We start from the raw sequence: 57,671 nt of genomic DNA on the forward strand, positions 1-57,671 counted from the left end.
TTGAGAAATACTTCTGGAGTACAATCCCCTCAAAAATTGATTATCAGCTGCCCAGGTAGAGTTAACCAGTTCCGGAATTCCGGTATCGCCCCAGTTACAAACGGCTTCATCGGTCGTTAATTCCTGACTGGTCCAGAATAACCTTAAGAAATCTGAGAAACCAGGATTTAAACCACCTACATCACTTGAAGTAGCGTCTCCACCTCCTGGACTCGTTAATGCATAGTTTGCATACAACCTTACCAAACCTTGTTTATAACCTTCAGGCGTAGCGTAGACCAAACCTTCAGTTTGATCGTTGGTTGGAAGTAAATTTAATGCTTCTTTTTTACAAGAATTTAACGACAGCACTAAGGCTGCCGAGGTTAATATTATTTTAAATGAATTTTTCATTTCTATGTCTTAATTAAAAACCAACGTTTAAGCCTAAGGTGTATGTTCTTGGTCTGGGATAAAGGTTAAAATCAATCCCTGAAGTTAATTCAGGATCTAAACCTTTATAATTCGATACCACAAAAACATTCTGGCAATTTGCTGAGATACGCATGGTTGTATTTCCATTTTTAGATAACTTACCGATGTTATAAGCTAAACCTAAATTGTCCATCTTCAGGAATGATGCATTCCGGATATAGTAATCGCTTAAATATTGAGTTTGATTAAAACCGGTAGTTAATAAATCGGTACTGGCATTGTTTAAAATTCCAACTGTACTTAAAATATTCGATTTAATCCCAAAGTTAGAGGCTACGTTATCATACACATAGTTGCCTATGTTAGCCCTTAAAACGGTATTGAATGTCCATTTTTTGTAGGAGAATGATGTGTTGAATCCAAATGTAAAGTTAGGATCCGGAGACTTATAGAAATATTGATCACTTGTATTGATTACACCATCGCCATTCAGATCTTCGTAAACACCTTCTAAAGGCAATCCGGCAGCATTATAAACTTGTTTATAAACCAGGAACGAGCTCGGAATTTGATTTACGGCATTCCATTTTAAGGTAACACCTGTTCCTCCAGTGATATCACCCGCACTTACTTTCGATCCTGGATCTGGATTTAAGGTTAAATTGGTAATTTTTCTTTTGTTATACGCCGCGTTGATTCCAAAATCCCAGGTAATATTATCTGTTTTTATGGCTACGAAGTTTAAACTCGCCTCAGCACCTTTAACTTCCATATTACCCACATTGGTGGTTAACAGGTTGGTAAAGTTTGTACCTACCGGAATATTAATTGTACTTAATAAATCTTTAGTTTTTTTATAATAAACATCAAGGCTACCATACAATCTTCCCTGCATAAAACCATAATCCAAACCAGCATTATAAGTGGTAGTGGTTTCCCATTTCAAATCAGGATCATAGCCTGCTGGTGCATAATAGTTATAAAAAGTGTTGCCGACTTGATACTGCCCCGTGTTGGTATTGGCATAATATTTAGATAAGTAATCATAGTTGGCAATACCATCTTTATTACCTGTTTCCCCATAACTTAATCTTAATTTCAGGTCAGATACTACTTTACTATCCTTCAGGAAATTTTCGCCGATAACTCTCCAGGTGAAGCCAACTGAAGGAAAATAACCCCAGCGATTTTTTTCAGAGAATCTTGAAGAAGCATCAGCACGCATGGTACCAGATAAAATATATTTATCAGCCAAGGTATAAACGAACCTTCCGTAGTAGGAAAGTAATTTGTTGCGTTCTACAGCAAAAGGGAAAACCGGAGTTACAAGCGCAACGCCTGTACCCGTGTAATTGGTGAAGTTATAACCTGTTGTGGAGTTATCGTAATAACCGTAACCAGCAGTAGCATCGAATCTACTTTTGATACTTTCTACAGTGTGCGCATAATTCAAATAAAATTCAGAAAATTTATCATTTCCGGTTCTGAGCGCCCGTGAAAAAGATCCATTTGTAGCAGCACTCTGTGCAGCAAAAATGGGAACGCGGATGGAGCCATAACCTTTAGAAACATCATAACCCAAATTTAAGTTGGCATGTAACTCAGGTAAGAAATGAAAAGAGTAATCAAATTTAGCGTTACCAACACTTCTCGCCGCATTACCGTTGTTATCATTCAGTTCGATTAAAGAAACCGGGTTACGTGGTGCATTCGGGTTAGGAACCATTTCGGCGCCAGCTCCCTGTGTCCACTCAAAATAGTTACCGTATTGGTTTTGCGTATAAATTGGCTGAGTCGGATCGAACTGAATCGCCGCTCCGATTGCGCCAGAATTGGCAAAGTGAGAATTTGTGATCGAGCCTTTTAAATTCAGATCAATTTTCAAATGATCTTTAAATAATCTCGGCGATAAGGTAATTGATCCTGTTCCGCGTTTTAACTTATCTGTAATTAACAAACCATCCTGATCTAAATAACCAGCAGAAACGCGGTAAGGAACACCCTTAAATGAACCCGCAATACTTAAATTATTATCGGAAATAAAGGCATTCTGATAAATGGCATCCTGCCAATCGGTATTGGCTGTTCCCAATAATGCCTTCTGAGTAGCATTACCATTAGCATTAACATAGGCACGGACCTGATCTGCTGAAAGCACATCAACCTTTTTAATTACTGTTGAAATAGAATTATTAGTGCTAAAATTAATGATTGGTGCACCGGAGCCACCTTTTTTAGTCGTAATCAAAATAACCCCGTTTGATGCTCTCGAACCGTAAATGGCCGTTGCATTCGCATCTTTCAATACGGTAAATGTTTCAATGTCATTCGGGTTGATTAATGATAACGGACTTGGTGCATTATCAATGGTATTCCCACTGAAAGGAATTCCATCAATAACCACTAACGGATCATTACTGGCGTTAAGCGAGGCTCCACCACGAATGCGAATAGTACTTCCAACACCTGGCTGACCGCTGTTGGAGATTACATTTACTCCTGCAACCTTACCTTGAATTAACTGTTCTGGTGTGGTAATGGCACCTTTTTGAAAATCTTTGGCACTCACCGTGGTGATTGATCCCGTAAGGTTTTTCTTTTCGGCAGTACCGTAACCAATTACAACTACTTCATTTAATTTTTGTGCATCTGGCACCAGTTGAAAGTTCAGCGTAGTGTTTCCAGTAATGCTTATGGCTTTATCAAGGGTTTGATAGCCAATAAAACTGGCAGATAAGGTTACCGAACCATTCGATAAACCTGCCAGTTTGAAATTTCCTTCCCCATCTGTTGATGTACTTCTGCTTGTTCCTTTTACAACTACAGAAGCACCGGGTAATGGCAGGCCGGTTTCATCAAGCACTCTTCCAGAAATTGATCCGGATTGTGCTTTTACAATTAATGCTGAAAAAACTAACAGCAACAAAAGCCCCTGTTTTAACAGGTAAAATAATCTCATATTCGAAGCTCGTTTAAGTATAAAAATTTGGTTAAATATTATAGTGAATTACACACATGGCTAATTTACAGCACATAATGGCATTTCAAAATTTATTTAAAAAATATATTCCAGGCGAAAAAAAAGCTCACAAAAATTCAATAAAAACTCAACTTTAATTTAAAATCGAAAAATAAAAACAGTAGAATATTAAAAATAATATATTGATAATCAGTATATTATAAATATAAAAATCGAATTTGAAGTGTATTTTTTACACTAAGCTATTTTTAATCACTTTTTCGGGAACGTTCCCGAAAAATTTCAATAACAAATTGGTTGAATTTCGGGAACGTTCCCGAAATTCAACCAACATTCTGCGTATTTTACACTAAGTGAAGATATTTTTTGAGATTTTCAGCCTAAAAAAAGCAGGCTATTTTTTGCCCTTTTCGGGCTGGTTTGAGGTAGAATTTCTGATGATCATTTTCGAGTCTAAAACCACTTCGCTAAAGCAATTTTTATCCTGATGATGATCCAGAATTTTGAATAATAATTTTGCTGCCTCTTCTCCAATTTCTACCGCTGGCTGCGTAATGGTTGTTAAGGATGGATTGAGCAGTGGGGCAATTTCCAGACTCGAAAAACTGATAATTTTCAAATCATCAGGAATGGCGATTTCCAGATCATAACAGGCATAGTAAGTAGCGAAAGCCAAACGCTCCACAGAGGTAAATACGCCATCTGGTTTTAAATCAACCAATGCGTTTTTAATGATGATGCTATTTTCTTCATAACTGTTGCTGCAATCTACAATCAACTGTTCATCAAAATCTATATCATATTTTGAAAGCGCATCCAAATACCCTTTCATACGGGTTTTACCAATAGACAAACTTTTGTTTACCACTAAATAAGCAATGCGTTTGCAGCCCTGCTCTATTAAATGTTCAGTGGCCTGAAAGCTGCTTTTATAATCATTTGTAATCACCCTCGGCGTTTCTATATCTTCATAAATCCTATCAAAAAAAACCAAAGGCAAACGTTTTGCATCAAATTGATTCAGGTAATTATGATCGTTCGCCTCACCAGATACCGACATGATAATGCCATCTGCTCTGCCGTTATGCAGGTGACTGATGAAAGTGACTTCCTTATTGTAATCATCATCCGTTACATAGATTAAGATGTGATAGCCGTTTTCTCTGGCCACACGCTCTATACCGTGAATGGCCTGTGAGAAATAATTATTGGCCAATTCTGGCACAATCACCGCAATTGTTTTGCTTTTTTGCTCCCTTAAATTACTGGCGTAGTGGTTGGGTTGATAATTTAATTCCTTTGCTTTGGTCAGAATGCGTTCTTTCGTAGCACCATTAATATCGCTGTTATCTCTAAAAGCACGCGAAATTGTAGAAGTTGATAGATTTAAAGCTTCTGCTAATTTCTTAATATTAATACTGTCCATTTGGTTAAACGTTAGATTGTTTAATTTCGTTGTAAATATAGATTATAAAATTACTTTTTAATGGTCTTAATGGTATTGCCAGAGAAAAGTATCGTATTTAACAGCTATTTGTATATCTGCCTAAACTACATGATTCATTTATCAAATGATAAGCTTATTTTTGGATGACAAAGGTATACCGAGCGCATTGTAAGTAACTCAATAAATTAATTTTTATTTTTAAAACAAAAAATAGTCTTTAAGTATTTATACTTGAACGGACTACAAAATCCGCTCTTCATCGAAAACCAATTATATTGATAAAAAATTTACTTTAATGGGAACTAAGAAAATACTCATCGCCGATGATGATGAAGGAATTGTGGACGCGGTAACGATGATATTGGAAGTGATGGGTTATGATGTCGAATTTACTTACGATGGTGGTGCAGTAATTGATGCGGTAAAAAGTAAACCAGACTTAATTATGCTCGATATTTGGATGAGCGGACACGATGGCCGCGATATCTGTAAATTATTAAAAAGTGACCCTGAATACAAGGAAATTCCCATTCTAATGATTTCCGCTAGCCGTGATATCAGGCAATCTGCCATGGATGCAGGCGCTAATGATTTTATGGAGAAGCCTTTCGAAATGGATTCTCTTTTAAACAAGGTTGATCTTCTCTTAAATTAATTTAGGTAATTAAACTCACTTGGGAAAAGATTTTCCTCACTTATATCCCCCAATACTCTTTAAGGTTTTTCTTTGTTTATAAACTTTCAAACAACTGATCTTTTTAGAGGATAGTGGTTAATATTGTTGAATAACCCACGTTAAAATTACTTATTTAAATTTCATATTATTGCAAAATGAATTATGATAAGTATGAGAATATCTATACTTCTACAGACCGCCATGAGTTTAAATTTGTTAGCACAGGTACAAAAGGTAATTTAGAGAAGCTAGTTCAATATACCCCATTTGATGATGATAAAAACATCTATAATCTTGCATTAGGGACAATTCTTGCAGATGGCAGTATTGATTACAAAACCTTATCAAAAAACGGAGATAGAAATAAAATACTAGCGACTATTGCATCTACCGCATATATTTTCAGTGAATCTTTTCCTGATAAAAAAATATTTCTTAGTGGGGATATCCCTGCAAAAACCAGATTATACCAAATGGCCATTAATGATTCTTATCATGAATTATGTGAGAATTTCAAGATACAAGCATACAAGCCTATAAAAGAAAATGGAATAGTAGTAGAATATGAATTGGAAGAACTGAAAAAAGGAACAAATTATGATGCCTTCTTATTCACCAAAAATAATAAAGAGTGATTTAATAGCTTAACTTGGTATTAGCTAAAATTTTCGCATTTTCCTTCATCTTATCAGGCACTACACTAGAAAATTTATCAAGAGATTTATCTACTTTAATAGTTACTCCTAATGTTTTTCCTATTGCTTTTATTTTACTTGCTGCGATTTTCATATTAAAAGTTTCCTTTCTAATGTTATTACAAATATAAGTATTATATATTATAATACGATTATTGTTATTATTATCATTATTACCTTTAATAGGTATAACATCATCACCATTAGAATGTTTAATATTATAATCATATATCAGTTAAACATATAGAATTATATCAACGTTTATATTATCCTATTAATCTCGATCCTTTCTGATTAAAAGCTAAATTTGATTTTCCATCTTTTGTAAAGAAAGAGAATTACCTCTTCCATATCATTATAAATTCCCGAAATTTAACATCTTACCATCGGAAGAATTTTAAGTTCTGATAAACCGAAGTTACTGCGCTTTAATAACCATGTCTGATCAGCCCGAAAACACCATAAGAAAGATCATCCATATTGATATGGATGCTTTCTACGCGTCTGTAGAGCAACGTGATTTTCCAGAATACAGAGGAAAACCGCTTGTGGTTGGTGGCAAGCCAGATAGTCGCGGGGTGGTGGCAACCGCAAGTTACGAGGCGAGGCAATATGGCATTCGTTCGGCCATGTCTTGCAGTAAGGCTTACCAGCTTTGCCCTACTGCCATATTTGTTTACCCCAGGTTTGATGCTTATTCTGCGGTATCAAAAGCGATCAGGGAAATATTTAGTCGCTATACAGATTTAATTGAACCACTTTCTCTTGATGAGGCTTATCTCGATGTTACAGAGGATAAGTTGGGCATAGGTTCTGCCATTGATATCGCAAAATCAATTAAAGATGCGATTAAAAATGAATTAAACCTCACTGCATCTGCCGGGGTTTCGATCAATAAATTTGTCGCCAAAGTTGCATCAGATATGAACAAACCTGATGGCTTAACTTTTATCGGCCCTTCTAAAATAAAGGCCTTTATGGAAAAGCTGCCGGTAGAGAAATTTTTTGGGGTGGGTAAAGTTACGGCGGCAAAAATGAAAGCCATGCAAATTAACACTGGTGCCGATTTGAAGAATCTGAGCGAATCGCAGCTAATGGCGCAGTTCGGAAAATCGGGAAAATTCTATTTCAAAATTGTACGCGGCATAGACAACAGGTCGGTGCAATCTCATCGCGAAACCAAATCGGTTGGTGCCGAAGATACTTTATCAGAAGATACAAACGACCTCTCTACCATGCACGATTTATTGAAACAAATTAGCGAAACGGTTGCCCGGAGATTGGAGAAACACCAGTTGAAAGGAAAAACAGTTACCCTTAAAATAAAATTTGAAGATTTTAAACTCATTACCAGAAGCCGATCGTTCGCGGCTCCGATAAACCAGGCAGAGAACATGTTTCTGGAAGCTACAAAATTGCTCGAAGAAGCCAATTTGGGCACCGCGAAAGTTCGTTTGCTCGGCATCACCCTATCTCGTTTTTATGATGATGTTCCAATCGAAAATCTCAGTAGCAACCAACTGGAATTTAATTTTTAATTACTTTTCTACAGCAACGCGATAATCAGGATCTTCCATCACATTCACTTCTATAATACCATCTGCATTTTGCAATAATCGCTTGCAATCATTACTTAAATGTTTTAAATGAAGCCTTTTATTTGCCAGCTTATAGCGTTCGGTAAGTTTATTTAAGGCATCAATTCCAGACATGTCATAAATGCGGCTATCTTTAAAGTCGATAATTACATTTTCAGGATCACCGGATACATCAAATTTATCGTTAAAGTTAGCTACTGATGCGAAGAATAATGGCCCATAAATTTCATAATATTTCGCCCCGTCTTCTCCTACGTATTTGTTAGCCCTGATTCGTTTTGCACTTTCCCAGGCAAATACCAATGCAGAAATAATTACACCAATCAGCACTGCCAGCGCAAGGTTATGCAGCCAGACTGTAATTACAGCTACTAAAATGCCAATAAAAATATCTTGCTTAGGCATTTTATTGATCACTTTAAAACTCATCCACTCGAATGTGCCAATGGCAACCATCATCATTACGCCAACCAGAGCGGCCATGGGCACCCTTTCAATAATAGGTGCACCAATCAGGATAATCAACAAAATAGTCAATGCCGCAATGATTCCAGAGAGCCTCGCTCTTGCTCCTGCAGATAGATTCACCAATGTTTGTGCAATCATCGGGCAACCGCCCATACCTGTAAAAAAGCCGTTAAGCATATTTGCAATTCCTTGTGCAATGCTTTCACGGTTTCCGTTTCCTTTAGAATCTGTAATTTCATCTACCAGGTTTAAGGTAAGCAATCCCTCTGTTAAACCTACACCAGCCATAATTAATCCATAAGGAAAAATAATTTTAAGGGTTTCCAGATTGAATGGAATTCGGGGAATGTGAAATGGCGGAAAACCACCACTTACAGATGCAATGTTTTTAACCAGTTTGGTGTCGATGCCAAAAAAGAAAACCACCAGAAACACCACAATAATGGCCACTAAAGAAGCTGGAATGGCTTTGGTAAATTTAGGCAGTAAAATAACTATTGCAATGGTTAAGGCCACCAAGGCCAGCATTACATAAAGTGCTGTGCCACTTAACCAGGTTACCTCACCGTTAACAAGAGTTTTAAACTGTTCTAACTGCGACATAAAAATAATTACAGCAAGCCCGTTTACAAATCCAAACATAACGGGTTGCGGCACCAGGCGAACGAATTTGCCCAGTTTAAAAAGCCCGACTATAATTTGAATAATGCCAGCCAATGCTACCGCAGCAAATACATATTCGATGCCGTTGCTTTTCATTAAAGCAATAAGCACAATTACCGTTGCCCCTGCCCCACCAGATACAAGCCCTGGTCTGCCACCCAGAATAGCAGTAACCAAACCCATTATAAAAGCGGCATATAAACCTGTTAATGGAGGAAAACCGGCAAGAATTGCAAATGATAGCGACTCGGGAATCATGGTCATGGCTACCGTTAGGCCTGCTAAAATTTCTGTTTTATAGTCGATTCTTTTCGAAAAATCAAAAAGCTGTAGGGTAGATTTCATTATTCGCAATTAAGGCAGCAAATATCAGCTTTTTTCTATTGCTTATCTCTAATGAACTTCTTAAATCTGCTATTAAATAAGAGATTTGACGTGTACTGCGCTGCCTGTTATTCAGTAGCGCAGTTTTTCTTATTCCACTTAACTTAAATGGGAATATAGATCAGCCTATTGATGTGTTTTCAACCATTCCAAGCGCCGTTGATCTGGCAAGTGATTTACTTTAAAATGCTCAAACTTCGCTTCAAAACCTTTACCATCCGGACTAGCGGCCATTAAGCCAACCATCACAGGAGTATTATCCTGTAAGGGAGCATTTCGGGTCATGATGTAATTTTTATCATTTAAAGAATAAAAGATTTCTACCGCATCGAGCCTGCGCACCACTTTAATCCAGATAAAAGGTGGCACTTCAGTTAACGGCAACACACTCCAGTCGCTTTTATCATGCGTAACAACCGTACTCACGTTAAATTTTCCATCTACAAATTCGACCCCTGTTTTAATGTAGTTTTTATGATCAATGCGAAGCATTAATCCCATCTGATCGAAACGGGCTTTATAGGCACCCGTAAGCTTGACTTTGGCTTCGAACTCGCCGCCGTAGGTAGTATAATAAAATGGCGCATCATCCACCGTGAAATCATAGTGAGAAATTCTCCAATAATCACTTGCCGGCGTTACCTGCATCGTTAAGCTGTTGTTCTTAATGTTCCATTTCTCAGGCTCATTAAACCACTGCATTTTATCCAGGCTTTGCGCCTTTAATTCATTTATACTACATATTAGACTTAATGCTAAAAATATTTTTTTCATTTTACTCATGATTAAAAGTTTATTGGACGGAGATTAAACATTATACTGATTGCAAACTTTCTTTTCTAAAATAACCACTCGAATTTGTAAGTTCGCAAAGTTATTTAAGCTTCCAACCAGATTCAATGGTAATAAATAACCATCAAAATTTGAACCCATGCGAGACCTGCTTGATATTAAACTCTTCTCTCAATCTTTTGAAACTATTTTAGATGCCGACCAACAATTGCTTCAGGCCAGGCTTATTGCCGAAATGTATAGCAAAATTGAAAACGGTATCAGTGTATTGAGTGATTTAAAAGCCAGGAAAAGCTATCTTTATTATGGTACCATTGCCGAAAATTTAGGTCTTTTAGCGCAAGAGCAGGAAATAAATTCCATTTGGGAAGATCAGCTATTACAGAAGATCCACACAGAAGATCTGCAGAAAAAGTATCGGCTGGAATTTCAGTTCTTTCAGCTGTTAAATACGCTTGCCGCCGAAGAAAGAATGGATTTTGAAATGATTACTAAACTCAGGATGAAAAGTAAGGAAGGAAAATATGTTTTAGTGAAACACCGCTTACTATATATTGCCAGCTCGGATGATGGCGCTATCTGGTTGGCGCTTTGCCTGTATAACCTGATTTATGATCATCCTGAATTCGCGATTCCGCAGGGAGCGATCATGAATAAGCAGACCGGAAAAATTATCGAACACGATGAAGAAAGGTTTAATGGTTTTCTGTCTGTCAGAGAGAAAGAAATTCTGCAACTAATCAAACACGGAAAAAGAAGCAAAGAAATTGCAGATCGACTGGCATTAAGCATCAATACCATTAACCGACACCGGCAAAATATATTTCAAAAACTGAATGTAAGCAATGCGCTGGAGGCTTGTAAAATTGCCGAAACAATGGGCTTGTTAGTATTAACAGCTAAATAGCTATTCTAATTTAGAAGCTATTTAAAAAATATAATTTATCAACTTGCGAAAAATCAAAAGCCTGTGCGCTGAAGAATTTCACAAGTTTTGCTGACAATAAATAGAACTTTCGAAGTATTTATCAAAACAAAGGTCAACAAACCACCCCACCCTTTGGGCACCTCGCTGGTGAGGGGAATGGCGTTCATAATTCCCTTCTTTCAGAGTGGTTGTCGCAGACAGGGGCTGCGAAAGCACTAAATAACAATCGAACTCTCAGATTCATAACCTGATCCTATAAATAATTACACCAGTTTAGCAAGCGAGGTTTTGACAATATCCTTCAATACATCCAGATCCACATCTACCAGCTTATTAATATACAAGCAACCTACACCAGTTTTGTGTTTACCCAACTTTTGCAATGCCTCAGCATGATCTTTAACATTCACAGTTAAATACAGTGAGAAATTTGCTTTCCGGGGTGCAAAACCAATCAGCAGCCAATCTACTTCCCTATCTGTTGCCGCACTTTTGAATCTTTTATTTCCAAAACCAATAATGGCGTTGCTCCAAAGTACGGGCTGTTCACCAGAAATCTTGCTCATCAAATCCAATAGCACAAAACTGTCATTTCGTTTTTGTTCATCAGCAATTTTATTAATGAATTCATCTACACTTAATGCTGTTGGTTTCGTTTTAATTTCCGCGAGCTTCGATTTTTTTTCAGCCATACTCTTAAATTATTAATAGCAATATAGCCTTTTCAACTCATCCCAAATATTATATTTAGAATGAACTAAGATGCGCAAAATCAATTTATGGTCTAAAGCTCCGCAAATCTGATTTGTCTTTCAAAAATGTTATTGATTACCATGCTCGCAATACCTAAAATACAGGAATCCTGACCAAATTCAGAGGTTACAATCTGCGTGTTCTCCCTAATTTCTGTCATGCTGTAAGTATTGATCGCCTGGATAATAGGAATGGTAATATATTGCTTCGCTTCTGCCATTTTACCCCCCAGAATAATAACCTCAGGGTTAAACAGCTGCACGAGGGTTGCAATTCCTTTACCTAAGTTACTGCCTACAACGGATAGGATGCTAATCGCATATTGATCGCCCCTGTTGGCTGCATCAATTACGAGATGCGGTTCTATTTTATCGATTTCATGATCCGATAATTCATTGAGAAGGGAATGCTGACCAGATTTTATACCTTCTTTGGCCATTCTTGCAAGTGCAATACCGGAAGCAACTGTTTCCAGGCATCCTTTTTTACCGCAATAACACAATGCGCCTTCGTCGATTAGCGGAATATGCCCGATTTCTCCGGAAAAGCCCCTGCTGCCTTTACGCATTTTGCCATCCATGATGATTCCTAATCCAACGCCCCAATCCATTAACACAACCAATGCATCGCTAACCCCTTTTGCTAATCCATGTTTGCTTTCTGCAATGGCGGCACATTTTACATCGTTTTGCAGGAACACCGGATAGCCGAACTTAGCTTCCAGTACCTCTTGTAATGTTTTTTCTTTATCGTCTGATCGAAGATAGGTATAATTTGTGCCCGCTTCCGCGTCTACTAACCCAGGCATAGATATCCCTATACCCACCAGTTTAGTTTTATCGATTTTAGCAGAGGCGACCAATGTCTCGATGAAAGTCTGCAAATCTGGTACAGCCGACTGATCTTTGCTGATTCCTTTGGGTAAAGTATGTATTGTGGTGATGTAATTATTGTTATTGTCGAGGATTGCTGCCCGCGTCCTGAATTTTTCCATCTCTATGCTCACCATGTAAAAAGTGGCATCTTTCAGTACATAAAAATCTGGTTTTCTACCGCCCATAGATTCACCTTTGCCTTTTTTCTCTAAAATATCATCTGCAATCAATTCGTTGAGTAGTATCAGGCAAGTTGGAGAGCTAATTCCTACTGCTGTGAAAATTTCACTAACCGTAGTGGCCTCATTCTCGTATATATATTTAAGGATCTTTATTTTCTGCAGGTATTTTTTTCTCTCCATATTACTTAGCTCATGGAGTTTTTTCTCATCCACAGAAAAGTAATCAGGCCGAAGTGTTATTTTCATATTGATCGCGTATTTAAATAAGCTATAAAGGTAAAACTACTAAACTTATATAAAAATTTTAAATAAGTTACATGGTTTTTATAAAAATACTATTAATTATAATGTGTTTTATAAAATAAATCACAAATAACTTGATTAAATGTAACTTTTTTACATAACTTTAAAGTAACAACTATTTAATTATACAGAACCACATGAGTATTTGAATTAAAAGCAGTGCTCACGACTAATGAACCACTAGTCATTTAACTATAAAATACACAACCAACAATAACAAAACTTAAAACCAGACCATGAAGAAAACTTACACCTCAGATTCCTAACCGCTTCCAGGAACGGTAGAAAGACATTATACTTTCTAAGAACTAAAACAAACATATTTTCATTTGTGCTGACTGTGCTATGCCTGGACCATTTTGAGAGGTCCTGTAATGTTATGCAGCATTAAAACCAAATTATTTTGATGAAAAATTTACAAACGATTTTCGCATTTCTAAATGCCCGCCGCTCGTTTAGATTAAATACGCCATTTAAGGTAGCTATTATACTCCTCATTTTGCTCTCTTCACAACTGCAAACCGCCTTCGCACAGTCGGTTGTTAAAGGAAAAGTTACAGATGCAAAAGGTGGTGTACTCCCTGGAGTTAGCGTTAAGCTACAGGGTTCTACAACCGGAACCACCACCAACAATGACGGGGAATTTTCACTTAATGCGCCATTAGATGGCATCCTCGAATTTACTTATATTGGCTACGTAAAAGCTACATTACCTATAGGTGGTAAATCTGTAGTTACCGCAATCCTCTCAGAAAATAATCAAAACCTGAATGAGGTAGTGGTGGTTGGTTATGGTACCACTAAAAAAGTGGATGTAACCGGGTCTATTTCCAGTATAAAAGGCTCAGATCTACAAAACTTGCCGGTAGCTTCAGTTACTCAGGCTTTAGATGGCCGTGCTGCTGGCGTTAACATTGTACGTAATGATGGTTCGCCAGGTGCTGCACCGAGTATCAGAATCCGCGGTACGGGAACCATTAACGATGCCAATCCTTTGGTGGTTATCGATGGGGTTCCTTCCAGCAATCCTGATGCGTTAAGTGATGTAAATCCTAACGATATAGCCTCGGTAGAGATTTTAAAAGACGCTTCTTCGAGTGCAATTTACGGTACACGTGCTGCAAATGGCGTGGTCTTGGTAACCACCAAAAAAGGGAATTTCAGTCAGAAATTATCCACCTCAGTAAATGCTTACACAGGTTTTTCTAACACCACGCGTTACCTGGACCTGTTAACGGCTCCAAATTTATACACGCTTAAAAGAGAGCGTTATACAAATGATGGCGCTACAATAGAGGCACCATGGGATGATCCATATTATGCTACACAACGCACAGACTGGCAAAAGGCAATTCTGGGGACAGGTAAAGTAACCAGTGGTGATGTAAATATCCAGGGTGGTAATGAAACTTCTACCTTTTATTTCGCTACTTCCATGTACGATGAAAAAGGAATTATAGATAAAGCAAGATTTAAACGTTTCGGTTCACGTATAAATAGTGAGCATAAAATTAAACCTTGGCTCAAAGTCGGAGAAAACGTACAGGGAACTTACACAGAAAGCAATTCTTTCAATAATAATGATTCACAAACCGGCCTGCTGTTCTCTGCTTTACGCTTTAACCCTGCAATTCCTATGGTAAACGATGATGGCTCTTTTGGTACATCCAAAGCGTTCGCCAACCAGTTGGGCGATATTAATAACCCTTACTCAACCATCCAGCAGACCGATGCTTACACCAAAAAATACAGGGTAATTGCCAATGTATTTGCAGAAGTAAACTTGATGAAAGACCTGAAATTCCGTGCGAATTATGGTTTTGATGGTACCATTACCAGGGGTTACAATTTCAGTGTACTGGATGTAAACCAGGCAAGGCAAACAACCAATTCGAGCCTTACCCAATCAGAGCTGGAATCGCATTCCAATCTATTGGATTTATTTCTTACCTATGATAAAACGATTAACAAAAGCCACATTACGTTTACTGCCGGTTATTCTAAACAAGATTTTCAAGGTAGCAATTTCAGTGCAGCAAGAATTGGCTATGACAATACTGCCTTTGATCAACGCGTGCTAAGTCAGGGTAATACCTTACTCACAGCTGCTGGCACTAACGATGACCCTACCGCTTTAGAGTCTGTTTTTGCAAGGGGGTTTTATGATTATGATGGCAGATTCCTGGCTACTGTAACCTTCAGGGCAGATGGTTCTTCCAGATTTGCTCCGGGTAAACAATGGGGATATTTCCCAGCATTTTCCGTAGGATGGAGAATCTCTAATGAAAGTTTTATGAAGGATGTGAACTGGATCAGCAACTTGAAAATAACCGGTGGATGGGGCGAACTGGGCAACCAAAACATCCCGCCTTTTCAGTATGTAAGTTCGATCCTGGTTGGAAATACATATGGAGCAAATGGTTATACTTTCGGCGGAGCAGGATATAATGGCGCAGCAATCACTAGAATAGCCAATTCTAATATCACCTGGGAACGCTCGGCAATGACTAATATTAGTGTAGAAGCTGGGTTTCTGAAAAACAAGTTGAACACTACGGTAACTTATTTCGATAAGAATACGAAAGATATGCTCATCCCTGCCGTGCAGGTAGGAACTGCAGGTACAACCATTGCATCAGACGTAAATGCGGGAGAGATGAACAACCGGGGTGTTGAGGCAGAAATCAATTACAATGCAGGCAGCGAGGTGAAATATTCTGTTGGGATAAATGGTTCCTTTATCAAAAACAAAATCACTAAGCTCTATGGAGAAAGCGCTTATATTTCTTCAAAAGTTTATGGCCGTTCCAGTCAGGAAATCTCCAGAACATATGAAGGACAGTCTATTTCTTCTTTCTATGGCTGGAAAACAAATGGGTTATATCAAACGCAGGCAGAAATTAATAATGATGCTGCACTGGCAAATGATTCCCGTAAGGGTTCTATTAAACCAGGCGATGTGCGTTTCCTGGATATCAATGGCGATGGCTTAATTGATGGAAAAGACCGTACCTATATTGGTAATCCGAATCCTGGCGCAACTTTGGGCCTGCAAGGAAGTGTTTCTTATAAAAATTTCGACCTGTCGGCTAATTTCACTGGCGTATTTGGTATTGATTTGTACAACGCAGACAGGATGCAGGGGATCGATCCAACCTATTCTTTTAATTTGTATGGAGAAACAATTGGCAGGTGGACTGGCCCGGGAACGAGCAATACGATCCCAAGAATGTCGCTCGACCGCTCTAACGATAACTACAGAACATCAGATCTGTTTATTGAAAATGGCAGTTATTTTAGTCTAAAAAATATCACACTGGGCTATACCTTCCCATCAGCACTGGTTAAAAAAGCAACATTTAGCAGCCTTAGATTATACGTAACCGGGCAGAATGTATTTATGCTTACCAAATACAATGGTTATACGCCAGAATTGGGTTATACAGATGGTAACAGGCAAAGAGGTGTTGATGTAGCACAGTATCCTTCTGTACGTTCATTTACTTTTGGTTTAACCCTTAAATTATAATCCTATGAAAACGAAAATAAATATTCTTGTACTAACAGCGATTGTACTTTTAAGTGCGTCCTGTAAAAAGAATCTGGATCTTGACCAGAAAGGTGTTTATAATACAGACAACTATTTTAGAAATGAAACAGATGGGGTAAATGCAGTTACCGGAATCTATAACCTGCTCGAGCAGGAAGATTATATCAGCCATGCAGAAACTACTTTTGATGTCGCATCGGATGATTACTGGCGTTCGGGAGATCATTCTGAAGATGAAGCGATAGAAAACCTGACCTACGATGCCTCTAATGCACAAGTAAGGTATAGCTGGACGTATAAATATGAAACGGTTAACCGTTCTACAAATGCAATTATCAATATCCCTAAAATACCGGTAATGAATGAAGCCGTGCGAAACAGAAGCATGGGCGAAGCGTACTTTATGCGAGCTTTTGGTTACTGGCGACTAATGTTGATATATGGCGATGTACCCATTATTTCAGAATCAGATTTCACGAATAAAACCTTTAACAAACCGAAATCGAGCATTGAAGAAGTGAGGAAACAAATTGAAGCCGATTTATTAAAGGCTGTTGATTTACTTCCAGAATCTTATGGTGCTACAGATAGGGGTCGCGTAAGCAAAGGAACAGCTTTAGGATTGCTTACAAAACTATATATGTATTGGGAGAAATTACCGCAAGCCATTACTACCGGCCAGCGTTTAATTAATAATCCGAATTACAATCTTGCAGCCACTTTCCAGGAGAACTTTACACGCCAAAATGTAAGCAGTACTGAAATTCTCTTCTCTGTGCAAGGTTTACAAAACATTGTACAAAACGATTATACCATTTATTACATCCCTAGAGCTTGGGGAGGATATGGATTTAGTCAGCCTTTACAAGGTTTAGCCGACGAATTTGAAGCAAACGATTCCCGTAAAGCAGCCACGCTTTTGAGTGTTGGTGACAAAATCAATATTGGCGACGGCGTAGATGATCAAACCTTTACCAGCAGCCTGTCATCTACAGGTTTTGCTTTCCGTAAATATGCAGTTTTCTACCCTTTTGGGTCGGCAGAAGGAAACGGTGTTGACCATAATTATGCAGTTCCATTAATGCGTTCTGCAGACATCTACCTGTTAGTAGCCGAAGCCAGAATCCGTACACAAGGTGCAGGCGCTGGCGATGCACTCATTAACCAGGTTCGCCGCAGAGCTTCTGCATTATTACCTCCGGTATCGGGCGCAGGCATGACCCAACTAATCCACGAGCGACGCGTAGAACTGGCTGGCGAGGGAGAAAGACACCAGGATTTAATGCGCTGGGATAAAACCGGAATCGTTAATATTGCCACGATCTATAACCGTGCAGTATCAAAGGCGCCGGTAGATCAGGGAAAAACGGTTACTTTTATTCGTCCTAAACACTATTATTACCCCATCCCACAAGTAGAGATTGACAAAGCTGGTGGTGTATTGGTTCAAAACCCTAATTTCTAAAAAAGACTATGCATAAGTACATTATTTTATTGTTTCTGGCAGCCATAACCGCAAGCTTAACCACGCAGGCGCAAGTAGACCAGCAAAACACCGCTGCCTTTTTAAAACGTATCGTAACTAACCGGGCGGGAGAATTCATTGTAGAAGAAATCCCCAGGGAAAATGAAAAAGATGTGTTTGAAGTGGAATCCAGAAACAATAAAATTGTACTGCGTGGCAACAATGGCTTATCAGTAGCTTCGGCTTTAAATTATTACTTAAAAAACTATTGCCAGAGCGATATTGGCTGGAATGGCACCAACCTGAACATCCCTGCTGTTTTACCAGTAGTATCAGCAAAAATCCATAAAAACACCCCTTACAATTACCGTTACTATTTAAACTATTGCACTTTTAACTACACCATGGCCTGGTGGGATTGGGAACGCTGGCAGAAAGAAATCGACTGGATGGCTTTAAATGGAATCAACATGCCATTAGCCATTACCGGCGAAGAAGCCATCTGGAGAGATGTATACCGCTCGATGGGTTTTACCGATAAAGAACTCGAAGGTTTTTTTAGCGGTCCGGCTTACTTTTCCTGGTTATGGATGGGCAACATCGATGCATGGGGCGGTCCGCTGCCACAGCACTGGATGGATTCCCATAAAGAACTGCAGAAAAAGATCCTCGAAAGAGAAAGATCATTTGGGATGAAACCTGTTTTATCTGCTTTTACTGGTCACGTGCCACCTACCTTCAAAGATAAGTTCCCATCGGCCAAAGTAAAAAGAACCAACTGGGATGCTGGTTTTCCTGATGTATTTATCCTCGATCCTGAAGATACCTTATTCGAAAAAATCGGGAAACAGTACATTGAAACCCAGACTAAAGAATTTGGAACAGATCACCTGTATTCCTCTGATACATTTAACGAAAACATCCCGCCGACTAACGACTCGACTTATTTAAGCGACATGAGTAAAAAGGTGTTCCATTCCATGACAGCCGCTGATCCTAAAGCAATTTGGGTGATGCAAGGATGGATGTTCCACTACAACAATAAATTCTGGCAGCCGCAGCAGGTGAAAGCTTTACTGAATGCGGTACCAGACGACCAGATGATTGTGCTTGATTTATACAGCGATGCGCACCCGGTATGGAACCATACAGATGCCTATTATGGCAAACCATGGATCTGGAATATGCTGCAGAACTTTGGTGGCAACATCAGTTTGTTTGGCAGAATGCGCCATGTGGCAGCAGACCCTTCTATTGCATTGCACGATCCTGAATCTAAAAAGATGGTGGGGATCGGGCTGGCTCCCGAAGGAATTGAGCAAAACCCTGCCTTATTTGGCTTAATGCTCGAAAACGTATGGAGAGATACACCAATCGATGCGGAAGCATGGCTGAAAGATTATGCGAAACGCAGGTATGGCAAACAATTACCGCAGCTGGATGAGGCATGGAATATCTTATTGAATACCGTTTATAGCGGTGGTTTAACGGAAGGCGGAAACGAGTCTATCATCGTAGCCCGTCCTACTTTTGAGAAGAAAATAGACAGGGTACTGACGGGATTATCGTACGATCCGCTTCAATTGGTTAAAGCCTGGGGTTTGTTTACCGCCAGTGCAGATGAATTAAAAACCAGCGATGGTTTTGAATATGACCTGGTAGATGTAACCAGGCAAGTATTAGCCAACTATGCGAGCCCGCTTCAACAGAAAATGGCAGCAGCTTACCAAGCCAAAGATCAGGTTGCCTTTAAAAAATACAGCAAAGAATTCCTGGAACTATTAGACGATATGGACCTGTTGTTAGCCACCCGCAAAGATTTTCTGCTGGGCAAATGGATTAACGAAGCAAGAGCTAACGGCATTACAGAAAAAGAGAAAAATTTATACGAATTTAATGCACGAGATCTTGTTACCTTATGGGGTGATAAAGAAAGCGGTTTAAGGGAATATTCTAACCGCCAATGGGCAGGGTTAATTAAAGGATATTATAAACCAAGATGGGAAATGTTCTTTAAAACACTCGATCAGTCGTTAAAAACAGGCACAACAGTAGACTTGAAAGCGTTTGATAAAAATGTAAAAAACTGGGAATGGCAATGGGTAAATCTCCATAACAATGCCTATTCTGACAAAATAAAAGGCAATTCATTTGAAGTGGTGGCAAAACTTTATGCTAAATATAATGATACGATAAAAGCCGCTCATGCAAAATGAAACCAGTATAAAGCCACATAATATTCTCAGCTAATGAAATACGGTAGACTTTTGTATGCTTTGCTGCTTGCCCTTTCTGTTTCTACTCTTGCCAATGCACAGGAAATTGTAAATGACCACATGTTCCATGCGTTGCCTGCAGCAAAGCGCTTCAGCGATTTCGACAGTAAAGGCTTTCTGATCAATCAGAAAAGAACCTTTTTAGTTTCTGCAGGTATGGAGTATGCCCGGGTGCCGCATGAATTGTGGCGGGAGCGCCTGCTACAACTTAAACGTGGAGGCTTCAATTGCATTGAGATCTATACCATCTGGAACTTTCATGAACCCACGGAAGGGAAATTTGAGTTTGATGGTGACCAGAACCTCGATCAGTTTCTTGCTCTTGTGAAAGAACTGGGATTATATTCGATTGTGCGTATTGGCCCATATTACTGTGCCGAATGGGATCAGGGTGGTTATCCCATCTGGCTACGCTTTAAACCTTGTTTACGGGTGAGGGAACCGAATGCCGAATTTGAAAAATATGTAGACCGCTTCTTCGACCATTTACTGCCTATTGTAATGAAACACCAGATTAATAAAGGTGGCTCCGTAATTTTAGTGCAACTCGAAAATGAACACCCTAAAGGTTGGGGAACTGATATGCCTAACGATTACTTTAAACATTTACAAAACAAATTATTAGCCATGGGAATGGAAGTGCCCTACTTTTTTAGCGGCGTACATCATGCAACTGATCCTGCCGGAAAAGAAACACTCGATGATCCGAAAAGACCTAATCCGTGGTTTTCTACAGAATTTTGGAGCATTTGGTATTCGCAATATGGCGCTAAACCGACAGATGCACCCGTTTACGACCGCCGTACCTGGAAAATCATTGCCCATGGCGGCAACGGCTATAACTTTTATATGGCACATGGCGGATCTAATTTTGGCTATACCAACAATGATGAAGACGCCGCCTCATACGATTATGGCGCTGCAGTGGGGCAAGCCGGAGATTTACGCCCGATTTATTATACTTTTAAACGTGCCGGATACTTTGCACGCAGTTTCCAGGACATATTGGAAAACAGTACCGACGCATCCATAACTTATCAATACTTAACACCAGATACTACACTAAAAATCACGGCAAGAATGAGCGAGGCCGGAACGTTGATTTTCCTTGATAATTCCGCTGAAAAACAGATTACAAAAACCATTACGCTTAAGGGGCTACCTCCTTTTACGGTTAACTTATTGCCGGGCGAGATCCATCCGATTGTACATCAGTTTAAACTGAATAATCAAGTAGAATTAAATTGGGGATTATCCAGAATCTACAGCGTGGTTAAACAGCAAAATACCACTACTTTAATCATAGAAGCAAATGCAGGAGACCCGCTATATCTGAATTTTATTACAGATGGAAAAGCTATTGTTAAATCTACTGTTCATATTAGTGACTTGAAAGTAACCGGCAAAAACGTTACTTTAAACACCGTGTTTAAGCCCACGGAGCAACCTTCCCTTTATCTTTTTAAAACAGGCGATCAACTGGTTCGGATCCTGGTAATGGACAAATCGACAACCAATAAAACATGGATCACAGCCGAAACAGAGGGTGAAGCGATTGTTACTGGTGTTTCTTATCTTGGTGAAACGAAACTGAGTAACACAGGCTTTAAAGCAGCAGCAACCTATCCATTAGCTGCCGCAAAAGATACCCACGCAATGCTTTACCTCGAAGATGGGGTTAAAAAAATGACTGTTAGCCCTATTCAGGATGTTAAAATAGATACGCTGATTCATTTAACGCCCTGGAAAAATAAAGATGCTTCGGTTTTTGCAGCATCTGCTACAAATAACGGGAAATGGTTAGCTAGTGAAAATCCATTACAAATGGGCGAAGATGGAAACCTGACCAATTCTGCCTGGTACCGCACAAAATTTAATGCACCTTCTACAGGAAAATACACATTACAGTCTGATGGGGGCGACCGTGCAACGGTATTTGTAGATGGAAAGCTGGTAACCAACTGGAAGATCAGAAATGGTGAGCTAACCCTAGACCTAAAAAAAGGTCTTCATGATCTTGCCTTTTTTACCGCCCATGATGGTCGCGATAAACTAGCTGCCTACCTCGGCCCCATAACAGACATTGATAAAAAAGGACTTTCTGGCATTACCCGAATTAAAAAAGGTGGACCATTTATATTTACCCTTGATAAGTGGTATTTCACATCAGCGCCAGATTCCTTGTCCATTAGAAATGGCCCACCCCTACTCGACACACTCAAAACTGCAAAATATAAAATTGGAGCAGATGCCTTCAACCTTAAAGAGGGTTATGGCTGGTTTCAAACCATTATCAAAGCCCAACCAGGCCTTTCCAGCCTAACGGTCAGTTTTAAAAGTACGGATGAAAATGCAACTTTATTTATCAACGGCAAAAAAGTATTAAGACACGAAGGCTGGAATATTCCTTTTGAATATAAAATTACAGATGCAGCTATTTTAGCCAAACCGATTGAACTCTCTGTTTTTATAGAAAACGTAAGTAACGAGGGCGGTATCGATCAGCCTGTTAAAATAAACACGATGGGAACGGGAACCGTTTTAACCGGATGGAACATGAAAAATGGTGTAGATCCCGAAGATGCTTCCGTGGATTGGAAAAGCCTGATAGGTACAGATTCGTTAAGTGGTCCACAATTTTACAGATCCACTTTCAATCAGCAAAAAATAGCCAACATGCATTTGATCTGGCGTGTTCATCCTTATGGCATGGGGCACGGTTCAGTTTGGATTAACGGCCATAACCTGGGGCGCTATCCGGAAAAAATCGGCGATATCGGTATGTATATTCCAGAGCCCTGGCTAAAAGAGGGGCAGAACGAGATGATGATTTACGATGAAGACGGCAAAAACCCTGAAAAAGTGAAGATAGTGATGGAAACCGCATCCAGCAAAATCAGTTATCAGCTGAAGGCGCAATAGATTAAATAATAGCAGAATACTAGCACATACAATAATAGAACCTTATGGAATTATCAAATAATAGATTTACCACGCTCGATATATTTAGAGGAATGACCGTCTGTTTCATGATCATTGTAAACTCTCCTGGTTCGGGTGCAGCGGTATGGTCACCGCTAGATCACGCAGCCTGGTTTGGCTTTACGCCCACTGATCTCGTTTTTCCATCCTTTCTATTTGCAGTTGGAAATGCCCTCAGTTTTTCTAAGAAAAAGATTGAAACCAATTCTGCTTTTTTAGCCAAGATCTTTAAACGTACCGTAATCATCTTTTTGCTGGGCTACCTGATGTATTGGTTTCCCTTTATGCATCGGGATCATGGTAACTGGGTATTTAATTCTTTAGGCCACACCCGTATTATGGGCGTTTTGCAACGAATCGCCTTGTGTTACTTTTTTGGTTCGCTTATCGTACATTACTGTTCAAAAAAAGCAGCCATCATCATTTCTATTGCACTCCTGCTAATCTATTGGGCATTTCTACTGTTATACGGAGTACCAGGAGAAGAATATAGCATGTTGGGTAATGCAGGCACTAAATTGGATATCTTAATTTTAGGTGATGCCCATTTATACCACGATCACGGCGGCCCAATAGCTTTCGATCCGGAAGGATTATTGAGCACCATCACAGGTATCGTGAACGTTATTGGTGGCTACCTTGCAGGTGCTTATATCCAGCGTAAAGGGAAAAATTTTGAATGTGTGGCTAAGCTATTGATGATGGGCGCATTACTGATTGGCGTGGCTTTGTTTTGGGGACAATTTTTCCCTATTGCAAAAAAATTGTGGACTAGTTCTTTTGTATTGCTTACCATAGGTTTGGATTTAGCGATACTAGGGATCTTAATTTATGCCATCGAACTTAAAAACATCAAATGGGGAACAAACTTCTTCCTGGTTTTTGGAAGGAACTCTTTGGCTATCTATCTTTTATCAGAATTACTGCTGGTTATTTTTCAATTGGTGCAGGTACAACAAAGCATAAGTTTCTACAATTGGATCAACAATATTTTTTACCAGGTAATTTTCCCCGGTGCATTTGGCACCCTTGTATTTGCGGTAAGCTTTATGATGCTCTGCTGGTTTGTAGGTTACCTGATGGATAAAAGAAAAATTTATATTAAAATCTAATCCTGCATGTTTGCTAAATTCTCCCGCGTACACTCCGTTATACTATTGCTGCTTTCTTTGTCACTGTCAGTTCATAGCCAGCAGCAGCAATCAAATGGCAATACACTTTACGTTGATCCATTTGTTGGCACAACGAAAAGTAATGTGTTAACCAGTTGGGGAGGCAATGGAGGCACTTATCCAGGTGCGGTAGCCCCATCGGGCAATATTCAACTCTCGCCAGAAACGCGGGTAACCGGAGCGAAAGGATACGATTACAGCGATAAACATATTTTCTTTTTTAGCTGTTTTAAGCACTTCAGCGGTTTCCCGGAAGGATCTTCAGGACAGGTATTCATCCTCCCGGTGGAGAAAGGAAAAAATTTTGAACCAGGAAAATATAACCGCCCTTTTAGTCATACGCAGGAAGAGGCAACACCAGGCTATTATAAAGTGGTATTTACCGATAATCACACCATTGCCGAAGCCGCAGCAAGTACCCGAACCGGGATTTTAAAATTCACCTTCCCTGCAAAGGTAACACCGCAAATCTACATTGGCGAAGCCGGAAATCTTACCCTGAAGAGCAAACGTTTGGTTTATGGATCTTCAGGAAATACTACCGTTAACCTATCATCCAACATCATTGAATCCGATAGCGTTAAGGGCGGGTATTTATTAAGCTTTGAAAAATCAAATACAGCAGCACAAATCATCACACTTAAAATTAGCTCATCTACAGTAAGTTTTGAAGGTGCACAACAGAACATCGATAAAGAAATTGGCCAACTCGACTTTGAGACTTTCCGGGAAAGAACAGCTAAAGAATGGGGTACGCAACTGGCTACAGTGGAGATCAAAGATCCTTCAGTTGAAAATAAAAAGGTTTTTTATACGGCACTTTATCATTCGCTGCTCATCCCCTGGATAGTTTCTGATATAGATGGAAAATACAGAGGAGCTGACGGAAAGACTTACCACACAAAAGGAAAAAATCAATATGGTGGTTTTTCCCCATGGGATACTTTCCGTTCTTTACACCCCCTACTCACATTATTATATCCCGAAAAGCAAAATGATATCATTCTATCCATGCTAGATGTATATGAGCAAACGGGATATCTGCCAACAGAAACCATGACTGGAAATCATGCCGTACCAATCATTGTGGATACCTACCTGAAAGGAATTACTGGTTATGACCGAAACCTTGCTTATACCGCAATGCGGAAGAGTATTTTGGAAGGCCCGTTTGCAAAAAACGACATGAAAGTGTATCACCAGTTAGGATATGTACCCTTTTCCAGGTCTGAATCGGTAACCAGAACGGTAGAATACGCGTACGACGATTGGGCGCTGTCGCAATTTGCAAAACTGGTAATGAAGAACAAGCCAGATCAGCAATTACTGGAAAAACGTGGCTTAAATTACAGGAACCTTTTCCATCCTTCAGATCTGTTTATGCTGCCAAGACAAGGCAACACGTATAAATTAAACCCCGGCATGACGGGCTACAAAGAAGGCAACAAATGGACATACACTTATTTTGTTCCTCATAATGCCAAAGACCTGATTAATTTGCTTGGTGGTGCTGAAGCATTTTCAAATCGTTTGGATTCTGCGATGACCAATAACGTGATCCTTTACGACAACGAAACCGTGCTGCATTTGCCTTACTTGTTTAACGCAGCCGGTCGCCCGGCACTCACGCAGCAATGGCTAAGAAACATTATGCTCAATCGCTTTTCTGCAACTCCTGGTGGCCTGCCAGGCAACGACGACCTCGGTTCAATGTCGAGCGCCTACATTTTTAATGCCATTGGGTTTTTTCCGATTAGTCCCGGAAACCCAAATTATGCCATTTGCGCGCCTTTATTTGAATCTGTAACCCTGCACCTGGCCAATAAAAAAGATTTGGTGATCCATGCACAGAAACAATCTCCAGCAAATAAATACGTCCAATCGTTATCTGTTAACAAACAAATTTACAACCAGTTAGACATTCCACATCAGCTATTGGCTAAAGGCGGTCGGCTGGACTTTGTAATGAGTCCGATTGCAACGCAAACGTGGCCAACAAACAGAAATCCGATATCACTTTCGGCAACCAAACAAGATGCTAATATTAAACTTTTAAAATATAGCATCAGCAAAAAACAAGTTAACCCTAACGAACCCTTCCAGGTACATTTCACCTTAAAAAACGAAGGAAGCCTCGGAACCAAGAAAGTTATTATTTACGCAAACGGAAAACCATGGTTGTCTAAATCATCATTAGTAGCACCTGGAGCGACTATTACAGACTCCATCAGTGGTCGCCTGTATGCATTAGGCAACATAAAAATTGGTACAAATCCATCTGCTAACACTTCTATCAGAGTTATTGCCCCGAAAAAACCAGTCGCCCAACCTTTTCAGATTGTTGAACTGAAAGCAAAACCAATAGTAAAATTAAACACCGAACAGGGAATCAGCTATCGCATTAAAAACATTACGGGAATAGCGCAAACCTTTAAACCCCAGGTTATCCTTAATGATTCCCAAAACAAGGAAACACTGCTTTATACTGATGAAATATACCTGTTGCCAGGTCAGCAAAAAACCATCAATCATCGGTTTGGCGTAAATCAAACTGGCTTGCAAACCATCAGGATAGGAAACAGGCAATCAATATTCAAAGTTTATGAAACACCTTTAACATCTTTACTTTTAGATTTAGACCTTAACAAATTACATAGTAATCAAGTTGCAGATGCTTCCGGATTTAATAACAACGCATTGCTGATTGGTGGGTCAAATGATGGTAGAAAGCATCTTATTGAATTAGGTGACAGTACTTATCTGGAAATTCCAAATTCTCCAAGCCTGGATCAAATGGGGAATAACCTTAGTATGATGGCTTGGGTTTATCCTACCGGAGACGAAAAAGGTTTGACAGATATACTCACAAAAGGAGATAGCCACGTTATCCAGACTACAGATAACAAGACACTAACATTCTTTGCTAGTGGCTGGGGAAGAGGCGATTGTACCATAAAATTACCTGCTGACTGGAAAAACAAATGGCATCATGTTGCTGGCGTTTGTGAGGGCGATTTACTCACCGTTTACCTGGATGGAAAACCAGCAGGCAGTACAAAAGTAGATGGCATCGCCAATCTTTCTAACACCAGCCGATGGCAAATTGGCCGTAATGAAGAATTTCCCTCAGAAAGAATATTCCACGGGCAGATGGATCAGATTAAAATTTACAGCCAGCCATTATTGGCAAAAGATATTGAAGATTTGTTTGAAATGGAAAAAGGCAGGTATTAAAAGAAATCAATCAGTTTACCTACTCGTTGGCATCTCACCAACCAGCCTAATTTTTATCTCTTTAATTGAATTTACAGGCATCAGTTTTTCGGTTGGCGAAAATAATTATTACAAATAAGGTCGTGCCATTTCATCCGCAACAGCAAGATTTTCAGCACGTTTGGCGATATCTGCTCTTTGCAATGCTGCTTTCAAATTTTCCTGATCTAAATCCTGACAATAAGCGGGCTCACCTGGTTGTTGTCTCCACGAATCAGAAAGCAAACCTCCATCAATGGCATCGAAGCCAATTTCATTAATGAGTTTCATCACAACTTGTTTTTGTTCTTCATCATTACCAGCAACTGATAATGCAATTCTGTTTGAACTTGCTGCCGGAACTGCTTTCTCGGCTAAACTTGGAGCAACAATATTATTAAAGGCTTTAATCACAGAATGACCAATCACTTTTGCCGTCCATTCACTATCTGTCATTCCTTCTTCTATATCGGTATTTTCTCCATCACGGGAAGGATAATAATTTCCTGCATCAATGATAATGGCTTCCGAAACCGACAAAATATCAAGCGGCAATTTTACCATTGCCTTTTGTGGAATGGCGATGATGACAAGGTCTTTTGCATCGGCAGCTGCTTCAACAGTTACTGGATTCGCTCCGGTTTTCTCTGCGATTTCCCGTAATGACTCCGGTCCGCGTGAATTCGCAATTTTAACTTGATGTCCAAGTGTTGCTAAATGTCCGGCAAGAGAACTTCCAATATTACCGGATCCAATAATTCCTATTTCCATATTTGATATATTTTATTATGACTATTATTTTATTTTAAACACGGGGATCAATTCCGTACTGATCAGGTGCCCCTAAATGTTCGCGTAGCGTCTTGCCCTCATAATCTTTATGAAAAAGCCCACGTTCCTGAAGGATCGGAACTACCTCATCCACAAAGGCATCGATACCATCATCGTTAACGTCGGGAGAAATCCAGAATCCATCTGCTGCCCCGGCTTCAAACCAAGCCTGCATGTGGTCTGCCGCTTCAATGCCTGGTCCCACAATCACCGGATGATAATCGATCACGCCATGGGCGAGAATATCTTGCACGCTCCATCCCTCTTTTGCAATTTTTAATGCATGTGAAGAACGAGGATCATAACGGGACGGTCGGGCATTATCAAGGAGCGCTTTTGAAAGTGGCTCATCCATATGCATAGCATCAATTGGAACGCCCAGCATCTGCTGAAGATAGGTGGCCCTTTGTAGAAATAGATTCCCTGTTAACTGAATACGGCGATCGAGTGCCGTGCGTCTATCTTTGGCAATGGTAGTCATCAGGCCGGGAATGTATTTAATCTCGTCGGGATTGCGCCCGTATCGTTTTGCCGCCGCCCTGAACGCATTGCGCTGGTCGTGTGCATCTTCAATAGTAAATGCGGCACCTATAACTGCATTGGCAAAACGGCCGGCCAGTTCATAGGCATTTGGACTGCCCCCAGCATGAAAGATGATGGGCTGGCCCTGCTCAGATGGAGGAATATAGAGCGGCCCTCTCGAGCCGACAAATTTACCCTGTAAATTAATGGGAACGATCTGCTCTCTCTTTGCAAACTGGCCGCTTTCCTGGTCATGAACCCAGGCGTCTTTTCCCCAACTTCCCCAAAGCGATTGAATCAATTGAATAACTTCATGAGCACGTCCATAACGATCTTCGCTGGATGGGATTTTCCTGCCGTAATTTGCAGCAACATCCTCACCGCTTGAGGTAATAGCATTCCAACCTGCACGGCCATGGCTCATCACATCCAGCGCTTTAAATTGTCTGGCCAGGTTGAATGGTTCGTTAAAGGTGGTAGAACCTGTGGCCACCAAACCTATTCTACTGGTTTCGCGAGCCACTGCAGCCAAGGTGAGCATCACATCCAGATTAAAGGCTGGCGCTTCCATTCCGATATCCGCTAAGACAGCACCTGGCCCATCAGGCAAAAATATAAACTGGAATTTCCCTCGCTCTGCCGCCTGGGCCTGTTTTACACGGGCATCAAAATTGGTATAACTTTCAGCATCTATTCCTGGCATACGCCAGGCACCAGGCTGAGAGCCATACCCATTCCCAAGATGAAGACCGATGAGCATTTGCTTAGCAGTGGAAAGGTTATCTATTTTCTCGTTTGAAGAATCCATAATTTTATGATTACATGAGTTTTGAATAGATTTTTTTTTGCAAAGATAAAAGCAAATTGCTTTACTTTGTATAGTCCTTTCCCAAAGGAAAGCGGAATAAACTTTCATATTATTATGGCACAGAAAAAAGCATATTGCCCCTGCATAGAAACGGTAATTCCGGTAAGGGATGCCCTTGATGTGATCAACGGCAAGTGGAAACTTCCTATCATCATTTCAGTCAGCATCGGCAACGAACGGTTCACAGATATCCAGGACAGCATTCCAGGCATCACGCCAAAAGTTCTGGCAAAGGAACTGAAGGATCTTGAGCAGCATAAACTGATCAAGCGACATGTTAAAGATGAGTATCCTGTTAAGATTTTATACAAGGCAGAGCCCTATGCAGATACATTAACCCCAATCATTTATGCCTTAAAAGACTGGGGAATCAACCACAGGAAAGTAGTCACAAAAGAATAATGCGCTAAACTATTGCAGATCTGCACCTTTCCAGTACAACCATTAGAATTTACAGGTATGAGTTTTCAGTTGGTGAGACACACCAACCGAAAGCCTGTAAATTATTTTTGACTCGCCAGCCCTTTTTTAATCTTCATCATTATACTGTCAGGAACAAAATTAGGGAGTTTAGAATTAAACCAATTTTGAAACCCGACTACTTTTTTTCCATTTCCTTCCAATAGATGCCTTACACCCTGCATTGCCACTTCCTTAGGATGCATCGGCTTAGTTTTGTGCAGATTTGTAGTTTGCATTTCGCTTGTCGTAAAACCGGTATCTACCGTGCCTGGATATAGAGAGATAACGGTAACACCGGTTCCTTCCAGTTCGGCATCGAGTGTTTCGCTAAATGCCTTTACAAAAGCTTTGGTAGCAGAATAAACAGAAAAATAAGGCATTGGTAAAAATGAAACCACCGAGCCTACGTTCATAATTCTGCCAGTTTTACGGGCTACCATATCTTGTGCAAAAAGCTTAGTCAATACCACCAAGCTGGAAATATTTAATTGGATCAGGCTCAATTCTTCTTCCAATGATGTTTCAATAAAATGGCCATAGTTGCCCACACCTGCATTATTAACCAGATGGCTTACTAATAAATTTTCTTGTTGTACCTTTTTGTAAAGGTCTGTAGCAGCATTTGCAACTGATAAATCTGCCACGAAATACTGAACCATAATGCCATATTTTTTTGTTAAATCAGATTGCATTTCTTGCAATTTACTTTCTGTACGGGCAACCAATATCAGGTTCGTTTTTTTGGCGGCTAATTCATTCGCCATTTCGTAGCCAATTCCTGAAGATGCACCGGTAATTAATATGTATTCTTTCATGTTGAGTAAAGTTGAAGTGTGTAATAGTTTTTTCGTTTTTCAATTAAACTATCTATTGAATTTATGATGTCTTATCACTAGAAATTCACGCTGGAATTTGAAATAACACCCTATAAAATGCAACTCATTCTGTTGGATTCGATTTTGAATTTCATCTTATAGGGTACATTATTTGATCAATTGCTATTTAAGGAAATCAGTATTTTGATATTCCGGGTTTGGGTACTTATAAAAGCCTTCTCCAGTAGCAATGCCGAGTTTATTCTGATTTATAAAGTTTTCTTTCAGAAAATCCCGTCTTTCTTTCCATATCTCCTCACCGGTTAATTCTGCATAGGTACTCGTTACATTATATGCAGTGGTCAGTCCAACAAGATCAGCCATAGACATAGGTCCCAAATCAGCTCCCAAAGTTTTCATCCAGGTTTTATCAATAGATGATGCATTTGCAACACCGTTGCGGTATAAATCAAGACCTGCTATTAACCAAGGCACTAAAAGTGAATTCATCACATAACCAGGTTGTTCTTTATAAATTGGAATGGTAACCATTCCAATCGTTTTCGCGAAACCTACTACCTCTTCAAATATTTCAGGGTTTGTACCGGAATGTCCCATAATTTCAGCCACATTATTCTTCCACAGGTGAGTAGCAAAGTGCAGTGCTAAAAATCGCTCTGGTCTTCCTGTTTCAGCCGCAAACTGGCTTGGTAAAAGTGTAGATGAGTTGGTGCAGAAGATCGTTTTTGCCGGCGCCACAATCCCTAATTTTGTATAAAAATCCTTCTTTATCTGAATGTTTTCTGGGATCGCTTCGATAGTAAGATCAGCATCTTTTACAGATTCGGCCAGGTTTATCGTAAAACTTATTCTTGATACGGCATCATCAAGATCAGCAATAGTGGCATTTATATCTTGTTGATACATTGGCTTGAACTGTACAAATTTTTGTTTGGCGTTTTCCAGCAATTCATCGCTGATATCAAATAATGTAACATTATATCCGTGATAAGCCGTGTGAAAAGCGATCTGCGCACCCAGTACGCCAGATCCAAATACGGTAACGTTTTTAATTTTCATCATGTTAATTTTTAAGTATTCTATTAATGAGGTTAATCAGGAACAGTTGCAATTCTAGAAACGGTTCTCTCGATCTATTTTGACCCATCATATCTTTTCATCCAATTGCGGCGGTATCAATTTATACATCACCGGCGTAACAATCCTCGATAATATGGTCGAACTGATCAAGCCACCAATAAGCACAATAGCCAGCGGTGCGATTTGCGGGTTCGGGTTTAAAGCAATGGGAATAAGACCACATATTGCCGTAATAGAGGTAAGCACAACTGGCAAAAATCTCGTTTCCCCGGCAATGTGAATCGCCTCATCTATACTTTTTCCTTCCTCTCGCAACTGATTGGTAAAATCAACAAGTAGGAGCGAATTTTTGACCTGTATGCCAGAGAGGCCAATGAAACCAATAATGGATACCAGCGACATTGGGTTTCCGGTGATGAGCAGAAATATTACCCCCCCTAATACACCAAGTGGTATGATGGATAGCACAATGATGATTCCCTTAAATGTTTTGAATTGCAGTAGCAATACCCCAATAAAAAGAAATGTACTTAAAATGATCACTGCAAGAAAGTTGCCTCCTAAAGCATCGCCCTCTGATTCAGCCTCACCTGATAATTTATAATAGTAGCCCTTCGGCATTTTCATCTGGTTGAGCTGAGGGACAAGATCTTTTAAAATATCATTAGCAAAAACATTGTCTTTAGTTAGCGATGTTACCTTAGCAAACCTCGATTTATTAAAATGATTAATCGCGGTTGGAGAGGTTTCAAAACCAATTGTTGCAATCTGATCTACCTGAATTGGCGCACCCTGGATGTTGTTTACATAAAGGTTTTTTAAAGCATCCAGGTTAGAAAATTTTTCTCTGGGCAGGGTGAGCACCACATTACGCGAATCTCCCCTGTCATCAATGTAATCACCAACGTTCAAACCTGCTACAGCCATTCTGATCACCTTATCAATGTCACTTGTCATCACGCCTAAGGTTCGGGCTTTCTCTTTATCAATTTTAATTTTCACATCTGATTTATCGGTATTCAACTCATTGTTGATGAAAAAAGTGCCCGGATGTTTGCGCAACAGTGCCTCCACTTTGAAAGACAGCTTTCTTAGCGTATCCTGATTGTCTCCAAACACCCTTACTACAATATTTGCCTCAATCGGTGTTCCCTGTTCAAAATCTTTTACCTCAATTTTGGCATAGGGAAAGTTTTGAAATTTATTCCGCAGCGTTTTAATTAACTCAGTTTTTTCATTAGGGTCAGTTTCTTCATCCATCTGAACAAAAACCTGTGCAAAATCTGGCTTGATGTCTTGCTGATGAACATTGTAATAAATCTGCGGATTGCCTTTTCCTACATTTGAGGTATAATAAACGATCTCGTGATGCTTTTTCAGCTCATTTTCCACCAGTTTGGTTACCCTGTCACTCTCTGGAATATCTGCCTGCAGTGGCATTTTTATGTTCACCAGGAACATTGGTTTTTCTGAAGTAGGGAAGAGTTTGAAACCGGCAAGTGAAAATAATAGAAATGCCAGTACACTTAATGCAAGCGAAAAACCAATGGTTACCTTTGGCCATTTTAATGCCAATGGCATTATACCGCGATAAGAAAAGGTTAGAAACTGTTGCAGTTTTTTAAGAAAGTAGTTACCTTCTCCATGGCTATGCGTTTTTAGAATTTTACTCCCAACGAATGGCACCAAAGTCAGTGCAACAATCATAGATGCCAAAACACTTGTAATAATCGCCATTGGCAAACTGCGGATAAACTCTCCGGCCATATCTGGTAAAAAAGCCAAAGGTAAAAAGGCGATCACGAGTGTTGCCGTACAGCCTACTACAGCGGCCCCAATCTGTTTAGTACCCTTCAATATCGCATCCTTCTTGGAGTGCCCTTCCCTAAGCCATCTTTCAATATTTTCAACGACAACAATACTATCATCAACCAATAACCCCAATGCTACAACAAGGCCAACAATGCTGAGCTGATTTAATGAAAAGCCCAATAAGTTCATTGCAATCAGGCCAAGGGCCAGTGAAAGCGGGATAGAAATCATTACAATTAATGAAGCCCTGAAACCAAGTGGCAATAAGGTAATCACCACCAAAAGAATTGCCAGCCCGAAATCGAAACCCAGGTGCCCCAATCGTTTTGAAACCATATCTGCCTGATCAAAATTCTTGATCATTTTAATATTCTCAGGTAAACTGCGCGTAAACTCCTCCAAAATGGGCGTGTACTCTTTTTTTACCTGGCTAATGTCTACATTGTCTTTCATGGCCGCAGTAACCAGTATGCACCTATGCCCGTTGATGCGGGTAATGTGGTTAACGATGCCGTCTTTATAGCTTACCTGAGCCACATCTTTTAGGTAGATAATCTTTCCGTTGGCATTATAAATAACCGTATTGGCCACATCTTCCACGCCTTTAAATTTTCCACTGGTTTTAACGTTGAAAACTTTGCTGTCCAGATTAATGCTTCCGCCCGGTATATCTGCCGCTTCACTTTGCAAACTTCCCATTACCAGATTAAGGGGGATTTTCAGCTGTGCAAGCTTATCCAGCTGCATATCAATCCGTATTTCCTGTTCAGGCATTCCGGTATACTTTACTTCCCGAAGGTTCGTAATCTTTTCAAGTTTGCTTTTTAGGATGTCTGCATTGTCTCTCAAAACTTTGGAAGATGCAGAATTGGAGATCAGGGCAACCTGAAAGATTTTCACATCAGATGATGCGATTTTCTCAGTCTTGATCTGATAGATTTCCTTTGGTAGTTCACTGTTTTTAAGGGCGTTAATCTCTGTGGAGATCTCCTGATACTTATTGTCTACATCAACTCCGTATTTAAACTTGATTTGTATGGCGGCAACCCCATCTTCTACAGTGGTTAGAATTTTATCAATATTCTCCAGTCCATAGATTTTATTTTCAATGGGTTTAACCACCTGTTCTTCCATGTCTTTCGGGCTTGTGCCCGGGTAAATTACCGTTACCAGGTATTGTGGCGGATGGGTAGTCGGATCCTCTGACCGCGGCATGGTAAATAGCGTAAGCACACCTACTACCGCTACCAATAGAAATATGATGAGGGTAAACTGGTAGTTCTTAACGGCGAAATTTGTAATCTTCATATCTGATTCTATTGGATAATTTTTACAATGGACTCTTCATTCAGGTAAGCGCTGTTCGAAACAACGATCTGATCTATACCTTCCAGTTTGTCTTTCAGGTAAACGTTTTTATTATCAAACTTTAGGATATTCACCGGCACCTTGCGAACGCGATTTGTACCTTTAAGGGTGAAGATGAATCCCTTTTCGCCATCTGCCTCTACCAACGCGGCGAAGGGGATAATGGTGGCGTTTTGTGCGCCGTTAGTTTCGATGTCTGCCTTTCCGAACATGCCTATTGCAGGTTTGAAGTTGCCAAGATTAAGCTTCAACTCTACCTGGAAAGAACCAATCTCTCGATCTGCTGATTGAAGTTTACGGAAAACCGTTGCCGTGAAAAGTTGCTCAGGATAACCATCAAGGGTAACACGGGCATTTTGGCCAGGATTGATTGCTGCCCATTCCTGATCGGTTGCCCCAACTTTAAGCAGGTAACTGCCACTTTTCTGGGTGGAATTAGTCATCAACACCGGACTCCCGCCGCCAATCACTTCGCCTTCGCCGGCTACTTTTTTAGTTACAAAACCATCAGAAGCTGCATAGATTGCCGAATAGCGCTGGTTAAATGCGGTGGCTTCTTTTGTTTTCACTGCAACATCTAAAGCTGTTTTGGTATTCTGTAATTGTTCCAGCGTAAAAACACTATCGCGGTAAAGATTTACCGCCCGGGTATAGTCTCGTTTGGCTTTGTCTACACCAAGTTCGGCCTGGGCCAGCCCTGCTGCTATTTCAGTAGTGTTTAATGTCGCAAGGATTTGACCTTTTTTAAAAAACTGACCTTCATCCACCATAATCTTACTGATTACGCCACCAATTTTGAATGAATAATTGACTTCGTTTTCAGTGCTGACCAAGCCAGAGACTACAATGGTTGTAGGTACACCAAATGTAGAAACCTGTGAAGTTTTCACGGCAATCACATCAGGTTCGCCAAGTGGCTTTGAGTGTTTAGGTTTTTCTTTGCAGGCGAACAACAGGGTTGTTATCGCAATAAATGTAAGTTGTATCTTCTTCATGATTTTTATTGTAAGTTAAAACTGGCGTTGGCACGCTCAATCGCAGTAAATGATATCCAGGTGTCGAATAAGGCAATGTTAGATTGGAGTTGGGCATCTACCCATTGGTTCTGTGCATCAAGCAACTCAATATAAATGGCCATACCTTCTTTATAAAGTTTAGTCATGTCATTATAATAGGTTTGGCTGGTCTTCAGTTGCGATTGTGCAGCCTGATATTGTGCAGCAGCACTTTGCAGGTTTGCACTGCGTACATTCAGCTCGGTGAGCAGTTGCTGAGATACCTGGCTGGTTTGTGCAGCTACGGCCTGCTCGCTGGCAATAGCCTGTTTTATTTTGTAACTGTTTCTTCCTGAAGAGAACAAGTTCCACTCCAATGAAACACCTAGCAGATAATAGCGGCTTTTCTGATTAAACTTCCAGTCGAAGGCCTGTGAACCTAAATCAAGGGAAGTACCAATTTTAGGTATGAAATAAGATTTAGCCAAACCAGTAAGGTTTTTATTGATCCCCCCGGCAATCGCCAGCTTTGTCATTTCCTCACGACCATTAATATCATTCAGCTGCAGGTTATCCTGGGCAGGTAATAAGGGAACATTATCCGTTTCAATAGGATCAGTTAGTGGCCTGTTCAATAGAAAGTTGAAATAATACCGGGCCGATTCTTCTGTTTTTCTGGCAGAGATCAGCGATGCGTTTATTTTTGAAACCTCATTCTCGCTCCTGATCACCGCTGTACGGTTGATCTTATTGTTTTCGAACAGTTTTCTGTTTACCCTTTCGCCTTCCTGAAGCAATTTTAAAAAGGATTGATAAATGCTGATGGCGTTTGTGGCCTTAAGATAATTATAATAGGCTGTCTTAATTTCCTTCACCAATTCGCGTTTGTACAACAGTACTTCCGCTTTTTGAAGCTCAACCTGCTGGGATTTGATCCTTTTATTATAAACCAATTCTGCATTGAGCAGGGGTAAGCTTGTCCTGAATTTAGCATCATAAAAGTTATCCGGATTAAGCAATATGCTCTGGTTTTCCAGCTGCGGAAAGGAATTGCTTCCCGTAAGCTGGTTAAGCGTGCGGTAGGCCGCATTAAAAAGGTCGCCGGTTGGAAAATCGATCGTTCGGCCGCCATCCGCTTTGGTATAAGTGGTAGAAAAGGTTACACTGGGTAAAAACATACTTTTTGCCTCCTGGAGTGCATAAATATTTTTTTTCAGTAAGAAGTCCTGCTCTTTAATGCTTTGGTTTGATCCAAGCCCCTGAGCGATATAATCATCCAAACGGGTTTGGGCCTTCAGGCCCGATGGGATAAGAACGACCAGTAAGAGCAGCGCGCTCAGTCGATAAAATGTGGATAGTTTTCTAATGTAATTAATCATTGTAATAAAATTAAACAGTGTTCAGTAATTAGTTAAAAAAAGGTCATCCCTTTTCCAGTAGCGTAACAAAACTGGCATAGCCGTTTTCCATTAGCTCCTGGTTTGTTCTGTTCACAAAAACGGTTGTACGGTCTTTACAGAACAGGGCGCAGATGCCATGCATAGCGGATAAGATCATAAAGGATAGATATTCAGCATCCATATTCTTGAACCGGCCAGCCTGCTGGCATTCTTTTACCAGATCATGCAGGAGGTTTATGGCTTCCTTTGCAATTTGAAATCCCCCATTTGCAGGAGACTTAATAGGCTCGTCTACCAGGAACATGAGGTTATAATAATCTTTATTATCCTGTGCAAACTGGATAAATACACGTCCAGTAGCTTTCAATCGCTCAAACGGATCTGTTACGGAATTCAAGACATGGAGTTGTTTAAGAAGTAAACTAAAGCCTTCTCTGTGAAGCTCCTGAAAGATTTCACTTTTATCCTTAAAATGGAAATAAATTACACCCGCACTATAGCTGATCTCACTTGCGATATTACGCATGCTGGTCTGCTCATAGCCATTTTGAAGAAATACTTTTCTTGCACCATTCAAGATGCGCTTACGCATTTCCTGCTTCTCTTTCTGCTTTCGTTCTATAATGCCCATGGATAAAGTAATTTGTAAAAGTATAAATTGGATCTCAGGTTTTCTGAAGAATGTGAATTTTAGGCCGCTACCAAACCCGGATTAATTTGCCCCATAATCTTCATTGCCGCAGCCCGATTGAGAAATTTGAATCCAAACAGCATTAGCTTATTCTCTTCTTCATTTCTTGCCACTAAGCTGAGCTGGTAATTTTGCTCAGCAAGGTGCCTGGCTACTGCAAGTCCGATACCTCCGGTCACTCCTGTGATTATTGCTTTTTTCATTAAACAGGGATATAATAATTTCAGGAACAAATATACTGAACAGTGTTCAATAAAACAAATTAATTTTCTACTTACATAATATTTGACTTAATTGTGATGTTTATTTATTTCTAATGGTTGGTAGGCATGAGTTTCTCAACGGATGAGACACCAAGTGATAGATGAAATGTATATCTAATATACTTATTAAAAAAAATTCTGCTTGATGCCTTTTAACCACAGAGAAAAAAGAGAAAAAACACAGAGAACACGAAGATTGGACAATTATTCTAATCTATTAACCTACTGGTTTGGTGTCTCACCACCAGCCCAAGTTATATCTAATATCATTGAAGATTTACAGGCATGAGTTTCTCAATTGGTGAGACATTAAGTGATAGATAAAAAAATACTATTGGTATTTGCCTGGATTATTAATGTCAGGTTTCTGGTACAGAGGTCGTCTACACAGGAAACTGAATGCACACATTTCGATTATCCTTACTTATTAAATTTCTTATAAAATGCTGCTATTGGAGCAAACGGACCGAATTTATGCTGACTCGATGTAAAGCTATCTGCATAAGGTCCAAAAGGTGCATCCAATGGTTTCTTTTTCAGATCAGGATAATCTTTCGACTGATCCTTATGGGGCCGGGCCTGCGTATTAACGAAAGCAGCCACATCCCATGCCTGGGCATCACTAAGCTGGGCATCTGGATAGCTTGTACCAAAGGGCATGTTATTTTTCACAAAACCAGCAAAGTTGCTTAACCGAAAAAGGCCTGCACCGTCGTTATAGCTACCTGCTCCCCATAAAGGCGGATAGGTATATTCTTTTTTATCAGCAGCTATAACTCCCTCCCCTTTTTGGCCGTGGCAACTGGCACATTTTTCAAAATAGACCAACCTTCCTTTAACAGGATCAGCTGGCTTATCCATATATTTCAGCTTTTCACTAGAAGTGCCGAAGACCTTTATTCCCTTCTTAACCCCAGCCCCAAGCCATTTCATATAGGCCAGCATAGCTTGCACTTCTTTAGTGTTAGCTGCGGGTGCCTTTCCATTTAAGCTTCGCTGAAAACAATCCGATATTCGAGTTGATGCGGGTTCCTTTTTTCCTGATCGGGCACTCATTTTAGGATAGCTGGCAAAGAATACCGAAAAATTATTAGCGAAAATCTTGGTGCCGCCTTGCAGGTGACAATTCTGACAGTTCATCCCATTGCTAATTTTTGCCAGTGATCCGCAAGGACCGAAATAACGGGCCGTATGGGCAACGAGTTCCCGTCCATAGCGGATCATATTACCATATTTTCCAGCAGGAATTAATTCATCAGTTGGGGCAGACCAGTTAGTACCGATTTTACCAGTTTTGATGTTTGCTGGAATTTGAACAACGTTTTTTTGCTGATTAACAGGCATATCGTTTACGGGAAATAAACTTCCTTTCCATATAAATAAAAAAACGAATATAAGTCCACAGAGTGCAGAAAGAAGGGAAACCTTTGCAGTTGTCTTTGCGATGGAAACGATTAATTTTTCTGTTTCATTACTTTTTTCGAAACTCATTTAGCTATTATGATAATATGAAATATGAGGCATATCAAATCTTTATCCGTGATTTATTACAATGAGAAACGGTTGCATCTGACTTATCGTATCTCTTTCCCATATAATAATCTCTTCTTCGGAGGGCATAACATCGCGCTGCCTTAAAACCACATTTCTTTAGCCATTTAATCCTAGCCTGCCTAAAGAAAAATTGAAATTTAACGATTAAAAAGCATAATTATTGATATATAGAGTCGAGGATAATAGATAAAAATGAAATAATCTTGAGATTACTTAATAGCATTGAACTATTGCAATTTATCAGATTATTCGTATTTAGTGTTCCTGATCTCCGTTATAATTTGCTTCAATATTTTTCACTAAGTAGTCTATGGTTAAAAAAGATAGATAAGCTATTCGGTTTTGCTGAGCTTTATTTCATTGAATCGCTTACGGTCTGGCTATCAACAAACTGCTCAAAACTGATAATTTTCCCATCTTTTAGTTTCCAAATGTGAGCTACTCTTGCATTAAATGGTTTACCTGTTTTTTTATAAGTCCCGGAATAGGTTCCAAAGGCTACCACTTTGTCATCACTGGCAACATAATCTTCCGGCGTGAATTTGTAATCGATCCATTCGCTTCCTAATCTTGCAAAGACATTTTTTGTGATGTTTTCTAAACCAATATAAGTTCCACCGTACGGGAAACCTTTAGCTTCTGTCCAAGAGATATCGTCAGCAACATATTTTGCTAAATTTTCTCCATTCTCTTCCGAAGTTTTTCCTTCGTAGGTGCTTTTTATGATTTCGAGGTTTGTCATTTTCTTATTTTAGGTTATACTTCAAAAGCTTATTATCTATTAGCACCGGAATTAAAAGTGACTTGCTAACACCATCAAAATAAATATCGGCAGGCCCGTTTATTGGTTCAAGGTCTTTTAAAATTTCAGGTGTGCCATTTTTTACATTTATTTTTAACAATTGTCCTTTTGGTTTGCTCGTGGAAACCCAATTGGTTACTGCCAATGTATTTGCATCAATTAATTGAACCCCATCAAAAAAACCATTCATCTCGGTTATTCGATGATAGGACGCTGTTCTTCCTTTCCAGGAAATATAGCCAATTTCTCCTGAGCCTGTTTTATCACCAAAAGAACCAAAGCCAACAACGAATAATCGGTTTGTTTTTTTATCGTAGCAAATTCCGTTTGCACCTTTTATTTCAGGGATTTTTACTGCTGTAATTATAGATTTTTCGCCAAGGCTTACTTTGAATACCTGACCGATGTCTGTGGCGGTTACAAAAAAAGTATTGGCACTTTTAACTGCAATGTCATTCAGCAATCCTGTTTTAAATTCAGAGAAATCAATTTCCACAATTTTCTCTCCGGTTTTTAGTGAAATACCTACAATTTTACCAAGGTCTGCAACGTACAATACTCCATTAGTAATGGCTGTGCCTTTGGGTGCATTCAGCGGTGTTTTGGAAATATTTTTGTCAATCATCTTTCCATCAAGTGTAAGTTTTTGGATAACGCCGTCGCCATCTTTTAGCATCGGGTCTGGAGTTTTTCCCGAACCTGTTACGTATAAAAAATGTCCGTCACTAATAACACTTTCCGGGAAAGACAAATCTGATGAAATGGTTTTGATTTGCGCATTAGCTGTAGCTGCAAAACCAATAGCGATGGATGTTACAAGAAGCATCAATTTTAATATCTTATTTTTCATTGATTTTATTTACAAATTCAAATTTCGCATCCACAAACATTTCGCTTCTTTTTCCTCTATCACTACGCTCGTCATTAAAACTCCAAAATGCTTTTACAGTACCGTTTTTTGTGTCAATAATTTGACTTACAGTAAAACCATCTTTCTCTATCCAATTAAAAAAATACAAATTGTTTGTTAGTTTTTGATAATTAATTTTTTCACTACCCTCGGCTACAATTCCTTTACTGTCAGTAGTTTTCCAATGTAATGATGTGTCTGATGTGTAATTTACTTCGGCTGTCATTTCAGGAAATGTAATTTTTCCTTTTTTTCCGATTATTGAATACTCTGACGTGTTAGTCATTTTTTCTTCTTCTTTGCTTTCTGTTTTTGGCTGATTATTGCAAGCGGTAAAAAATAATCCTGTCAAAACTGCAATTGCTATTATCTTTTTTTTCATATTTTAAATAGCTATGAATGCACGGATATTTTTATCAAATTATTCGTGCATTCGTAGCATTTTTCTTTTACCATTTCATTTCGCCTGTGTTCACTTTTGCGCCTATTTGCAAAGCTGTTTCAAAAGTCAAGGTTGGATATTTTGTTTTAATCGCTTTGATTAAATCTTCTGAAGTTTTGTTGGTTTTCAATGCTTCTTCGTAAAACTGGATATAACTTTTGGTGTGTTTAACGGCACTTACATCAAACGGACTTGCATTGTTTGCGTGTGCAGGAATTACGATTGCAGGATGCAAAGCTTCAATTTTGTCTAAAACTGTAATCCAGTTTTTACGGGCTTCCGCAGTTTGTGCATCTGCCATCCAAAGGTTAAATGTAGTTCCGAAAACATTGATGCCACCCACAACTGCTTTGATTGAAGGAACCCAAACAAAGGTTTTTGTTGGAAAATCCTCAAGACCGATAACTTCTAGCTTCTGACCTTCTAACTCGATGCTGTTTCCTTTTAAAACTTGTGGCAATACCACATTAGAAGTAATGGCTTTTCCCAAGCGCTCGCCCCAAACGTCCAATTTTTTCTGAGCAGAAGCCTTGATTGCTTCTACAGTTGCTGGCGACGCGTAAGCTACTACTTCCGGGAAGTACTTTTTGAAAATTTCCAATCCAAAATAATAATCTGGATCGGCGTGCGAAACGTAAATGGTCGTTAAATTTTTACCTGTTTTTTTAATTTCGGCAGCCACTTTTTCGGCATCTGCCAAAGTAAATTGTGCGTCTATTAAAACGGCATCCGTTTTGCCCGAAACGATTACTGATGCTACGCCAAAAGCATTTTCTGATGCGTTGTAAACTTCTAATTTCAAATTGTTTGCTTCAATGGTCTTGAAACTTTGTGCTTGTGCTTCCATATTAAATAAAGTTAAGGTTGTGATTAATACTGTTGAGATGATTGATTTACTCACGGATTTATATTTTGTTAGTCCGTGCTCGTTAAACTTCGTTTTCATTTTCATTATTTTAAAATTGATATGCAAAGATGCAATGACTTGACAGGAAAAACCTTTAAACTAGTTTAATAAATTCAGGTTTTCAATACGGCTTACAATATTTTCAAAACTGGCATAGCCTTGCTCTAATATATAGTTTTCACCATCCTTTTCTGCCAAAAGTGTTGGATAAGAACCGGCATATTCTTGTGCCAAAGCAAACGTGTCTTGCGTTTCTTTTTTCATAATTTCTGAATGAAAAGTATCCAAAAATTGCTTTTTATCTATTTTTAAATCTTCGCAAATACTTAAATAAGTTTCCTCAAGGTTCAAATCTCTACCGTACCAATATCGTGCTTTTTGTACTTCAACAGCAAAGGAAATGGCTTGCAAAGGCGATATGTTTTTTACGCTAACGATTGCCCTTGATGGGACTTCGCTATCTAAAACAATGTTCTCTTTTTCTATAAATTCAAAGTAGCTTTTACCAAATTCAGTATCGGTGGTTTGTTGAACCTGTGGGTCGTGTTTTTTTATAAATTGCGCCATCGGTTTGGATTGCATACGGGTATTTGCACCAGCCCACATCCCGGCAGGCAGAATATCAAATTCAAGGACATCTTTGTATTTTTCGTATAGTTTTTGGGTATTGACACTGTTGCCGTAGCACCATCCGCAAAGCGGGTCCATTATATAAATTAGTTTCATTTTTGTCTTTTTTAGTGATGGTATATTAACAAAAAAACAGTATTATTTTTATGGGACAAAGATGGCAGGAAAAAATGCTGCAAACCTTTAAACTAGTTTAATAAATAAATCAAACCTTATTTTTTCTTAGCAATTTTATGCCGGATATTACTCAAAAAAACATTGGTAATCCCCAAGTAAGCTGCAATTTGTATGTTGGAAAGGCGAAGTATTAATTGTGGGTACTTTTCTGAAAATTCAAGATAGCGCTGTTCGGCGGTTTTGCTCAGATTATCAATCATCCTTCTTTGCAGGGCAACGTGTTTTTTTTGGGTCATTATACGAAATAGTTTCTCAATTTCAGGCAGATTTTGGTAGGCAAATTCCTTTTCTTTCTTCGTAATTAAAAGCACTTCGCTATCATCCAAAGCCTGTATAAAAAGTTGTGACGGTTTTTCATTGGTAAAGCTGTCTATGTCGGTTATCCACCAGTTTTCTGTAGCGAAATAAAGTATTTGTTCAAATCCATTGGCATCAATGTGGTACACCCGGAAAAGCCCTTTGGTTACAAAGCCTTCAAACTTGCACACTTCACCTTCTTTCAACAAAAAAGCTTTCTTTTTAATGCTTTTATTTTGGAACAAAGCACAAAAATCTGTCAATTCCTGGTCTGACAAAGAGATGTGGCCTGCTATATTTTTTTTGAGAAATTCAATCATCGAAGTATGGCTTTGACTTTTTTATTGTTATCAAATTTAGTTATTTGCCACAGATTCACGGATGTTTTCTATACTAATAAATGAACCGTATTTTTTTATTTGCTACAGATGCCCAGATGTTTTTTTTATATAAAAATACAGTGTTTTTATTAGTGCATTCGTAGCAATGCCAGTGTTATTATTTATTTCTCATTCACCAACGGAATCACTTTACTTCCAATCAACTCAATAGATTCCATTAACTGTGAATGTGTTAAACCTGCATTATCCATCTGGAACGTAAACCGTGAAACGCCGCCCAGTTCTTCACTAAATCGAAGAATTTTATCCGCAATCTCATTAGGTTCACCTACTAACAAAGCACCATTTTTGCCAACTTGTGCCTCAAAATGGGCAGGTGTAATCGGTGGCCAACCTCTTTCTCTTCCCATTCTTGTAAAAGTTTCGGCATAGCCGGGATAATAATTAGCTAAAGCTTTTTCTCTGCTTTGGGCAACATAACCCAAGGAATGTACACCAATTTTCAGTTTTTCCGGCGAATGTCCTGCTTGCCTTCCCGCTTCCCGGTAAGCATCTACCAAGCTTCTAAATCGTCTGGTTTCACCTCCAATGATGGCAATCATCAGTGGTATTCCTAATTTTCCGGCTCTTACAAACGATGCAGGAGTACCGCCAACGCCAATCCACAAAGGTAATTTATCATTAAATGGTCTTGGGTAAACAGGCTGATTGACTAAAGGCTGTCTGAATCTGCCCGACCAATTAACGGTTTCATTATTTTGAATTTGGATTAACAGTTCCAATTTCTCTGCGAAAAGTGCATCATAATCCTGAAGATTAAATCCGAACAGCGGAAATGATTCTGTAAATGAACCACGTCCTACCACTAAATCGATTCTTCCTTTCGAAATAAGATCAAGCGTGGCAAACTCCTGAAAAACCCTTACCGGATCTGCTGCACTCAAAACGGTAACGGCACTTGTTAATCTTATTTGTTTCGTTCTGGCAGCCGCAGCAGCCAAAATAACAGTTGGAGCCGAATCAAAAAACTCACGCCTGTGGTGTTCGCCAATACCAAAACTGGAAAGTCCGGCTTGGTCTGCATATTCTATTCTGGTTAATAATTGTTCCAATACATCTGCTCCTTCCGAAGCTTTGTTAATGGTACCTGATGCGAAACTATCTATTCCTATTTCCATAATATTCCTTTTTAAAAAATTATATTTTACACTGCCAATGGCGGTGATTCATTGTACCAAAACTACGTTTTATAAGAAGTGCCAAAAGATGACAAACGATAAAAAAATCCGTTGATAATTGTCAACGGATTTTTAAAATTAATTGATATAGTCTTTTAAACTATCCAAAAAAAAAGTTTTTAATATTAGTAGCCACCGAAATATTTTAATGGTGACCAAGCTGGAACAATTTCCGGTAATTTTGGAGCCAGGTTGCTGTAATTTCCTGTACCAAAAACTACTCTGCCGTCCACGATAGTTAGCGCAGAAGAAATTGTTTTTATTTCGCCTTCTGGTATCGTAAAATAGTCTTTGTTTAGCAGTACAAAATCTGCCAGATTGCCCGGAACGATTTTACCCATTTCATTTTCAGTTTGCTCAAACCAGGTGGGACCAAAAGTAAACAATTTAAGAGCTTCTTCCCTTGTTAAACGGTTGTCTTTTGCCAGTATTTCAGCTCCTGAAACCGATTTCCCGGTGATCATCCAGCTAATGCCAACCCAAGGATTGTAGGTGGACGCTCTGAATGCATCGGTGCTCATCGCCAGCGGTATTCCACTGTTTACCAGCTCTCTCAATCTAGGTGTTTGCAACGCTTTTTCAAGCCCGTACGTTTTTATAAATCCTTCGCCGTGAAGCGCCATTTTTATGTCAAGCGAAATACCGCCACCCAATTTTTTTACTCTGGCAATATTTTCGGGTGTTATGGTTTCAGCGTGTTCTATACTCCAGCGCAACCCATCCAATGGTATCTTTCTATTTATACTTTCCAAGGCATCCAAAAATGGCGAAATGTTTTCGTTGTAACTGATGTGCATACGAAAAGGAATTCTTCTCTGTACAAGTTTGGAAATGTCTTTTTCGACATAATAGCGCATTGTATCTTGATTGATGATAAATGCTGGTCTGTCGAAATTTTCGTGGTCGTGCAATTCCAACCTCAATACTTCGCCTGTACCTTCATATTCGTGCCCGTGTGCCATTGTGGGATGCAGGTTTTCCCCCGGACTTATGGGTGCTTTTTTTGTAACTGCATTAATCTCTGCATCTACCAAAGACGGGCTTGTCACATCTCCAAATTGAAGGTCGATAAAAGGAAACCTGATATTCAGCCTATTTTCACGGGCCAATAAAGCGATTGGGCTGTGCCCTTGCGGATATGCATTCAAGCTGGCGGCATCTACTGCCGAAGTAACGCCAAAACGATTCATATCATTAATAACATAAATGAGTGAGTTTAGCTGTTCTTTTTCATCGGCTTGCGGCACCATATATTCCAGTGAAACGAAGAAGAAAGTATTGCCTTGTATCATTCCGGTATAATTGCCTTTTTTATCTTTTTCAAGCTCCGTTCCGGGCAAAGATGGAAGACGGCTGGTTCCTACTCCAAGCGCTTTCATCGCCAATTCATTTAAATATGCCCTGTTGTAGGCGTATTGTACAATCGCCGGGCGGTTTGGGACTGCTTTTTTAATCTCTTCTGTCGTAGGAAATCTCTTTTCTGCGAACTGATAGGGCGACCATCCGCCAATTACTTTTACCCATTGCCCTTCAGGCGTTCTTTTTGCCTGCTCAGTCAGCATTTCCAATGCCCGTTTCAAGGTTGGCACGCCATCCCATCTTAAAGTATAGTTGTAACTTCTTTCGTTCAGCACGTGGGTATGGGCATCATTTATACCGGGTATCAAACGCTTTCCGCCGGCATCTATTAATTTTGTACTGTTATCTTTTAAACTAAGAATTTCCGCATTGGTGCCTACAGAATAAATCCTTCCACGCTTGACTGCCACGGCAGAAGCTTCGGGCATTGTGAGGCTTCCCGTGGTAATTTTAGCATTGAAAACAATCATATCGGCACCTATAAAAGGTTGTGCTGTTTGTGCTTGCAGTGCAACCGTAAAAAACGTTGCTATCAGTACTGCGACTATTTTTTTCATAACTTTTTTAAATTTATTTTATTAATGAATTATCTATATTTTAATTGGGATATTCAATTTGTAGTTGTGCTTTATAAAGTTCAAATTTAAATACAATCTTATCTGCGAACTCTATGGGTTACAAAAAGAATAGTGCTTTTCTTTACAATAGCATCTCGTATATTTAATATTATAGGGTAAATTTGAATTGCTTAAAATTTTAACAAAAATTATCAACTTGTAAAAATGAATAACACATCAGACGATTTCGAAGAGTGCAATAACATACGCTTGTCATTGAAGGATACCCTTACTGTAATTGGTGGAAAATGGAAACTACCTTTGATAACCGTTTTGCTTAGGGATGGGAAAAAGCAGTTTAATCAATTGTCTCGCATATTGGGGATTTCTCCCCGCATACTATCTAAAGAATTGGCAGAACTTGAAATTAATATGCTAATAGCTAGAGAAGTAAAAAACACCAAACCCATTACTGTAGAATATTCTGTAACAAAGTACTGCGAATCGCTTGTAGATATCATACTAGTGCTTAACGACTGGGGCAAAAAACATAAAGAAGCCCTCAAGCAAGGATTTACCGAAATAAAATAACGCCAATTAAACTTGCTATTAAAAATCAGGGAAAATAATATTGCCACAGATTAACTATTGCATTTTAAATAAAAAATTAGATCCTTCCGCCACCATTGGCGATGATTTGTTGCCCATTTACCCATCCGCCTTCAGGACCGGCAAGAAACGCAACAACGCCAGCAATGTCTTCCGGCTCGCCCATTCTTCCAAGGTTCATACTTTCCCCAATTCTTTTCAATTCTTCTTGCGAAGCTTCTTTTTCCATCAAAGGCGTTCTGGTTGGCCCCGGGAAAACGCTATTTACCGAAATCTGGCGTGGACCAAGTTCCTGAGCCAATATTTCCGTTAGCACTTTGCCTGCGGCTTTACTGGGTGCATATATCCCAAGCCCGGCTGCCGGATACAGTGAACTGGATGACGAAATCTGAATGATGCGTCCGCCGTTTCTGACGTGTTTTGCAGCCTGTTGCAACACAAAATAAGTTCCTTTGTAATTCACTGCATTGATACGGTCGAAGTCTTCTTCGGTAACCTCTGCAACGGGAATTCCCATTTTTGCTATCCCGGCGTTGGCTACAACTATGTCTATTCCACCAAATTTTTCGATAACGGCATCATAGAGACCAACGATTTCTGAAACCACGCCAACATTGGCTTCAAAAGCTACTGCGGTGCCACCCGTTTGGGTTATTTCTTTTACCACTTCGTCGGCTAGTGTTGAGTTACCAATATAATTAACGGCTATGGCGATGCCATCTTTTGCTAATCGGATGGCAATGGCTCGACCGATACCTGTTGCAGCGCCTGTTATCAGTGCTACTTTTTTTGTTGATGCTGTCATAATTTAAACTTTTGTAAATCCATTATATTAAATATTCACTTTAAAAAGACTGTATTACACGAATATAATCAGCCATTGCTCTTTTGGATACCTCTGCATCTTGCGCTATAAAATCAAAGCCGTGTGGAACTCCGGGATGTAAATGAAACTCAATAGGCACACCTGCTTTTGCCAATTTTCCGGCAAATTCTAAACTTTCATTTCTAAACACATCCAAATCGCCTACCGAGATAAATGAAGGTGCTAACCCTTCAAACCGATCCAAACGAGCTGGTGCAGCTATGGCAGAAATACTATCGCTACCACGATTTTCACCAAGCGATGCTGTCCATCCCGTATAGTTATTGTCATAGGTCCAAACCGCAAAAGGAAGCAAACGATCATCTGGTGTTATCACGCGGTCATCCAACATAGGGTAAATCAAGATTTGATGAGCTAAGTTAACCTCACGGTCACGTGCAAGTATAGCCACTGCTGCTGCTATACCGCCACCTGCACTATCACCCATAACGGCAATACGATTTTCGTCAATTTGTAAAACGTCCGCTTGTCCCTTTAACCAGGTTAAAGAACTAAATGCTTCTTCAGCTTGTGTTTCGCCCTGCACTTCTGGCGACAAGTGATAATCTACCGAAAGAAAAGGAACGCCAGACAGGTAGGCAAAATTGGAAACGATGCGGTCGTATAATTCCAATGAGCCTGAAACCCTGCCACCGCCGTGAATGTACACAATAGCCGAACTTGAAGCCAATTTTTCTGCGGGGCTATACCAACGTAAATTAATCTCAGTACCTGCACTTGTTTCAATGGTAAAATTTGTGGTCCTAACCTCCGTATGAACTGGAAAAAGCAGACTTACATTGGCATAGAATTCATTTAAAGTATTTCTCAGCATTTGCCAGTCGCCCTTTTCGGGAAATGTTCCCGGTGGATGCTGTGTCATAAAATTACCCATTGCCTCAGCCACTTCCTTATCCATCGTATAAACTTGATTTAAAGAAGTGTTTGTCGTTTTATCTGATTGATTATTTTCCATCTTACTTTAGTATTTTGTAGGCTATTTTTTCTGCAACAGCAATCACGGTTATATTCGTAGCTACTGAAATGATATCTGGAAAGATTGAGGCATCTACCACACGAAGTGATTCTACGTAATGTACTCTACCCTCTAAATCTACTACTGCTTCTTTTGAATTGATGTCTCCCATTGGCGCACTGCTTGTAGGGTGGGCATAACTTGCAACATTTTTCTTGATGGCTACTTCCAAGTCTTCGTCCGTTTGCACTGAAATACCCGGGGCAATTTCGGAATGGATATATTCAGCAAAAGGTTCTGCTGCTGCTATGCGCCTTGCAATCTTAGCGCCTTCTATCATTCTCCTAGTATCGTTTTCATCATCCAAAAAATTCAAATCTACTTTTGGGTTGATGTTTGGGTCGGTTGTTTCAATCCAAACTTTTCCTTTTGAATTTGGCGTAGTTACCGCAACTCCCAGTACAAATCCCATTTGTGTTGGGCTGTATTCATCAGGAAAAAGATGCGTGGCGGTGATGTGAATATCTAATTCCCCAGAATCAAAAGCCGAAGTCCACAATTTGGCGGCAATGGGCGGCGTTTTGGTTTCAACCATTTCCTTGTTCAGCGCAAATGAAGCATAATGAAACGGATGGTCTTTTACATTTTTACCAACCGGAAGGTCTGCTAAAACGGGTATTCCCAATTGTTCCAGCTCATTTCTTGTTCCAATACCCGACCTTAGCAAGATGGCGGCACTTCCATAAGTACCTGCCGAAAGGATAATTTCATTACCGAAAAATTCCTCTCCATTTGCCAATAAAATACCTATTGCCTTTTTACCATCAAACAAAACACGGTCGGCAATAGCTTGCGAAACGATGGTAAGGTTATCACGCTCACGCACCTTATTCGTAATATACGCCATTCCTGTATTTACACGCACGCCGTTTACCACATTCATTCGGTAGGGGCCAACGCCATTGGCATCTGCACCATCAAAATCTTCGATGAGTTTGTATCCAATATTAACAGTTGCATCAACAAATGCTCTTTGAACAGAAGTTAAATCGCTTCTCAATAGTTGGTGCACAGGTAATGGCCCATCAAATCCGTGCAGTTCCTTATCGCCTGCATCGCTAGCTTCCAGTTTTTTATAATAAGGAAGCATTTCTTCATAAGACCATCCGGCAAGGTTCCATTTTTTAAAATCTTCTGGTCTTGCACGCAAAGCAACTGCACCATTGATGGCTGAACTTCCACCCAAAACTTTTCCCCTAGGTAAATCTATTTTATTGCCATAAGGAGTAGGCTCCGATTGAAAGCCCCAATTGTGCTCTGCATCACCGCCGGGATTATTGGCACTGTAAATGGCACTTGGATAATCCCAGGCTGAATACGAATTTCCGCCCTCAATGAGTAATATATTTTTGCTGGTATTTTCACTTAAACGTGAGGCCATAACGGCTCCTGCCGAACCGCCACCTACAATGATGAAATGATATTTTTTACTGGTTGAATTTTGTGCTGACATCTCTTTATATTTTTATTGATTTGTTATATCAAAATTACATTGGAAGAACAGCTCAGAAAGATGACAAACGATAAAAAAATCCGTTGATAAATGTCAACGGATGAATAATCAGAAGCCTCAATTAAAAATGAAGTTGGTAAAAAACTTAGTCAATAAAAATTCTACTATTCATAAAATTTTGCTCAAAACCGGTAGTTATGCACAATGCTAATGAGCAACAGTACAGCTATCAACCGAAGGATAAAACCTTATCAAACACTATACATTAAGATATAGTTAAGCAAAAAGTTTGCTTCAACTAAAAACTCTGACTATATTTGCTATATATTGGCAAGTCAAAAAATAGCAAGTATCAATTATGGCAACATTTGGAGAATTTTTAAGAGGCGAAAGAAATAAGAAGGGATTAAACCAAAGTGAATTTGGACAATCTTTCGGCATCATTATGACTGAGATTTCCAAAATAGAAACTGGAAAGAAAAAATTTCCTTTTACAAGCCTTGAAGCACTTGCGAAATTTTTAGATAAAGATTATTCGGAACTAAAAAACCTGTATGTTGCTGACAAATTGGTTGAAGAAGCTCATAAATACGAATGTTCCGATGCTGTTTTTACAGTCGCTGAAAGCCAGTCGAAATATTTGAGAAATAAAAATGCAGAACAAGGAATAATTAAATTCTAATGAACTACAAAAACTTCATACAGACATTAGGATTTACACCTAAAGAAAACACTTCGGGTATTTTTCAAAAAAAATACAATAGCTATACTATTGAAATTGATTTTGAAAACTCAATTTTCAATTTCGGTAATAAAATAAAAGGCGAAAGCAAAACCACTCAAAATTTTTCACAGACTGAAAATTGGGTTGTGCTTGAATGTGTTGACAGGCTTTTAGAAAAAGGTTATCTGCCTCAAAATATTGTTTTAGAAAAAACCTGGAGAACAGGACACGGTACAAGTGGACGATTGGATATTTTGGTAACCCGTGAAAATGGTTCAGCGTACTTAATGATTGAATGCAAGACCTGGGGAGCAGAATTTGACAAAGAATTTAAAAATTTAGAACGAAACGGAGGGCAACTTTTCACCTACTTCCAACAAGACAAAGATGCAGATATTTTAATGCTTTATGCTTCGCAGCTTCAAGAGAAAAACATAGTGTTTAAAAATACCATTGCTAAAATTGAAGATGATTACCGACAGGCAGGAAATGTAAAAGACTTTTTTGAGCGTTGGAACAAATTGCCAAAAGCCAACGGTATTTTCGAAAGTTGGGTAACACCTTATGAGTTTCAAAGTAAGGCACTTACCAAAAACGATTTAAAAGTTTTAAAGCAAGAGGACAGCAGTTTTATTTTTAACCGGTTTTTAGAGATTTTAAGACATAATGTAGTTTCTGATAAGCCTAACGCTTTCAATAAAATATTTACGCTTTTTCTTTGCAAAATTGTTGATGAAAATAGAAATGCTGATGAGCAATTACATTTCCAATGGCTTGAAGGAGAAGACAATCACATTTCATTTCAAAAAAGACTGACAGACCTTTATAACAGAGGAATGCTTGAGCTTTTGGAGAAGAAAGTTACAGATGTAAGCGATAGTGAGTTTGACAAACAATTTTTACAAGTTGATGTTCAGTACAGAGAGAAGTTCAAGGATATTTTAACCGAAATTCGACTTAAAAAGAATAATGAATTTGCCATAAAAGAAGTGTATGATGATGCTTCTTTTGAAGAAAATGCAAAGGTTGTAAAAGAAGTTGTTGAGCTGCTTCAAGTATATCAAATACGTTATAATTACCGTCAACAATTTTTAAGTGATTTCTTCGAATTACTTTTAACCACGGGATTAAAACAAGAATCAGGACAGTTTTTCACGCCTGTTCCTATTGCCCGGTTTATCATTAAAAGTTTACCATTTAACGAAATTGCGGCACAGAAAATTGAACAAGGAAATAAAAATGACTTGCTACCTACCGTAATTGATTATGCAGCAGGAAGTGGGCATTTTATCACAGAGTCAATGGAAGTTGTTCAAAATTACATTGACAACCTGGATGAAAGTTCTTTTAATCCTACCACGAAAAGAGCCATCAAAAAATGGAAAGAAGACCAATTTGATTGGGCAGAATCTTATGTTTATGGTATTGAGAAGGATTACCGACTAGTAAAAACAGCCAAAGTAAGTTGCTATTTGCACGGTGATGGTTTGGCAAAAGTGATACACGGAGATGGTCTGGGCGATTTTGCCACTTCAAAAGAGTTTAAAGATTTATTGAAAGAAACCGACAAAACCTATCCGCAAGACAACAAACAATTTGATATTATTATTTCAAATCCGCCTTATTCGGTTTCGGCTTTTAAGGGATTGATGGATGAAGAAAAATCTAAGGTAGGTTTTGATTTATACAATCGATTAACCGACCAAAGTTCTGAAATAGAATGTTTGTTTATTGAAAGAACAAAACAATTGCTAAAAGATGGCGGTGTTGCAGGGATTATTTTGCCAAGTAGTATTTTGAGCAATACAGGCATTTACACCCAAACAAGAGAAATTTTGTTTAAGCACTTTGAAGTTTTAGGTATTGCCGAATTAGGCTCAAATACCTTTATGGCAACTGGAACCAACACTGTTACCTTATTTTTAAGACGCAGAAATAACGCCGATGCTTACAATGTAGCAGAAGCCATCAAAAAATGTTTTGTAAGCCTGCAAGATGTTACGATAAACGGCATTGAAAAACCGCTTAAAAAATATGTGGCTCACGTTTGGGACACTATTTCATTTGACGATTATAAAACGCTGTTGCAGAAAACGCCAAACGCAACTATTCAGCAACACGAAATTTATAAAGAATATACTAAAAAAATTAAAGCCAAAAATGAGCAAGAACTTTGGACGAATATTTTAGCCCTTGAGCAGGATAAATTGCTTTATTTTATTTTGGCATATCCTCAAAAACTGGTTTTGGTAAAAACAGGAGAGAAGAACGATGAGAAACAGTTTTTAGGTTACGAATTTAGTAACCGCAGAGGAAGCGAAGGCATACACGCCATACAGCGAAGCAAAAGCATAGATGAATGTACCCAATTGTATGATGTTGATAGCTTTACCAATTCCGAAAAAGCAAGCTACTACATTTACAAAGCATTTTTGGGTGAGTTTGATTTAGAACTTCCAGAAAATTTGCAGAAAAATGTAAGCTACCAAAACCTGGTAGATATGTTCACTTTTGACAGAGTAGATTTTGAAAAAAATATTTCACTTTCGGCTAAAAAAAAAGTAATAATTGAGAGTAAATTCGACCAAGAAAAAGTTGAAAATGTATTTGTAGAAATTAAAAATGGTAAAAACGTTGAACAGTCTGATTTAAAAGGAAAATATCGTGTTTCGCGAATAGAAACAATAGCAACTGCAACTTTTAATTTAAATGCTACCAAATGGACAAATGATAATGTTACTGAAAATGATTTCCTTCAAAAAGGAGATATTCTTTTCAGTCATATTAATAGCGTTTCTCATTTAGGGAAAACTGCTTTATTTAATCTAGATGAAAGGGTTGTTCACGGAGTAAATTTGTTAAGGTTTCGTCCAAACCAAAAACTTGTAATTCCAAAATACATTTCTGAAATATTTAAAGTTAAAGTATTTATTGAAGAAATGCAAAAATATGCAATTAAAGCGGCAAATCAGGCAAGTTTAAACGCAACAAATATCAAAAGTCTAAAAATACCTTTGCCTCCACTCGACATTCAGAAGAAAATAGTTTCTGAAATTGAAGCATTGGAAAAGCAAGAGCAAAAAGCAGTTGAAGAATTAGAAAAATTGAGAAACGAAATTGAAACTAATTTTAAAAATACTGAAGGTAAAACAAAAAGACTGGATGAAGTTTGCGAATTGAAAGCAGGAAATTTTGTAAAAGCAGGTGATATAAACAATGTATTTAGTTCTGAACTTTACCCTTGTTATGGAGGAAATGGTTTAAGAGGTTATACAGAAACCTTTACAAACGAAGGGCAATTTTCATTAGTTGGGAGACAAGGTGCATTATGTGGCAATGTGCATTTAGTTTCAGGAAAATTTCACGCAACAGAACACGCATTGGTTGCTTATCCAAAAGAAAATATAGATACTACTTGGTTACATTATCAATTAGTATTTATGAATTTGAATCAATATGCAACTGGAACGGCTCAACCAGGACTTTCTGTAATGAATCTTAACCCAATAGAAATTTCCGTTCCTGCAATTTCGGAACAGAAAAAAATAGTTTCTCAAATTGAAAAGATTGAAAATAAAATTGCAGATTTAAAAAAGCAAATAGACTTGATGCCAAAACAGAAAGAGAAAATCTTGAAAAATTATTTGGTATAATGCCAACGCTTAACCTACCAAAAACGGCACATTAATAAAGTCTATTAATTTTTAAAAGCTCCTTTTTATCATTAAATTCTTCAATATGGGTTTCGGTTAATCCACCAGAGGCAGTATTGCGTTTCCTTTTTTGATTAAAAGTAAAAAAGAATGCCAAATCATTATAAATCAAATTGACTCATAATAATTTGGCATTTTAAATTTTGTCAGATATTTTTAATATTGAATAACTGATTGTTCTAAAAACGGATAATCTATATACCCCTTTTCATCACCGCCATAAAAGGTAGCACGGTCGGGTGTGTTCAATTCAGCATTGAGTTCAAAACGTTTTACCAAGTCTGGATTGGCGATAAATGGCACACCGAAAGAAATGATTTTGGCAATACCTTTTTGCAATTCTGCTTCGGCAGTTTCTTTAGTATAACCTGCGTTTGCAATTACGGTATGTATAGTTAAAGTTCCCAACGTTCCCATTACATCTTTTGGATATTGCTCAAAACCTTCTTCGGGAAGAAACAACGGGTTCATCAAATGGATATAAGCCAAAGGCAAACTGTTCAGTTCTTTTATCAAATAAGAATAGGTGGCAACGGGGTCACTTTCCAAAATACTGTTGTATGGAATGCTGGGCGATAATTTGATGCCCGTTTTTCCTCCGCCGATGGCTTCTGTTATGGCTGACATTACTTCCAAAATGAAACGGCTGCGCTTCTCGGTAGTTCCACCATATTCATCAGTCCGGATATTTGAACTTTCTGCCAAAAATTGGTTGGGCAAATAGCCTGTTGCAGCGTGAAGTTCCACGCCGTCAAAACCTGCTTCAATGGCATTGATGGCAGCTTGTTTGTAATCCTGAACCACTTGTTTTACTTCCGCAGTTTCCAATGCTCTTGGCACTTCATAATCCATTGCTCCCTGCGAAGAAAAATGCTGTTGACCTACAATGGCCAACGCCGATGGAGCAACCGGCAATACGCCATTTTTATCCACCGAATGAGCTACACGGCCTGTATGCCAAAACTGGGCAAAAATCTTCCCGCCTTTTTCGTGTACAGCATCGGTCACTTTTTTCCAGCTTTCAATTTGTTCTGATATGTAAATACCCGGCGTAAAAGGGCTTCCGATGGCTTG

The 57,671-nt window shown here is 39.1% G+C and carries 44 protein-coding genes (2 of these 44 only partly in view); 14 read left to right on the forward strand and 30 right to left on the reverse strand.

The genetic code is table 11. From position 1 onward, the window contains the following. The 3 genes from ACN1CD_RS10895 to ACN1CD_RS10905 form a co-directional block, all read right to left on the reverse strand. Positions 1-393, reverse strand: the start of a protein-coding gene (locus ACN1CD_RS10895; protein ID WP_419130420.1) for a RagB/SusD family nutrient uptake outer membrane protein. 1,224 nt of this gene lie to the left of the window's left edge; only the first 393 of its 1,617 coding nucleotides appear in the window; it begins with the start codon at positions 391-393; its stop codon lies off the left edge, out of view. A 13-nt stretch (positions 394-406) separates the two neighbouring features. Next, positions 407-3,373: a SusC/RagA family TonB-linked outer membrane protein gene (locus ACN1CD_RS10900; protein ID WP_419130421.1), complete on the reverse strand. Its 2,967-nt coding sequence runs from the start codon at positions 3,371-3,373 to the stop codon at positions 407-409. Positions 3,374-3,788: 415 nt separating this feature from the next. Then, the gene (locus ACN1CD_RS10905; protein ID WP_419130422.1) at positions 3,789-4,820 is read right to left on the reverse strand and encodes a LacI family DNA-binding transcriptional regulator; all 1,032 of its coding nucleotides are present in this window, start codon (positions 4,818-4,820) and stop codon (positions 3,789-3,791) included. A gap of 316 nt (positions 4,821-5,136) precedes the next feature. Between ACN1CD_RS10905 and ACN1CD_RS10910 the strand changes: the two genes are divergently transcribed. Further along, on the forward strand, positions 5,137-5,496 hold the full coding sequence (locus ACN1CD_RS10910; RefSeq protein ID WP_419130423.1) for a response regulator: 360 nt from the start codon (positions 5,137-5,139) through the stop codon (positions 5,494-5,496). Between the two features lie 176 nt (positions 5,497-5,672). Then, complete coding sequence (locus tag ACN1CD_RS10915) at positions 5,673-6,152, forward strand: DUF6934 family protein (protein ID WP_419130424.1); 480 nt, start codon at positions 5,673-5,675, stop codon at positions 6,150-6,152. 1 nt (position 6,153) lies between these two features. Here the strand turns inward: ACN1CD_RS10915 and ACN1CD_RS10920 are convergent, their stop codons facing one another. Further along, positions 6,154-6,306: a hypothetical protein gene (locus ACN1CD_RS10920; protein ID WP_419130425.1), complete on the reverse strand. Its 153-nt coding sequence runs from the start codon at positions 6,304-6,306 to the stop codon at positions 6,154-6,156. A gap of 343 nt (positions 6,307-6,649) precedes the next feature. On the opposite strand from ACN1CD_RS10920, the gene dinB reads away from it, so the two are divergent. Beyond that, the gene (dinB, locus tag ACN1CD_RS10925; protein WP_419130426.1) at positions 6,650-7,750 is read left to right on the forward strand and encodes a DNA polymerase IV; all 1,101 of its coding nucleotides are present in this window, start codon (positions 6,650-6,652) and stop codon (positions 7,748-7,750) included. Here dinB and ACN1CD_RS10930 read toward each other — a convergent pair whose 3' ends face one another. Beyond that, the gene (locus ACN1CD_RS10930; RefSeq protein WP_419130427.1) at positions 7,751-9,286 is read right to left on the reverse strand and encodes a SulP family inorganic anion transporter; all 1,536 of its coding nucleotides are present in this window, start codon (positions 9,284-9,286) and stop codon (positions 7,751-7,753) included. A gap of 165 nt (positions 9,287-9,451) precedes the next feature. Beyond that, on the reverse strand, positions 9,452-10,099 hold the full coding sequence (locus tag ACN1CD_RS10935; RefSeq protein ID WP_419130428.1) for a DUF1349 domain-containing protein: 648 nt from the start codon (positions 10,097-10,099) through the stop codon (positions 9,452-9,454). 157 nt (positions 10,100-10,256) lie between these two features. On the opposite strand from ACN1CD_RS10935, the gene ACN1CD_RS10940 reads away from it, so the two are divergent. Next, on the forward strand, positions 10,257-11,024 hold the full coding sequence (locus ACN1CD_RS10940) for a response regulator transcription factor (RefSeq protein ID WP_419130429.1): 768 nt from the start codon (positions 10,257-10,259) through the stop codon (positions 11,022-11,024). A 284-nt stretch (positions 11,025-11,308) separates the two neighbouring features. Here ACN1CD_RS10940 and ACN1CD_RS10945 read toward each other — a convergent pair whose 3' ends face one another. Continuing rightward, the gene (locus ACN1CD_RS10945; RefSeq protein WP_419130430.1) at positions 11,309-11,737 is read right to left on the reverse strand and encodes a DUF1801 domain-containing protein; all 429 of its coding nucleotides are present in this window, start codon (positions 11,735-11,737) and stop codon (positions 11,309-11,311) included. A gap of 92 nt (positions 11,738-11,829) precedes the next feature. Further along, on the reverse strand, positions 11,830-13,101 hold the full coding sequence (locus ACN1CD_RS10950; RefSeq protein ID WP_419130431.1) for an ROK family protein: 1,272 nt from the start codon (positions 13,099-13,101) through the stop codon (positions 11,830-11,832). A 463-nt stretch (positions 13,102-13,564) separates the two neighbouring features. Between ACN1CD_RS10950 and ACN1CD_RS10955 the strand changes: the two genes are divergently transcribed. Genes ACN1CD_RS10955 through ACN1CD_RS10980 form a run of 6 tightly spaced genes read left to right on the forward strand, consistent with a single transcriptional unit; the run spans position 13,565 to position 27,837 of the window. Then, positions 13,565-16,687, forward strand: a complete 3,123-nt coding sequence (locus ACN1CD_RS10955; RefSeq protein WP_419130432.1) for a SusC/RagA family TonB-linked outer membrane protein — start codon at positions 13,565-13,567, stop codon at positions 16,685-16,687. Positions 16,688-16,691: 4 nt separating this feature from the next. After that, positions 16,692-18,173: a RagB/SusD family nutrient uptake outer membrane protein gene (locus tag ACN1CD_RS10960; RefSeq protein WP_419130433.1), complete on the forward strand. Its 1,482-nt coding sequence runs from the start codon at positions 16,692-16,694 to the stop codon at positions 18,171-18,173. A gap of 8 nt (positions 18,174-18,181) precedes the next feature. Continuing rightward, positions 18,182-20,389 carry an alpha-N-acetylglucosaminidase gene (locus tag ACN1CD_RS10965; RefSeq protein WP_419130434.1) on the forward strand — a complete coding sequence of 736 codons (2,208 nt, stop codon included), beginning with the start codon at positions 18,182-18,184 and terminating at the stop codon, positions 20,387-20,389. Positions 20,390-20,422: 33 nt separating this feature from the next. After that, entirely contained in the window at positions 20,423-23,371 is a 2,949-nt protein-coding gene (locus ACN1CD_RS10970) for a beta-galactosidase (protein WP_419130435.1), read from the forward strand. A gap of 44 nt (positions 23,372-23,415) precedes the next feature. Further along, positions 23,416-24,543 carry an acyltransferase family protein gene (locus tag ACN1CD_RS10975; RefSeq protein ID WP_419130436.1) on the forward strand — a complete coding sequence of 376 codons (1,128 nt, stop codon included), beginning with the start codon at positions 23,416-23,418 and terminating at the stop codon, positions 24,541-24,543. A 6-nt stretch (positions 24,544-24,549) separates the two neighbouring features. Then, a complete protein-coding gene (locus ACN1CD_RS10980) occupies positions 24,550-27,837 on the forward strand; it encodes a GH92 family glycosyl hydrolase (protein WP_419130437.1) in 3,288 nt (1,095 codons plus the stop codon). 108 nt (positions 27,838-27,945) lie between these two features. Here the strand turns inward: ACN1CD_RS10980 and ACN1CD_RS10985 are convergent, their stop codons facing one another. After that, entirely contained in the window at positions 27,946-28,626 is a 681-nt protein-coding gene (locus ACN1CD_RS10985) for an NADPH-dependent F420 reductase (protein WP_419130438.1), read from the reverse strand. 34 nt (positions 28,627-28,660) lie between these two features. Further along, entirely contained in the window at positions 28,661-30,124 is a 1,464-nt protein-coding gene (locus tag ACN1CD_RS10990) for an NtaA/DmoA family FMN-dependent monooxygenase (protein ID WP_419130439.1), read from the reverse strand. Positions 30,125-30,130: 6 nt separating this feature from the next. Between ACN1CD_RS10990 and ACN1CD_RS10995 the strand changes: the two genes are divergently transcribed. Then, the gene (locus tag ACN1CD_RS10995; protein WP_419130440.1) at positions 30,131-30,478 is read left to right on the forward strand and encodes a winged helix-turn-helix transcriptional regulator; all 348 of its coding nucleotides are present in this window, start codon (positions 30,131-30,133) and stop codon (positions 30,476-30,478) included. A gap of 101 nt (positions 30,479-30,579) precedes the next feature. Here the strand turns inward: ACN1CD_RS10995 and ACN1CD_RS11000 are convergent, their stop codons facing one another. The 16 genes from ACN1CD_RS11000 to ACN1CD_RS11075 form a co-directional block, all read right to left on the reverse strand. Further along, positions 30,580-31,353 carry an SDR family NAD(P)-dependent oxidoreductase gene (locus tag ACN1CD_RS11000; protein ID WP_419130441.1) on the reverse strand — a complete coding sequence of 258 codons (774 nt, stop codon included), beginning with the start codon at positions 31,351-31,353 and terminating at the stop codon, positions 30,580-30,582. Positions 31,354-31,536: 183 nt separating this feature from the next. Then, positions 31,537-32,436: a 3-hydroxyacyl-CoA dehydrogenase gene (locus ACN1CD_RS11005; RefSeq protein ID WP_419130442.1), complete on the reverse strand. Its 900-nt coding sequence runs from the start codon at positions 32,434-32,436 to the stop codon at positions 31,537-31,539. Positions 32,437-32,520: 84 nt separating this feature from the next. After that, positions 32,521-35,574 (reverse strand): efflux RND transporter permease subunit, encoded by a 3,054-nt coding sequence (locus ACN1CD_RS11010; protein WP_419130443.1) that lies wholly within the window; start codon positions 35,572-35,574, stop codon positions 32,521-32,523. 8 nt (positions 35,575-35,582) lie between these two features. Continuing rightward, positions 35,583-36,629: an efflux RND transporter periplasmic adaptor subunit gene (locus ACN1CD_RS11015; RefSeq protein WP_419130444.1), complete on the reverse strand. Its 1,047-nt coding sequence runs from the start codon at positions 36,627-36,629 to the stop codon at positions 35,583-35,585. 5 nt (positions 36,630-36,634) lie between these two features. Further along, a complete protein-coding gene (locus ACN1CD_RS11020; RefSeq protein ID WP_419130445.1) occupies positions 36,635-38,008 on the reverse strand; it encodes a TolC family protein in 1,374 nt (457 codons plus the stop codon). Between the two features lie 43 nt (positions 38,009-38,051). Then, on the reverse strand, positions 38,052-38,660 hold the full coding sequence (locus ACN1CD_RS11025; RefSeq protein ID WP_419130446.1) for a TetR/AcrR family transcriptional regulator: 609 nt from the start codon (positions 38,658-38,660) through the stop codon (positions 38,052-38,054). Between the two features lie 59 nt (positions 38,661-38,719). Beyond that, the gene (locus ACN1CD_RS11030) at positions 38,720-38,923 is read right to left on the reverse strand and encodes an SDR family NAD(P)-dependent oxidoreductase (protein ID WP_419130447.1); all 204 of its coding nucleotides are present in this window, start codon (positions 38,921-38,923) and stop codon (positions 38,720-38,722) included. 480 nt (positions 38,924-39,403) lie between these two features. After that, positions 39,404-40,474: a c-type cytochrome gene (locus tag ACN1CD_RS11035; RefSeq protein ID WP_419130448.1), complete on the reverse strand. Its 1,071-nt coding sequence runs from the start codon at positions 40,472-40,474 to the stop codon at positions 39,404-39,406. A 415-nt stretch (positions 40,475-40,889) separates the two neighbouring features. Further along, on the reverse strand, positions 40,890-41,279 hold the full coding sequence (locus tag ACN1CD_RS11040; protein WP_419130449.1) for a nuclear transport factor 2 family protein: 390 nt from the start codon (positions 41,277-41,279) through the stop codon (positions 40,890-40,892). A gap of 4 nt (positions 41,280-41,283) precedes the next feature. Beyond that, entirely contained in the window at positions 41,284-42,189 is a 906-nt protein-coding gene (locus tag ACN1CD_RS11045) for a hypothetical protein (protein WP_419130450.1), read from the reverse strand. After that, a complete protein-coding gene (locus tag ACN1CD_RS11050; RefSeq protein WP_419130451.1) occupies positions 42,179-42,631 on the reverse strand; it encodes a MoaF-related domain-containing protein in 453 nt (150 codons plus the stop codon). Before ACN1CD_RS11050 ends, ACN1CD_RS11045 begins: the two co-directional genes overlap by 11 nt. Positions 42,632-42,698: 67 nt before the next feature. Next, the gene (locus tag ACN1CD_RS11055) at positions 42,699-43,637 is read right to left on the reverse strand and encodes an MBL fold metallo-hydrolase (RefSeq protein WP_419130452.1); all 939 of its coding nucleotides are present in this window, start codon (positions 43,635-43,637) and stop codon (positions 42,699-42,701) included. 60 nt (positions 43,638-43,697) lie between these two features. Next, positions 43,698-44,324, reverse strand: coding sequence for a DsbA family protein (locus ACN1CD_RS11060; protein WP_419130453.1), 627 nt, complete (start codon positions 44,322-44,324; stop codon positions 43,698-43,700). 116 nt (positions 44,325-44,440) lie between these two features. Continuing rightward, positions 44,441-45,022, reverse strand: a complete 582-nt coding sequence (locus tag ACN1CD_RS11065) for a Crp/Fnr family transcriptional regulator (protein ID WP_419130454.1) — start codon at positions 45,020-45,022, stop codon at positions 44,441-44,443. A gap of 182 nt (positions 45,023-45,204) precedes the next feature. After that, positions 45,205-46,221, reverse strand: a complete 1,017-nt coding sequence (locus ACN1CD_RS11070; RefSeq protein WP_419130455.1) for an LLM class flavin-dependent oxidoreductase — start codon at positions 46,219-46,221, stop codon at positions 45,205-45,207. Positions 46,222-46,406: 185 nt separating this feature from the next. Next, the gene (locus tag ACN1CD_RS11075; RefSeq protein WP_419130456.1) at positions 46,407-48,197 is read right to left on the reverse strand and encodes an amidohydrolase; all 1,791 of its coding nucleotides are present in this window, start codon (positions 48,195-48,197) and stop codon (positions 46,407-46,409) included. 225 nt (positions 48,198-48,422) lie between these two features. Here ACN1CD_RS11075 and ACN1CD_RS11080 point away from each other — a divergent pair, with 225 nt between their 5' ends. Continuing rightward, complete coding sequence (locus ACN1CD_RS11080; RefSeq protein ID WP_419130457.1) at positions 48,423-48,788, forward strand: winged helix-turn-helix transcriptional regulator; 366 nt, start codon at positions 48,423-48,425, stop codon at positions 48,786-48,788. A 76-nt stretch (positions 48,789-48,864) separates the two neighbouring features. On the opposite strand, the gene ACN1CD_RS11085 is transcribed toward ACN1CD_RS11080, so the two are convergent. Genes ACN1CD_RS11085 through ACN1CD_RS11095 form a run of 3 tightly spaced genes read right to left on the reverse strand, consistent with a single transcriptional unit; the run spans position 48,865 to position 52,160 of the window. Next, positions 48,865-49,611, reverse strand: coding sequence for an SDR family oxidoreductase (locus tag ACN1CD_RS11085; RefSeq protein WP_419130458.1), 747 nt, complete (start codon positions 49,609-49,611; stop codon positions 48,865-48,867). A gap of 40 nt (positions 49,612-49,651) precedes the next feature. After that, positions 49,652-50,647 (reverse strand): alpha/beta hydrolase, encoded by a 996-nt coding sequence (locus ACN1CD_RS11090; RefSeq protein WP_419130459.1) that lies wholly within the window; start codon positions 50,645-50,647, stop codon positions 49,652-49,654. Position 50,648: 1 nt separating this feature from the next. Next, the gene (locus ACN1CD_RS11095) at positions 50,649-52,160 is read right to left on the reverse strand and encodes a GMC family oxidoreductase (protein ID WP_419130460.1); all 1,512 of its coding nucleotides are present in this window, start codon (positions 52,158-52,160) and stop codon (positions 50,649-50,651) included. A 358-nt stretch (positions 52,161-52,518) separates the two neighbouring features. Between ACN1CD_RS11095 and ACN1CD_RS11100 the strand changes: the two genes are divergently transcribed. Together ACN1CD_RS11100 and ACN1CD_RS11105 are read left to right on the forward strand one after the other, a co-directional pair. Beyond that, the gene (locus tag ACN1CD_RS11100) at positions 52,519-52,842 is read left to right on the forward strand and encodes a helix-turn-helix domain-containing protein (protein WP_419130461.1); all 324 of its coding nucleotides are present in this window, start codon (positions 52,519-52,521) and stop codon (positions 52,840-52,842) included. Continuing rightward, positions 52,842-56,537 carry a restriction endonuclease subunit S gene (locus tag ACN1CD_RS11105; RefSeq protein ID WP_419130462.1) on the forward strand — a complete coding sequence of 1,232 codons (3,696 nt, stop codon included), beginning with the start codon at positions 52,842-52,844 and terminating at the stop codon, positions 56,535-56,537. Before ACN1CD_RS11100 ends, ACN1CD_RS11105 begins: the two co-directional genes overlap by 1 nt. A gap of 216 nt (positions 56,538-56,753) precedes the next feature. On the opposite strand, the gene ACN1CD_RS11110 is transcribed toward ACN1CD_RS11105, so the two are convergent. After that, on the reverse strand, positions 56,754-57,671 hold the 3' portion of the coding sequence (locus ACN1CD_RS11110; protein ID WP_419130463.1) for an alkene reductase. 180 nt of this gene lie beyond the right edge of the window; 918 of the gene's 1,098 nt are visible here — the last part of the coding sequence; its start codon lies off the right edge, out of view — the gene reads right to left on this strand; its stop codon occupies positions 56,754-56,756.

Source organism: Pedobacter sp. N23S346 (assembly GCF_048515415.1).
Taxonomy (GTDB): Bacteria; Bacteroidota; Bacteroidia; order Sphingobacteriales; family Sphingobacteriaceae; genus Pedobacter.

What these genes read in the sequence shown, in the direction of transcription:
- ACN1CD_RS10945 (WP_419130430.1), bottom strand. Translation starts at nt 11,737, where the DNA reads ATGGCTGAAAAAAAATCGAAGCTCGCGGAAATTAAAACGAAACCAACA.
- ACN1CD_RS11085 (WP_419130458.1), bottom strand. Translation starts at nt 49,611, where the DNA reads ATGACAGCATCAACAAAAAAAGTAGCACTGATAACAGGCGCTGCAACA.
- ACN1CD_RS11035 (WP_419130448.1), bottom strand. Translation starts at nt 40,474, where the DNA reads ATGAGTTTCGAAAAAAGTAATGAAACAGAAAAATTAATCGTTTCCATC.
- ACN1CD_RS10960 (WP_419130433.1), top strand. Translation starts at nt 16,692, where the DNA reads ATGAAAACGAAAATAAATATTCTTGTACTAACAGCGATTGTACTTTTA.
- ACN1CD_RS11095 (WP_419130460.1), bottom strand. Translation starts at nt 52,160, where the DNA reads ATGTCAGCACAAAATTCAACCAGTAAAAAATATCATTTCATCATTGTA.
- ACN1CD_RS11075 (WP_419130456.1), bottom strand. Translation starts at nt 48,197, where the DNA reads ATGAAAAAAATAGTCGCAGTACTGATAGCAACGTTTTTTACGGTTGCA.
- ACN1CD_RS11070 (WP_419130455.1), bottom strand. Translation starts at nt 46,221, where the DNA reads ATGGAAATAGGAATAGATAGTTTCGCATCAGGTACCATTAACAAAGCT.
- ACN1CD_RS11030 (WP_419130447.1), bottom strand. Translation starts at nt 38,923, where the DNA reads ATGAAAAAAGCAATAATCACAGGAGTGACCGGAGGTATCGGACTTGCA.
- ACN1CD_RS11080 (WP_419130457.1), top strand. Translation starts at nt 48,423, where the DNA reads ATGAATAACACATCAGACGATTTCGAAGAGTGCAATAACATACGCTTG.
- ACN1CD_RS11010 (WP_419130443.1), bottom strand. Translation starts at nt 35,574, where the DNA reads ATGAAGATTACAAATTTCGCCGTTAAGAACTACCAGTTTACCCTCATC.
- ACN1CD_RS11020 (WP_419130445.1), bottom strand. Translation starts at nt 38,008, where the DNA reads ATGATTAATTACATTAGAAAACTATCCACATTTTATCGACTGAGCGCG.
- ACN1CD_RS10920 (WP_419130425.1), bottom strand. Translation starts at nt 6,306, where the DNA reads ATGAAAATCGCAGCAAGTAAAATAAAAGCAATAGGAAAAACATTAGGA.
- ACN1CD_RS11000 (WP_419130441.1), bottom strand. Translation starts at nt 31,353, where the DNA reads ATGAAAGAATACATATTAATTACCGGTGCATCTTCAGGAATTGGCTAC.
- dinB (WP_419130426.1), top strand. Translation starts at nt 6,650, where the DNA reads ATGTCTGATCAGCCCGAAAACACCATAAGAAAGATCATCCATATTGAT.
- ACN1CD_RS10935 (WP_419130428.1), bottom strand. Translation starts at nt 10,099, where the DNA reads ATGAAAAAAATATTTTTAGCATTAAGTCTAATATGTAGTATAAATGAA.
- ACN1CD_RS10950 (WP_419130431.1), bottom strand. Translation starts at nt 13,101, where the DNA reads ATGAAAATAACACTTCGGCCTGATTACTTTTCTGTGGATGAGAAAAAA.
- ACN1CD_RS10970 (WP_419130435.1), top strand. Translation starts at nt 20,423, where the DNA reads ATGAAATACGGTAGACTTTTGTATGCTTTGCTGCTTGCCCTTTCTGTT.
- ACN1CD_RS11045 (WP_419130450.1), bottom strand. Translation starts at nt 42,189, where the DNA reads ATGAAAAATAAGATATTAAAATTGATGCTTCTTGTAACATCCATCGCT.
- ACN1CD_RS10915 (WP_419130424.1), top strand. Translation starts at nt 5,673, where the DNA reads ATGAATTATGATAAGTATGAGAATATCTATACTTCTACAGACCGCCAT.
- ACN1CD_RS11005 (WP_419130442.1), bottom strand. Translation starts at nt 32,436, where the DNA reads ATGATGAAAATTAAAAACGTTACCGTATTTGGATCTGGCGTACTGGGT.
- ACN1CD_RS11100 (WP_419130461.1), top strand. Translation starts at nt 52,519, where the DNA reads ATGGCAACATTTGGAGAATTTTTAAGAGGCGAAAGAAATAAGAAGGGA.
- ACN1CD_RS10905 (WP_419130422.1), bottom strand. Translation starts at nt 4,820, where the DNA reads ATGGACAGTATTAATATTAAGAAATTAGCAGAAGCTTTAAATCTATCA.
- ACN1CD_RS11040 (WP_419130449.1), bottom strand. Translation starts at nt 41,279, where the DNA reads ATGACAAACCTCGAAATCATAAAAAGCACCTACGAAGGAAAAACTTCG.
- ACN1CD_RS11055 (WP_419130452.1), bottom strand. Translation starts at nt 43,637, where the DNA reads ATGAAAACGAAGTTTAACGAGCACGGACTAACAAAATATAAATCCGTG.
- ACN1CD_RS10995 (WP_419130440.1), top strand. Translation starts at nt 30,131, where the DNA reads ATGGCACAGAAAAAAGCATATTGCCCCTGCATAGAAACGGTAATTCCG.
- ACN1CD_RS10930 (WP_419130427.1), bottom strand. Translation starts at nt 9,286, where the DNA reads ATGAAATCTACCCTACAGCTTTTTGATTTTTCGAAAAGAATCGACTAT.
- ACN1CD_RS10955 (WP_419130432.1), top strand. Translation starts at nt 13,565, where the DNA reads ATGAAAAATTTACAAACGATTTTCGCATTTCTAAATGCCCGCCGCTCG.
- ACN1CD_RS10900 (WP_419130421.1), bottom strand. Translation starts at nt 3,373, where the DNA reads ATGAGATTATTTTACCTGTTAAAACAGGGGCTTTTGTTGCTGTTAGTT.
- ACN1CD_RS10975 (WP_419130436.1), top strand. Translation starts at nt 23,416, where the DNA reads ATGGAATTATCAAATAATAGATTTACCACGCTCGATATATTTAGAGGA.
- ACN1CD_RS11090 (WP_419130459.1), bottom strand. Translation starts at nt 50,647, where the DNA reads ATGGAAAATAATCAATCAGATAAAACGACAAACACTTCTTTAAATCAA.
- ACN1CD_RS11015 (WP_419130444.1), bottom strand. Translation starts at nt 36,629, where the DNA reads ATGAAGAAGATACAACTTACATTTATTGCGATAACAACCCTGTTGTTC.
- ACN1CD_RS11025 (WP_419130446.1), bottom strand. Translation starts at nt 38,660, where the DNA reads ATGGGCATTATAGAACGAAAGCAGAAAGAGAAGCAGGAAATGCGTAAG.
- ACN1CD_RS11065 (WP_419130454.1), bottom strand. Translation starts at nt 45,022, where the DNA reads ATGATTGAATTTCTCAAAAAAAATATAGCAGGCCACATCTCTTTGTCA.
- ACN1CD_RS10965 (WP_419130434.1), top strand. Translation starts at nt 18,182, where the DNA reads ATGCATAAGTACATTATTTTATTGTTTCTGGCAGCCATAACCGCAAGC.
- ACN1CD_RS10940 (WP_419130429.1), top strand. Translation starts at nt 10,257, where the DNA reads ATGCGAGACCTGCTTGATATTAAACTCTTCTCTCAATCTTTTGAAACT.
- ACN1CD_RS11050 (WP_419130451.1), bottom strand. Translation starts at nt 42,631, where the DNA reads ATGAAAAAAAAGATAATAGCAATTGCAGTTTTGACAGGATTATTTTTT.
- ACN1CD_RS11060 (WP_419130453.1), bottom strand. Translation starts at nt 44,324, where the DNA reads ATGAAACTAATTTATATAATGGACCCGCTTTGCGGATGGTGCTACGGC.
- ACN1CD_RS10980 (WP_419130437.1), top strand. Translation starts at nt 24,550, where the DNA reads ATGTTTGCTAAATTCTCCCGCGTACACTCCGTTATACTATTGCTGCTT.
- ACN1CD_RS11105 (WP_419130462.1), top strand. Translation starts at nt 52,842, where the DNA reads ATGAACTACAAAAACTTCATACAGACATTAGGATTTACACCTAAAGAA.
- ACN1CD_RS10910 (WP_419130423.1), top strand. Translation starts at nt 5,137, where the DNA reads ATGGGAACTAAGAAAATACTCATCGCCGATGATGATGAAGGAATTGTG.
- ACN1CD_RS10990 (WP_419130439.1), bottom strand. Translation starts at nt 30,124, where the DNA reads ATGAAAGTTTATTCCGCTTTCCTTTGGGAAAGGACTATACAAAGTAAA.
- ACN1CD_RS10985 (WP_419130438.1), bottom strand. Translation starts at nt 28,626, where the DNA reads ATGGAAATAGGAATTATTGGATCCGGTAATATTGGAAGTTCTCTTGCC.